Below are 56,409 nucleotides of genomic sequence, written 5' to 3'. Positions count from 1 at the left end.
TCCGGGTTGGTGCCGTTGCCGTCGCCGCCGAGCTGCGGCGGCATCGCCACCTTCAGCTCGATCTGGCCGTCCTGGCTGGTCACATACCCGTCGCGGCCTCCGTGCGCGGTCGCCTCGGCGACGTACATGATCTTCGTCGGACGGGTGTCGACGGTGTCGACGGCGTCACCTTCGCTCACAGCGGGACCCTCCCCCTGAAATTTTCCCCGATTACATCGTGCACAAGGTACCGGCCGGTAGGTCTGTGGGTGCGGCAGGGGGTGGTAACCGCGGGTAACGCCAGCTCGTGCGGGCCGTCGCGGGCCTAGCGCGCGCGGCCCGCCGCGCCGTGGGCGCGTTCCGCGAGGCCCCAGAGCTCCTCGCGCAGACGGGCGACCTCGGCCTGCTCCAGGCCGGTCGCGGTCATCAGGGCGCCGGGGACCCGGGCCGCCCGGCCCCGCAGCTCCTCGCCGCGGCCCGTGCAGGCGACGAGGACCGTGCGTTCGTCGCGCCCGGAGCGCTCCCGGCGCACCAGGCCGGCCGCCTCCAGGCGCTTGAGCAGCGGCGACATCGTGCCGTAGTCGAGCCGCAGGGCCGACGCCAGCTCCTTGACGGTGGTCTCGCCGCGCTCCCAGAGGGCCAGCAGGACCAGGTACTGCGGGTAGGTGAGCCCCAGCTCGTCCAGGACGGGCCGGTAGGCGGAGGTCACCGCGCGCTGGGCCGCGTACAGCGCGAAGCACAACTGCTCGTCGAGCAGCGGCGTACGCTCGGCCGTCCGGTTCTCGTCGGTCACGTGCCCATTCGTCACGCACCCATTGTGACCGAGCGCGGGTCGAACCCGAAGGGCAGCTCCAGTCGATGCGCGTTCATCAGGGACTCGTCGGCGAGGAGTTCGCCCGTGCGGCCGTCCGCGGCGATCACGCCCTCGCTCAGGATCAGCGCCCGCGGGCACAGTTCCAGGGCGTACGGCAGGTCGTGCGTGACCATCAGGACGGTCACGTCCAGGGAGCGCAGGATGTCGGCGAGCTCACGGCGCGAGGCGGGGTCGAGGTTGGAGGACGGCTCGTCCAGGACGAGGATCTCCGGCTCCATCGCGAGGACGGTGGCGACGGCGACCCGGCGGCGCTGGCCGAACGACAGATGGTGCGGCGGGCGGTCCTTGAACTCCGTCATGCCGACCCGTGCGAGCGCACGGTCCACGCGCTCCTCCAGTTCCGCGCCCTTCAGTCCGGCCGCGGCCGGACCGAACGCCACGTCCTCGCGGACCGTCGGCATGAACAGCTGGTCGTCCGGGTCCTGGAAGACCAGGCCGACCTTGCGGCGGATCTCCGCCATGTGCCGTGTGCCGACGGGCAGTCCGGCGACCGTCACCGTGCCCGCCCCGCCGGTCAGGATGCCGTTGAGGTGCAGGACGAGGGTGGTCTTGCCGGCGCCGTTCGGCCCGAGCAGCGCGACCCGCTCCCCGCGCGCGACGCTGAAGTCCACGCCGAACAGGGCCTGATGGCCGTCGGGGTAGGCGAAGGCGAGGCCGGAGACCTCCAGGGAAGCAGTCACAGCGTCCATCCCACCACGCAGACGACCAGGGCGGCGACCGGCAGGGCGAAGGCGTACGACCACTGCGCCCGGGACGCCGTCACCTCGTCGATCACGGGCATCGAACCGGCGTAGCCGCGGCTGACCATCGCCAGGTGCACCCTCTCGCCGCGTTCGTAGGAGCGGATGAACAGCGCGCCCGCCGACTTGGCGAGCACGCCCCAGTGCCGCACGCCGCGCGCCTCGAAGCCGCGTGACTCGCGCGCGATCCGCATCCGCCGCATCTCGTCGGTGATGACATCGCCGTAACGGATCATGAAGGAAGCGATCTGCACGAGCAGCGGGGGCAGCTTCAGGCGCTGCAGGCCCAGGAGCAGCTCCCGCAGCTCCGTGGTGGCCGCCAGGAGGACGGAGGCGGCGACTCCCAGGGTGCCCTTGGCGAGGACGTTCCAGGCGCCCCAGAGGCCGTTCACGCTGAGCGACAGCCCGAGGACGTCCACCCGCTCGCCCTCCGCCACGAACGGCATCAGCACCGCGAACGCGACGAACGGCACCTCGATCAGCAGACGTTTGAGCAGGAAGCCGGCGGGCACGCGCGCGTGCCGGGCGACCAGCGCGAGCAGCACGGCGTACAGGCCGAACGCCCACATCGCCTCCCGGGGGGTCGACACGACGACGACCACGAACGCGAAGACGGCGGCGAGCTTGGTGTGCGGCGGCAGGGTGTGCACGGGCGAGTGGCCGTGCCGGTAGAGCCGGTGCGCGTGTCCCGCTCCCATGCCGTCAGACGTTCTCTACGGCGGTGGGGGCGGCGTCCGCGCCACGGCGCCGGCGCACCGCCCAGAACACCGCGCTGCCCGCGACGACGGTCACGCCGACGCCGATCACGCCCGCGAGACCGCCGGACAGCCGGGCGTTCGTGACGTCCTTGACGCCGTAGCCGGCGAGCGGGGAGTCCGCGTTCGCGTGGTCCTCGGCCGTGCGGTCGATGCCGTGGTCGGCGGCGACCTTCTCCAGGCCGTCGGGGTTCGCGGAGGCGTAGAAACTGACGAAGCCCGCGAGGACCAGGGAGGTGACCAGGCCGGTCACCCACAGCGTGCGCCGTGAGGTGCGCGCCGCGACGGGCGCCGGGTGCGCGGGCACGTCGACCAGCTCGCCGTCGACGCGCAGCTTGAGCCTCTGGTGCAGCCCGCGCGCGCCGTACACGAGGTCCGGCCGTACGGCGATCACGGCGCCGACCGTCAGCGCGGTGATGGTGGCCTCGCCGAGCCCGATCAGCACATGGACGCCGACCATCGCGGTGGCGACCTTGCCGATCGCCACGTCGGTGGTGCCGCCGATCGCGTACAGCAGCGTGAAGACCACGGCGGCGGCGGGCACGGACAGCAGGGCGGCGGCGAAGGAGGCGACCGTGACGGAGCGGCGGGTGCGCGGCAGCACCTTCACCAGGCCGCGGAAGACGGCGTACGCCACGACCGTCGTCACGACCGCCATGTCGGTGATGTTCACGCCGAGCGCGGTCAGCCCGCCGTCGGCGAAGAGGATGCCCTGCATCAGCAGCACCACGGACACGCACAGGACCCCGGTGAAGGGGCCCACGAGTATCGCGGCCAGCGCGCCGCCCAGCAGGTGGCCGCTGGTGCCCGCCGCGACGGGGAAGTTCAGCATCTGCACGGCGAAGATGAACGCCGCGACCAGCCCGGCCAGCGGGGCCGTCCGCTCGTCGAGCTCACGGCGCGCGCCGCGCAGGCTCGCGGCGATGGCGCCGGCGGCGACGACTCCGGTCACCGCGGAGGTCGGGGCGTTGATGAATCCGTCGGGTACGTGCACCTGTCGATGATAGAGGCTTAATGCGAACGGTTCGCAAGAGCGAGGCGCTTGTCCGTCGTGACGCTTTCTCCGTCGTATCGCACAGGTGAGATAAATCTTCCCTAAGGGGCGCATTAGGGAAAATATGCGACATTGGAGGGGGAGCTGGCCACCGGATTCCCCCCTGGGTCACGCAGCGTGAGAGGGTCGGCCGATGTCCGTAGTCGAGCAGTACGCGCGAGCCCACATCGTCACGGACGCCGACCTCGTCGAGGAGGAACGCGACGCCGTCCCTGTCGTCCTGCGCTACGACCCCGAGGACGATCCGCGGTCCGTGCGGGTGGGGCTGCCCGACCGGCACGAGTGGACGTTCTCACGGACCCTGCTGGAGCAGGGGCTGCGGGCGCCGGCCGGGACGGGCGAGGTCCGGGTGTGGCCGCTGGGGCGGGTGCAGGCGGTGGTCGAGTTCCACTCCTCGCAGGGCGTCTCGGTGGTGCAGTTCGACTCCCAGGCACTGCTGAGGTTCCTGCGGCGGACCTACACGGCGACGGCGGGGGAGCCGGTGGCGCGGTGACGGGCGCGCTCAGCCGCCCGTCCTCAGCAGCGCCGCCACGATCGGGCCCGCCGTGTCCCCTCCGTGGCCGCCGGCCTGCACCACGCCCGCTGCCGCCAGGTCGCCCCTGTAGGCCGTGAACCAGCCGTTCGGCTTCGACTGGCCGTCGACCTCCGCCGAGCCGGTCTTCGCGCCGTAGTCCGGGCCGAGGCCCCTCATCGCCTCGGCGGCGGTGCCGTAGGCCGCGGTGTAGCTCATCAGCTCGCGCAGCTGGGACAGCGTGGACGCGGACATCGTGCGGGAGGCCGTGGCGAGCGTGCGGTGGTCGACCGACGGGGAGACCAGGTACGGCTGGTGGAAGGTGCCCGACTTCACCGTCGCCGACACCGACGCCATGTTCAGCGGGTTCATCCGCACCCCGCCCTGGCCGATCAGGGAGGCCGCCATCTGCGCCGCCGACTGCACCGGTACCGAGCCGTCGAACGACGGGACGCCGATGGCCCAGTTGTTCATCGACAGGCCGAACACCTGCTGCGCCTGCCGCGTCAGGCTGTCGTTGTCGAGCTCACCCGCCTGGCTGATGAAGGCCGTGTTGCAGGAGCGCGCGAAGCTCGCCTTGAAGGTGCCGCCCTTGATCTGGAAGTCGTCGTCGTTGTGGAACTTCCAGCCGCCGTAGGTGAACGTCTTCGGACACGGGTGCACCTTGTCCGCCGACGCCAGCTTCTTCTCGATGAGCAGCGACGACGTGACGACCTTCATGGTGGAGCCGGGCGCGAGGGAGCCGTTGAACGCGGTGTTGAAGCCGTGGCCGGTGTTCGCCACCGCGAGGATCTCGCCGGTGGACGGGCGCAGGACGACGACCGACGCGCGCGCGGTCTTCGCGACCTGCTGCTCGGCGGCGGCCTGGAGGGTCGGACTGAGGGTCGTCCGCACGGTGCCCGGCGTGCCCTTGCTGAACTCAAGGAGCGTCTTGTCGGAGGCCTTCTTCGCCTTCGACGCCTTGCCGCGCACCACCCGCAGCTCCACGCCCGCCGTGCCGCCCGCCTTCTTGCCGTACTTCTCGCGCAGCCCGTCCAGCACCGTGCCCAGGGACGGGTAGCGGGCCGTCGTGATCTCGCCGCCGTCCCGGTCGAGCGCCCTGACCGGGGGGGTGCCCGCCTCGCCGGTCACCAGGGTGTCCCCGTCGAGGAGGTCGGGGTGGACGACGGAGGCGTGCCAGGCGACGGTCGCCCGGCCGTCCTTCGCCCGGCGGACGACGGTCAGCGCGCTGTCGTACGAGAGCGGCTTGGTGATCTTCTCGTAGGTCACCGTGCCCTTCACCTTGAAGGCGACCTTGTCGCCCGTGCGGCGGCCGGCGGTGAGGGTGACGTCCGAGACGCGAGCGTCCTTGGTGTAGTCGGTGAGCAGGGCGGCGGCGGCCGCGGAGTCGTCGGTGGCGGCCGCCGCCTTCGCGACCGCACCCTGCTGCCAGGCCGTGAGGAACGTGCGCGCCGCGGTGGTCACCTCGGTCTGCGACAGCGGCCCGGTCTTGACGACCGGCTTCAGCCGGGCCCCCGCGGCGGAATCGGCCGCGGCCCCGCCGCCGTAGAGGGCGTAGACGCCGATCCCGGCCCCGCCGAGGACGACGGCGACCATGCCGCCGACGACGGCGGGCCGCCGCTTGCCGCGCCGCTCGTCGACGCGTCTTCTCTTGCCCACAGCCTGTGATCCTCCGGATCCCCAGGGGGCTCCCCTTGCCCCAGTGCCCTCGTTGCCCTCACTCACCCCAACGACGGCAACCACCCTAGAGTCCCGTGCTGCGGGGGTGACGTCACGTGTGACGTCAACCACCCACCTGTTACCGACCTGAACCAGTGGGTTCGGCCCGCCGTCACCCGGCGCGCAGCACCTGCGCGACGAGCGGGCCGGACGCGTCCACGCCGTGGCCGCCGTCCTGGACGAGGGCCGCGGCGGCGACGTCGCCGCGGTAACCGGTGAACCAGCTGTCGGACCTGGCCTGGCCGTCGACCTCCGCGGAGCCGGTCTTCGCGCCGTAGTCGGGGCCGAGCCCGGACATCACCCCGGCGGCGGTGCCGCTGGTCGCGGTGCGGTTCATCATGGCGCGCAGTTGCGCCACGGTGCTCGCCGACAGCCCACGCGCGCGTGCGAGTGCACGGTCGTCGAGGCTCTGCGGCACGATCACCGGCTGCCGGAAGGAGCCCGTCATCGCGGTCGCCGTCACCGAGGCCAGGTTCAGCGGGTTGATCTGGACCTGGCCCTGCCCGATCAGGTTGGCCGCGGTGTCCGGGCCGCCGGAGGCCGGGACCGAGCCGTCGAAGGACGGGATGCCGGTCTTCCAGTCGAGGCCGATCCCGAAGCGGTTCTTCGCCTCGTCGGTGAGGGAGTCGACCTTGACCTCGTCGGCGAACTTCACGAAGGCCGTGTTGCAGGAGCGGGCGAAGCTCGCGGAGAGGGTGGCGTTCTCGTCGGCGGGCATGTTCTTGATGTTGTGGAAGGTCTGGCTCTGCCACACGGCTTCGGCGGGACAGGGCGCGGGCCCGTTCGCCGTGGTGATCCCGTTGTCGATGAGGGTGGCGGCGCTGACGATCTTCCATGTGGAGCCCGGGGCGACCTGGCCGAGGAATGCGGCGTTCCAGCCGTCGGTGCGGTTGTTCGCGACCGCCAGCACCTCGCCGGTGCTCGGCTTGACGGCGACCACCGAGGACTGCGGGTACTTCCTGACGGCCTTCTCGGCCGCCGCCTGCACGCGCGCGCTGAGCGTGGTGGGCAGCTTGCCCGGCGTGCCCTTCGCCAGGGCCAGCAGCGGGGTGTCGGCGGTGTCCGGGGCGGCGTGCCGGATCGCCAGCTCGACGCCCGGGGTGCCGCCCGCCTTGGCGCCGTACTTGGCGCGCAGTTCGTCGAGGATCGGGCCGAGCGAAGGGTACGTCTCCTTGGTGAGCACCGTGCCGCCGCGGTCGACGGCCTCGATCGGCGGGGCGGAGGCGTCGCCGGTGACCAGCGTGTCGTCCATGTCCTTCAGCTGCGGGTGGACGACCGAGGGCTGCCAGTCCACCAGCGCCTTGCCGGTGGTGACCCCGCGCACGACGGTCAGCTCGCTCTTGTAGGCGAGCGGTTTGCTCCTGCCCTCGTAGGACACGGTCGCCCGCACGCTGAACGGCACGGTGTCCCCGCTGGCGGCGCCCGGAGTGATCTTCACACCGCCGATGTGGGCGGTCCCGCCGTACGCGGTCAGCAGCGGCTCGGCCTTCTCCGCGTTGTTGGTGAGCGCGGCCGCGGCCGTCGCCTCGCCCTTCTCCCAGGCGGCGAAGAACTTCGTGCTGGTGTCCTTCACCTCGCCGCTGCTGGGCGGCCCGGTCCTCACGGGCGCGGGCCCGCCGCCCCCCGCGCCCCCGCTCAGCGCGTTCACGATGTTGAAGGCCCCGTACCCGGCCCCGCCCACCATCACGACGAACACCGAGCCCACTATGGCCGCCTTCGCCCCCTTGCGCATGTGCGAACCCTCCCCGTCGACACCCTCCCGGGCGTTTTCTGAACGCGTTCAGAAACCTCTGTCTTGGCTCACGGTAAGCCGAAAGGGAGGCGCGTGGGGCGGTAGTTTCCGCAATCGTTAGCGGGGGTGCTCAATCATGTATGTGAACGTCGGCTACACCCACGTATCGATCCACATCCGCGACCGCCACTGGTCGATCGGGATCGACGTGCCCGTGAACAGGGGCCAGAAGTAGATGAAGTTCCAGGCGATCAGGAGGACCAGGACGCCCGCGCCGGTCGCACCCGCCACCCGGCGGGTGTCCGTGGAGTTCGGCGGGCCGATGATCGCGCCGAGCATCATCGCCACCGCGAGGCACAGGAAGGGGAGGAAGACGACGGCGTAGAAGAGGAAGATCGTGCGCTCCTGGTACATGAACCAGGGCAGGTAGCCGGCCGCGATGCCGCAGGCGATCGCGCCCGCGCGCCAGTCGCGGCGGAAGAGCCAGCGCCACAGGACGTAGAGCACCGCGAAGCAGGCGGCCCACCACAGCAGCGGGGTGCCGATCGCGAGGACCTCACGGGCGCACTTCTCGCCCGCGTCGGCGGGGCAGCCGTCCGTGCCGGGGGACGGGGACTCGTAGAAGTAGGAGACCGGGCGGCCCAGCACCAGCCAGCTCCACGGGTTCGACTGGTAGTTGTGCGGCGAGGTGAGGTGGGTGTGGAACTCGTACACCTCGTGCTCGTAGTGCCACAGGCTGCGCCACCAGTCCGGGAACAGCCACGTCCAGCCGCCGCCCTTGCCGTCGGTGGCCGCCCAGTTGCGGTAGTAGCCGCCCGAGCCGTCGGTCGGTGAGAGGATCCAGCCCGTCCAGGACACCAGGTAGGTGACCAGGGCGACCGGGACCGTCGCGAGGAAGGTCAGGCCCGTGTCGTGCCGCAGGACCGCCCGGTAGGGGTGGCGGGCGCCGGCCACCCGGCGCGAGCCCACGTCCCAGAGCAGGGTCATCAGCAGGAACGCGGCCATGATGTACAGCGCGTTCCACTTGGTGCCGATCGCCAGGCCGAACATCAGACCCGCCGCCCAGCGCCAGGGGCGCGGCCCGAGGCGCGCGGTCTCCGCGATGTGCGCGTCCGGGCGGACCCGGCCGTCCGCGTCCGGCGGCAGGGCCGCGGCGAGCCGCGCCCGGGCCCGGTCGCGGTCGATCACCAGACAGCCGAACGCCGCCAGCACGAAGAACATCAGCACCCCGTCGAGCAGCGAGGTGCGGCTCATCACGAAGGCCAGCCCGTCCACCGCCATCAGCGCGCCCGCGAGACACCCGAGGAAGGTGGAGCGGAAGATGCGACGGCCGATCCGGCACAGCAGCAGCACGGACAGCGTGCCCAGCAGCGCCGTCATGAAGCGCCAGCCGAACGGATCGAAGCCGAAGACCAGCTCGCCCAGCCCGATGACGTACTTGCCGACCGGCGGATGCACGACGTACGCCGCGTCGGTGGGGACCGCGACATGACCGCCCGAGGAGAGGATGAGGTCGTTGGCGTTCTTGTCCCAGTTGACCTCGAACCCGCGGTGGACGAGCGCCCACGCGTCCTTGGCGTAGTACGTCTCGTCGAATATCACCTTCTTCGGGTTGCCCAGGTTCCAGAACCGCATGACGCCCGCCACCAGCGTGACCAGCAGCGGACCGCCCCAGCCCGACCAGCGCGCGACCCGGTCCGCCCACACCGGCGGCAGCCCCAGCGTCTGCCACAGCCGGGGGCCGGGCCGCGTGTACGGCGGCACCAGCCGCGCCCGGACGTCGGCGGCGGGCTCGGCCGCGTACCCGAAACGGCGCAGCCGCTCCCGCCACGACGACGGCCGCCGGTCGTGCGGGTCGTCGTGCGCGGTCGCTGCGGGCCGGTGGTCAGTGGAGCCCGTGGAGTCCGTGGAGGACGCGGTACTGGTCACCGCGCCATCGTAGGGAACAGGGCTGTGTGAGTCCCGTGCATGGGTCCAGTCGGCCGGTCATGCCGGGCGTCACCCGGGGCACACGGCGCCTGCGAGGATGGGGAGCGTGACAGACACGCCCGCTCTCGCGCCCGGAACCCTCGTCCTCGCCGGCACCCCCATCGGTGACGTCTCCGACGCCCCGCCGCGGCTCGCCGAGGAACTGGCCGGCGCCGATGTCGTCGCCGCCGAGGACACCCGCAGGCTGCGCCGGCTGACCCAGGCCCTGGGGGTGACGCCCAAGGGGCGGATCGTGTCGTACTTCGAGGGCAACGAGTCGGCCCGTACGCCCGAGCTGGTGGAGGACCTCCTGGGCGGCGCGCGCGTGCTGCTCGTCACCGACGCGGGCATGCCGTCGGTCTCCGACCCGGGCTACCGGCTGGTCGCCGCGGCCGTCGAGCGGGACATCCGGGTCACCGCCGTGCCCGGCCCGTCCGCCGTGCTCACCGCGCTCGCCCTGTCCGGGCTGCCCGTCGACCGGTTCTGCTTCGAGGGGTTCCTGCCCCGCAAGGCGGGGGAGCGGCTGTCGCGGCTGCGGGAGGTCGCCGAGGAGCGCCGCACCCTCGTCTACTTCGAGGCCCCGCACCGCCTCGACGACACCCTCGCGGCGATGGCCGAGGTGTTCGGCGCGGACCGGCGGGCCGCGGTCTGCCGTGAGCTGACCAAGACGTACGAGGAGGTCAGGCGCGGTCCGCTGGACGAACTCGCGGAGTGGGCGGCCGAGGGGGTGCGCGGGGAGATCACCGTCGTCGTCTCCGGCGCGCCCGAGCGCGGCCCCGAGGAGCTCGACGCGGCGGAGCTGGTGCGGCGGGTGCGGGTGCGCGAGGAGGCCGGAGAGCGCCGCAAGGAGGCGATCGTGGCGGTCGCGGCCGAGGCGGGACTGCCCAAGCGCGAGGTGTTCGACGCGGTGGTGGCGGCGAAGAACGCCGGGGAGCTGTGACAGCGGGGGTCAGGCGGGCGTGAGACGGCGGGCGCCGGGGGTTGCTGAGGCTGCCCGCGCCGGGGTTGGTGAGACTGCCGGCGCCGGGGTTGGTGAGGCTGCCCGCGCCGGGGGATTGGTGAGGCAGTGGGCGCCGAGGATTCGTGAGACTGCCCCTGCCGGGGGTTCGTGAGACTGCCGGCGCCGGGTATTCGTGTGGCAGCGGCCGTCCGGGGGCCCTGGGACGGCGGGCGCCCGGGGGCCGTGGGACAGTGCGCGGCGCGGGTCCGTGAGGTGGCGGGGGCCGGGGGTCCGTGACAGTGGGTGACGGGCGTGCCGTGACGTACGGTGAGCGGTCGCCGTGGCGTCGGGGGAACGCGGTGCGGCCTGCCGCGTATCGTCTCTGTGAACGCGCTCACACCCCCTCTGAGCAGGGCGCATGTCGGATGAGCGTGCGCCCCATGTGCGGGCAAAGCGGGCCGGTGCTTGGGGCAAGGGACGCCCAAATCGCCTTCAACACTGCACAGATCGGGTGCGCTTCGGCCGGTGCGAGGCATCCACTGGATGACGGGACGTGACACGTCCCTCCAGCGGACAACAGGAGCTGGCCATGAGTGAGATCACAGGGCAGACCGGCCTTCGCCACGGGGCGACCGGCGTGGTCAACGAGTCGTATTCCTTCGCCTGCATGCGCTGCGGGCACGGCTGGGAGCAGTCGTACGCGATAGAGCACCACATCGACGCCGGCGGGCACGAGTTCGTGCAGTACGTGGCGGACGGGCGCGTCGTGCCGTCCCCGCTGAGCCGGCCCGCGTGCCAGAACTGCGACGGGCACGTGGTGCGCATCATGCGGGCCGGACAGGTGTCGTCGGTGCAGGGCGCGGCCCGCCGCTCCCGCCCGGTGCCCCCGGCGGGTCCGGTGGAGGTGCCCGAGGCGCCGGCGCAGACCAGGGAACCCCATCACTGGCACCTGTCCGACCTCCTGCACCCCTTCCGCAAGGCGAGCTGAGCGGACGGCGAGCCGGGCGCACGGCAGCGAGCGCGCCCCGGGCCCGCGGTGGCGGACCGCGGGCCGGGGCGGGGCGTGCCCCTTCCGTAGGATCGGGGCATGCCTTCCTCCAGCGACAAGAACGCGGCGCCGCCGCTGCCGGAGCCCCTGCGGGTGCCGGTCGCCGACTCCCACACCCACCTCGACATGCAGTCCGGCACGGTGGCGGAGGGCCTCGCGAAGGCCGCGTCGGTCGGGGTCACGACGGTCGTCCAGGTCGGCTGCGACATCAAGGGCTCCCGCTGGGCGGCCGAGACGGCGGCGGCGTACGAGAACGTCCACGCGGCCGTCGCCCTGCACCCCAACGAGGCGCCCCGCATCGTGCACGGCGACCCTGGGGGCACCTCCCAGCCCCCTGGGGCTGGGGGAGGCTGGTCCCGGCAGGGCGCGCGCGAGCCGGGGGGCGCGGCGGCGCTCGACGAGGCGCTCGCCGAGATCGACCGCCTGGCCGCACTGGGGCACGTCAAGGCCGTCGGCGAGACCGGGCTGGACTACTTCCGCACCGGTCCCGGGGGCAAGGAGGCGCAGGAGCGTTCCTTCCGCGCCCACATCGAGATCGCCAAGCGGCACGGCAAGGCCCTCGTCATCCACGACCGCGACGCCCACGCCGACGTCCTGCGGGTCCTGAAGGAGGAGGGCGCCCCCGAGCGGACCGTCTTCCACTGCTACTCCGGCGACGCCGAGATGGCGGAGATCTGCGCCCGCGCCGGGTACTACCTGTCCTTCGCCGGCAACGTCACCTTCAAGAACGCCCAGCATCTGCGCGACGCCCTAGCCGTCGCCCCCTTGGAACGGGTCCTGGTCGAGACCGACGCTCCCTTCCTCACCCCGGCCCCCTACCGCGGCCGGCCCAACGCGCCCTACCTGATCCCCGTCACGGTCCGCGCCATGGCCGCCGTACGGGATCTCGACGAGGACACCCTGGCGACGGCACTCGCGGCCAACACCGCACGCGCGTTCGACTACTGACGGGGTCGCGCACCACCCGAACACAACGCTGGGTAGCTGCGCCGCTTTGGAGAGTGACCGTCTCTCCGCTAGGTTCTGGGGGCCCGATCTGGACCCCCAGGACCCCTGGAGCATGTCGGCGTGAGCACCTCGCAGCAGTACTACGAGCCGTACGGCGGCGGCGACACGTACGTCGACCTGCACAACGCGCAGACCGTCGCCCACGGCGTGCACACCGGCCCCGAGACCGGTCACGCCCCGCACCGGCCGCCGTACGACGACACCTACCGGCCCGCCTACGAGGCACCCCGGCCCCCCGGCACGCTGCGGTTGCCGGGGCCGTTCCTGCCGCAGCAGGGCCCGCCGGTGCCCGCGGACGCGGCACGGCGGGCCGCGCGCCGGCGCCGGGCACGGCCCGCCGAACGCCCCGACTCCGCCCTGCGCCGCCTGCTCCCGCAGGCCCTCGTCGTCGCCTTCCTGGCCGGCGGCACCACCGCGTTCGTCGCCGAGGACAAGGCCGTCGAGCTGACCGTCGACGGGCAGGCGCGCACCCTGCACACCTTCGCCGACGACGTCACCGAACTGCTGGCCGACGAGGGCGTGCCGGTCGGCGCGCACGACGTCGTGGCACCCGCCCCGGGCACCGCCCTCAGCAGCGGCGACGAGATCGAGGTGCAGTACGGGCGGCCCGTACGGCTCACCCTGGACGGACACCGGCACGACGTGTGGACGACCGCGCGCACGGTGGAGGCGGCGCTCGAACAGTTCGGGGTGCGCGCGGACGGCGCGTACCTCTCCCTGGCGCGCACCCGGCGCATCGGGCGGGAGGGGCTCGCGCTGGACGTGCGCACCGAACGCTCCGTGACGGTCCTGGCCGACGGCCGGGCCCGCACCATCCGCACCAACGCGGCCACCGTGCGCGAGGCCGTCGAGCAGGCCGGGATCACCCTGCGCGGCGAGGACACCACCTCCGTGCCGGCCGGCAGCTTCCCGCGCGACGGGCAGACGGTGACCGTGCTGCGGATCACGGGAAGCAGGGAGGTACAAGAGGAGCCGATCCCGTTCGCGGTACGGCACACCGAGGACCCGGCCCTCTTCCGGGGCACCGAGGTCGTGGAACGGGCCGGACAGCCCGGCCTGCGGCGCATCACCTACGCCCTGCGCACCGTCAACGGGGTCCGGCAGAAGCCGCGCCGGACCGGCACCGAGGTGGTGCGCCCGCCCCGGGACCAGCTCGTCAGGGTCGGCACGAAGCCGCTGCCGACATCGGCGCGGGGGGCCGACGGCCTGAACTGGCCGGGACTCGCGGCCTGCGAGTCCGGCGGCCGGCCCGACGCGGTGGACCCCTCGGGGACGTACGGCGGGCTGTACCAGTTCGACAACCGCACCTGGCACGCCCTCGGCGGCAGCGGCCGCCCCCAGGACGCGTCGGCGGCCGAACAGACCCTGCGCGCCAAGAAGCTCTACGTACGCCGGGGCGCCGCCCCCTGGCCGCACTGCGGGGCTCGGCTGCACGGGTGAGGACCGCCCGCCCGGCCCCCGTACCCTTGTCCCGTGAGCAGCCCCACCCCCGACGCCCTCCTCGGCCCCGCCGACATCCGTGAACTCGCGGCGGTCCTCGGCGTGCGCCCCACCAAGCAGCGCGGCCAGAACTTCGTGATCGACGCGAACACGGTCCGCCGTATCGTCCGTACCGCGCAGGTCCGCCCCGACGACGTGGTCGTCGAGGTCGGCCCGGGGCTCGGCTCCCTCACGCTCGCCCTGCTGGAGGTCGCCGACCGGGTCACCGCCGTCGAGATCGACGACGTCCTGGCCGCCGCCCTGCCCGCGACGATCACGGCGCGCATGCCACAGCGTGCAGAGCGGTTCGCGCTGGTGCACTCCGACGCGATGCACGTCACCGAGCTGCCCGGCCCGGCCCCCACCGCGCTGGTCGCGAACCTCCCCTACAACGTGGCCGTGCCCGTCCTGCTGCACATGCTCGCCACCTTCCCGAGCATCGACCGCACCCTCGTCATGGTCCAGTCCGAGGTCGCCGACCGCCTCGCCGCCACGCCCGGCTCGAAGGTGTACGGCGTCCCGTCCGTCAAGGCGAACTGGTACGCCGAGGTCAAGCGAGCCGGTGCCATCGGCCGCAATGTGTTCTGGCCGGCCCCGAACGTCGACAGCGGGCTCGTCTCGCTCGTCCGCCGCACCGAGCCGCTGAAGACCGAGGCGTCCAGGGCGGAGGTGTTCGCCGTCGTCGACGCGGCCTTCGCCCAGCGGCGCAAGACCCTGCGCGCGGCGCTCGCCGGCTGGGCGGGTTCGGCGGCGGCGGCCGAGGCGGCGCTGGTCGCGGCCGGGGTGTCCCCGCAGGCGCGCGGCGAGTCGCTGACCGTCGAGGAGTTCGCCCGGATCGCCGAGAACAAGGTCTCCGAGAGCCAGGTCGCCGAGAGCAAGGACTCCGAGAGCAAGGACTCCGAGCGCACGGCCTCCGAGAGGGAGAACGCAGAGTGAGCGTCACCGTCCGCGTGCCGGCCAAGGTCAACGTCCAGCTCGCGGTCGGCGCGGCGCGCCCGGACGGCTTCCACGACCTGGCGAACGTGTTCCTGGCCGTCGGCCTGTACGACGAGATCACGGTGACCCCGGCCGACGAACTCCGCGTCACCTGCGAGGGCCCGGACGCCGCCCAGGTCCCCCTGGACCGCACGAACCTCGCCGCCCGCGCCGCGCTCGCCCTCGCCGAGCGGCACGACCGTGACGCCCGCGTCCACCTCCACATCGCCAAGGACATCCCGGTGGCCGGCGGCATGGCGGGCGGCAGCGCGGACGGCGCGGGCGCGCTGCTCGCCTGCGACACGCTGTGGGGCATCGGCGCGCCCCGCGGTGAACTCCTCGACATCTGCGCCGAGCTGGGCAGCGACGTCCCGTTCAGCCTGGTCGGCGGCGCGGCCCTCGGCACCGGGCGCGGCGAGAAGCTGACGCCGCTGGAGGTGGGCGGCACCTTCCACTGGGTGTTCGCGATGGCCGAGCGGGGGCTGTCGACGCCGGCCGTCTTCCGTGAGTTCGACCGCCTCGCCGAGGGGCGGGACATCCCCGAGCCGGTCGCCTCCGAGGCGCTGCTCGACGCCCTGGCCGCCGGTGACCCCGACGCGCTCGCCGCGACGGTCTCCAACGACCTCCAGCCCGCCGCGCTCTCCCTCTTCCCCGAGCTGGCCGACACGCTGGCGGCGGGACGCGGGGCGGGCGCGCTGGCGGCGCTGGTGTCGGGCTCGGGGCCGACGACGGCCTTCCTCGTGCGGGACCCGGGATCGGCCGGGACGGTGGCCGAGGCCCTGCGCGCGTCCGGCACCTGCCGCACGGTGCGGGTGGCGACGGCGCCGGCGGCGGGGGCGACGGTGCGCTGAGGTCCGCTCCGCCTCAGAGTTCGTCGATGGCGGTCAGGTCGATGTCGACGGGGTACGGCTTCTCGACCTTGACGCGGTTGTGGTGCATGCCCGCGTGGACGTAGGTCCCGGTCACCGGGTCGAGTTCGTAGACGTGGACGACGGGCTTGCCGGTACGGCCGTACTCCTCGACGCGCCAGAAGTTCTCGATGCCGGCGCGGGCGTATTTGTGGGGCTTGGTCGTGCGGTCGCGGGATTCCGACTCCGGGGAGACGACCTCGATGGCCAGGACCACGTCCTTGGCCTCGAAGCTCGTCTGGTCCGGTCCGGAGACGGCCTCCGAGAGGATCACGCTGACATCGGGCTCGGGACCGTTGCGCTTGTCCAGAACGACGGTCATTTCCCGACCGACTCTGAACTCGCTCGGCAGGTCCTGGCGCAGGCCGGTGACCAACAGGTCGATCACGTTGGCATGGAAACGACGCTGCGGGCTCACGAAGACCAGGCTCCCGTCGATCAATTGGGTGTGCGGCGGGAGATCGGGCAGGGTGAACAGGTCGTCCACGTACCAGCCGTCCGCCGGAGGCACCGGCCACCGTGAGGTCGGCTCGGCGACGGGCTCTGTGGCCTCGGAGATCGGCTCGGCGGTCAAGGTTCCTCCCATGGAGCAAGATCCTGGGGTCTGCTCTTCCACGGTAGCGGCCGTATCCCGATCACGTCATCACAAAGAGTGACGAAACCCTCGCGCCCCGTCCCTCACCCCGCAGGCCCTACGCTAGAAGGCTGACCGACCCCCATGCGCAGGAGAGAAATGGCCGTCAACCTGGTCAATGTCGAGAACGTCAGCAAGGTGTACGGCACCCGTACCCTCCTCGACGGCATCTCGCTCGGCGTGTCCGAAGGGGACCGGATCGGGGTCGTCGGCCGCAACGGCGACGGCAAGACCACCCTGATCCGGATGCTCGCCAAACTGGAGGAGGCCGACTCCGGGCGGGTCACCCACCTGGGCGGGCTGCGCATGGGCGTCCTCACCCAGCACGACTCGCTCGACCCGGCCGCGACCGTGCGGCACGAGGTCATCCGGGACATGGCCGACCACGAGTGGGCGGGCAACGCCAAGGTCAGGGACGTGCTGACCGGCCTGTTCGGCGGCCTCGACCTGCCCGGGTTCCCACAGGGGCTCGACACCGTCATCGGGCCGCTCTCCGGTGGTGAGCGCCGCCGGATCGCGCTCGCCAAGCTGCTCATCGAGGAACAGGACATGATCGTCCTCGACGAGCCGACCAACCACCTCGACGTCGAGGGCATCTCCTGGCTCGCCCGCCACCTGCGGGCCCGCCGCTCGGCGCTCGTCTGCGTCACCCACGACCGCTGGTTCCTCGACCAGGTCTGCACGCGCATGTGGGACGTCCAGCGCGGTGACGTCCACGAGTACGAGGGCGGCTACTCCGACTACGTCTTCGCGCGCGCGGAGCGGGAGCGGATCGCCGCGACCGAGGAGGTCAAGCGGCAGAACCTGGTCCGCAAGGAGCTGGCCTGGCTGCGGCGCGGCGCCCCCGCACGCACCTCGAAGCCGCGCTTCCGCGTCGAGGCCGCCAACGAGCTGATCAAGGACGTGCCGCCGCCCCGGGACAGCAGTGAGCTGATGAAGTTCGCGTCCTCGCGGCTCGGCAAGACCGTCTTCGACCTCGAAGACGTCTCCGTGCAGGCCGGCCCCAAGGTGCTGCTCAAGCACGTCACCTGGCAGCTCGGCCCCGGCGACCGCATCGGCCTGGTCGGCGTCAACGGCGCCGGCAAGACCTCCCTGCTGCGCGCCATGGCCGAGGCGTGGCGCACCGAGGGCGAGACCCAGCCCGCGGGCGGCCGGGTCGCCGTCGGCAAGACCGTGAAGCTCGCCTACCTCTCCCAGGAGGTCGGCGAACTCGACCCGAACCTGCGGGTCCTGGAGGCCGTCCAGCGGGTGCGTGAGCGCGTCGACCTCGGCAAGGGACGCGAGATGACGGCCGGTCAGCTGTGCGAGACGTTCGGCTTCAACAAGGAGAAGCAGTGGACGCCCGTCGGTGACCTCTCCGGCGGTGAGCGCCGCCGGCTCCAGCTGCTGCGGCTGCTGATGGACGAGCCGAACGTCCTCTTCCTCGACGAGCCCACCAACGACCTCGACATCGAGACCCTCACCCAGCTCGAGGATCTCCTCGACGGCTGGCCCGGTTCGATGATCGTCATCTCCCACGACCGGTTCTTCGTCGAGCGCACCACCGACCGGGTGTTCGCCCTCCTCGGCGACGCCACGCTGCGGATGCTGCCGCGCGGGATCGACGAGTACCTGGAGCGCCGCGCACGCATGGAGGAGGCCGCGGCCGCCTCCGCCCCGGCCGCCGCGCCGAAGCCGGCCACGACCGAGAAGAGCGCCGCCGACCAGCGCGCCGCCAAGAAGGAACTCCAGCGGATCGAACGCCAGTTGGACAAGATCTCCGAGCGCGAGACGCAGCTGCACACCCGGATCGCCGACCACGCCACCGACTTCGCGAAGGTCGCCGAACTCGACGCGGAACTGCGCGGGCTGGCCGGGGAGCGGGAGGACCTCGAGCTGCGCTGGCTGGAACTCGCCGAGGACGCGTAGGACTTCACGCGCGCGTGGACCCCGTGAAGGGGGCGTGAAGGCGCATAACAACCGCATCACGGCCCGGTCCTCCCTTGGGTACAGGGGCGGATCCGGGCCGTTTCGGTGTACCGGCCAGGTGATACAAAGGGCTGGCCAAAAATCAGTGACAAGGGGGAAGACGCTGATGGCCCAGCCGCCTGATCAGCCGCCGCAGCAGGGCGGTTTCGGAGCACCGCAGATGCCGCCCCGCCCGCAGGAGGCGCCCGGGTACGGCTATCCGCAGCAGGCGGGACCCTACGGCCCGCCGGCCGCACCGGGACCGTACGGACCGCCCCAGCCGCAGGGGCCGTACGGGCAGCAGCCGGGACCCTACGGACCGCCCGCCGGCCCGTACGCCCCGCAGCCCCAGCCGGGGTACGGCCAGCCGCCCGGCCCGCCCCTGTTCCCCGGCGCCCCCGGCACCCCGCCGCCCGGCCCCGGCTCGCGGGGCCCCTACAAGGGGCGCACCGCGATGGTCGTGGCCGCCGCGGTCGCCGCGCTCCTGGTGATCGGCGGGGTCGTCTTCGCGGTCACCCGCGGCGGCGACGACGGCGGCAAGCCGGTCGCCGACGCGAGCGAGGACCACAAGGGCGCGAGCGACAGCCCGGTCAACCCCGGCGACGGCAGCGGAGACGGCGGTGCCGACCCGCAGGACCTCAACGCGGGCCGCAAGGCGGGTGAGGCCAAGGTGCTCTGGTACAAGGAGGCACCGGACGCCCCCGCCGACGGCGCCGACGCGCCCGGCATGTGGATCACCTCGAAGGTGGCGGCCAAGGCCGCCTACAAGGAGGTCGTCGCGTACGGCGTCGTCGACGGCAAGCCGGCCTGGGACCCCGTCACCTTCCCTCAGAAGATCTGCTCGGTCACCCGCGACAGGACCGCCGACGACAAGATCGTCGTCGCGTACATGAGCGGGGTCAGCGACCGCGCCCAGTGCAACCAGCTCCAGCAGATCGACCTCGCCACCGGCGCCAAGGGCTGGACCGCCAAGGTCGCGGACGGGCAGCTCTTCGACAGCGTCGGCAGCGACATCGGGCTGTCCCTCGCCGGGAACACGCTGGTCGTGGGCCGCTCGCAGTCCGGGGTGGCGTACGACGCCCGCACCGGCAAGAAGCTGTACGACATCGAGAAGTACGGCGACTCCTGCTTCCCCAAGGCGTTCGCGGGCGGGACCCGGCTGGTCATGGTGGCGTCCTGCGCCGCGCTGAAGGCCGACGAACACGTCGAGCTGAAGGAGCTGGACGCGGCCACCGGCAAGGCGAAGTGGACCCGCAAGCTCGACAAGGGCTGGGAGGTCGAGCGGGTGTACTCCCTCGACCCGCTCGTCGTCTACAGCACCAACGACGACAAGAACAGCTGGAACATCTCGACGTTCAAGGCCGACGGCGGCTTCCGTTCGCAGGTCGGTGTCGACGAGGACTTCGACCCGCAGTGCGGCTGGGCGCTCTTCGACAGCGACCTCACCGGCTGCCTGGGCACGGCGGTCGACGCGAACACGCTCTACCTGCCCACCGACGCGAGTGGCTCCGCCAACGAGATCGTCGCGATCGACCTCTCCACCGGCAAGGAGAAGTGGCGCGTGAAGTCGCCCACCGGCGAGCCGATGACACCGATGACGACCGGGAGCGGCAAGCTCGTGGCGTACGTCGAGCCGTCCTCCGACGCGGGCGGGCGCGTGGTGTCCGTCCCGACGGCCGGATCCGCGCACATCCCCGCGACGCTGCTCCGGCTGCCCGCGGGCACGGTCGACCTAGAGAACGGCTTCTCGGGCGGCGACCGCGCCTGGGCCGACGGCCGTCTCTACCTCTCCTCCACCCAGCTGACCGGCGAGGACGACGGGAAGGAGAAGCTGATGCTCGCCTACGGCAGGTGAGCGGACCCCTCCACGCCCTTTCCGTCCCGTCGTCCCCCCGCCGCGCTTCGCCGAGCGTTCCGCCTCCGCCGAGGAAATCCACACCATGACGCAGCCGCCGCCTCCGCCCTCTCCCCCGAACCAGCCCCCGCAGCAGGGTGCCTTCGGCCCGCCCGAACCGCCGCAGGACGCGGCACCGCGGGACGCCGTACCGCAGGCGCCCGCGCCGCAGGACGCCGTACCGCAGGACCCCGCGCCCGCGGGTGCCCCGCCGTTTCGGCCGCCGGAGCCGCCGCCCGCCCCGCCCGAGGGCCCGCAACTCAGCCAGTCGCCCGGGGGCCCCATGCCGCACCAGGCAGCGGTGGCGGACCAGCTCCGGAAGAACGCCCAGGCGTCCGAAGCGTCCCAAGCGGCCCAGGTGGCCCAGACGGCTCAAGCGGCTCAGGCGTCCCAAGGTCCGCAGCCCCAGCCGGCGCCCCAGCCGGGCTACGGGCAGCCGACGCCCCCGCAGCCCCAGCCCGGTTACGGCTACCCGGCCGTCGCGCCGCAGCCCCAGCCCGGTTACGGCTACCCGGCCGTCGCGCCGCAGCCCCAGCCCGGTTACGGCTACCCCGGGGCCGCCCCCCAGCAGCCGTCCCCGTACGGCGCGCCGGGCCCCTACGGGCAGCAGCCCGGCTACGGCTACCCCGGGCAGCCGATGACCGTGCCGATGCAGCCGATCGCGCCCGCCGCCCCGGCGGGCGGGCGGAGGATGAACGCCTCGATGGTGATCATCGTCGCCGCGGTCGCGGCGATCGCGCTGATCATCGGCGGCGGGGTCTGGTACGCGCAGTCCTCCGGCGGCGGGCAGGACGCCCCCACGGCCTCCGGCGGCACCGGCGGCGGCACCGGCGGTGACGACAAGGGCGGGGTCGCCGAGGGCAGCGAGAAGGTGCCCTCCGACCCGGGCGCCAAGGCCCTCTTCCAGCTGCCGATGCCCACGGTCGCCAAGGACGACAGCGTGGCCGTGGACGGCTCCTGGCTGACCGACAAGGCGTATGTGAAGAGCGGGGTCGCCGAGATCGTCGGCTACGACCGAGACAAGGGCACGAAGCTGTGGACGGTGAAGCTGCCCGGCCCGGTGTGCGCGGCGAGCCGCCGGACCAACGACGACGGCCGCACCGCGATCGTGTTCCAGCCGAAGATGCCCCCGAAGGACTCCACCGCCGGCTGCACCCAGGTCGCGGCGATCGACCTCAAGGCGGGCAGACAGCTGTGGACGAAGACGGTCAACTCCGGTGACGCCCTGATCGACTTCGACAACGTGACGGTCAGCGCTAACACCGTCGCCGTGGGCAGCACCGACGGCGGCGCCGCCTTCGACATCGCGAGCGGCAAGGTGCTGTGGGCGCCCAAGACCTCGGACACCTGCTACGACGCCGGCTACGGCGGCGGCGCCAAGCTGGTGGCGGTGCGCAAGTGCGGGGCGTACGACGCGCCGCAGCTGCACATCCAGACCATCGACCCGGCCTCCGGGAAGGTGCTCTCCGAGTACAAGATGGCCACCGACATCGAGTACGTCGGCGTGGTCTCCACGGACCCGCTGGTCGTGGCCGCCGACGTCGGCGACAGCGCCGGTGACGGCAGCGGCATCTCGGACTTCTTCTCCATCGACAACAAGACCGGAGCCCTGCGCACCCGGATCTCCGCGCCGGGCGACGAGTACGCGGCCGAGTGCGACAGCATCGACACACCCGAGGCCTGCACGGGCCTGACCGTCGGCAACGACCGGCTGTACGTCGCGACCGAGCAGCGCGACGACAACGGCGCCCGCGGCAACTCGATCGTCGCCTTCGACCTCGCCACCGGCAAGCAGACCGGCCAGCGCGCCGACTCCGGCACCGACTACACGCTCTTCCCGCTGCGGATGGACGGCGGCAACGTGATCGCCTACAAGGAGCCGCCGTACGACAAGGGCGGACAGGTCGTCAGCATCGACGGCGGCTCGTTCAAGGAGACCACGCTGCTGGAGAACACGGACTCCGAGGACGCCCGGGAGATGGAGAGCGACATGTCCCCCGAGTACTCGGAGATCCTCTACTCCGACGGCCGGCTGTATCTTGCGGACACCTACGCCGACGCCGGCACGGGCGGCGACAAGGGGTACCTGGCGATCGCGTTCGGCACCTCCGGCTGAGCCGTACCGGCCCGTCCGGACGCACGGCCCCGCCCCTGCTCAGGGGCGGGGCCGTGCACTTACCGCTCATCACCCTCGAATGCGAGGAATTTCGACGATCCGGGGCACTTCTCGCCGGTAGGGGGAGCGCAACGTCGAACAAGCGTGTAGCTTCCGGGGGCATGAAGGACGGGGTGCCGGGGGGCACCTTTTGTCTGTTGCGACAGTTCTGCTGTGTTCCGTCTTGTTGTGTTCCGTGGGGGGACTGGGGGGTTGCCGATGGGAGTGCGGCTGATGGTGGTCGACGACCACCGACTGCTCGCCGAGGCGCTGGCCTCGGCGCTGAAGCTGCGGGGGCACCGGGTGCTCGCCGCGGCGGCGCCCGCCGCGGGGGCGGCGGAGCTGGTGATCACCCGGGCGCCGGAGGTGTGCCTGCTCGGGACGGCGGCACCGGCCGAGCCGGGCATCTTCGACCCGGTGGTCCGGATCAAGCGGGAGCGCCCGCAGGTCGCGGTCGTGGTCCTCGGGCCGGTGCCCAGCCCCCGGGGCATCGCGGCCGCGTTCGCCGCGGGCGCCTCCGGCTACGTACGCCACGACGAGCGCATCGAGGGCGTCGAGCGGGCCATCATGAAGGCGAGGGCGGGTGAGGCGGCGGTCGCCCCACAGCTCCTCCAGGGCGCCTTCGGTGAACTCCTCAACCCCGCCGCCCAGCCCGACGACGAGGGGCAGCGGCTTCTGCAACTGCTCACCCCGCGCGAGGTCGAGGTCCTGGTCCGGGTCGCCGACGGCGAGGACACCCGCCTCATCGCGGCCGGCATGGGCATCGCCCCCTCCACGGCCCGCACCCATGTCCAGCGCGTCCTCATGAAACTCGGCGTCGGCTCCCGGCTGGAGGCGGCGGCCCTGGCCGCCCGCACCGGCCTGCTGGACCGCGCGGGCCCACTGCGCCTCGACCGCGCCGACGCCGATCACTCTCACGGGTGACCGCTGCGGACTGCTGACGGGTCGCTGCGGACGGCGCTGCGGGTCGCATGCGGACCGCTCGGCCGCTGCGGACTGCTGACCGGCCGCTGCGGACTGCTGACCGGTCGCTGTGCGGACTGCTGACCGGCCGCTGCGGACTGCTGACCGGTCGCTGTGGGGACTGCCCACCGGTCGTTCCGCACCGCTGGCCGGTCCCGGGGCACAGTCCGGTGCCGGCGCCGGCGCCGGCACCGGCACCGGAAGCCGGTCGGGCCGAACAGGAGCGGCTGTGCGCCCTGTTCGGCATGGTGTCCGTCGGCGACCCGGGCCGGATGGGCGCCGGCTCGGCGGCCCTGGGCGCGTTCAAGACGGCCCTGCGTCTGCGTGGTGTCATCGACTGCCCGGCGACGGCCGAGCCCCAGGTCCCGCTCTCCCCCGAGGAGACCGCGCGCGTGTCCGACTTCCTGGCGCGGGCCGGGCTGCTCCAGCACGTCAGTCGGACGGCGTCCCCTCCGGGGCCGGCAGCGGCGGGGCCGGGGCCGACGCCGGGCGCAGCCACAGCCACACCAGGAAGAAGACGCCGAGGAGCAGCATCCCCACGCCGGTCCAGAGGTTGATGTTGACGCCCTGGGCCTTGTCGATCTCGGCGTCGCTGTCGGTCAGGCCGGTGAGCGTGAGGATGACGCCGTACAGGACGAACAGGCCGCCGATGATGCGGCGCAGGTCGAAGATGCGGGCCGCGGTCGCCGACTTCTGCTCCAGCTCGGTGACCTCGCGCTGGACGTCGGCCTCGGAGTACCCGGCGCGCCGCAGCCGCTCGGCGGCCTCGTGGCGTTCCTCGGGGTCGAAGTGCTCGGACATGGTCTCTCCAGTCTCCCGCGCGCGGAGGTCCCCCGCGCGGGGCGCGAGCGGGCTCAGATCGAGAACGGGATGTAGCAGGCCGCCGCCAGGATCACGGCCCCCCAGCCCAGCAGGGCCGGCCTGCGGTACCAGGCGTCGTCGCCGGCCGCGGGGGGTTCGGCCATGCCGGGGGAGCGGGTGCCGTAGACCAGGCCCTGCAGCTCCTCGTCGGGCTTGGGCGCGGTGAACAGCGAGACCGCCACCATGACGACCGCTCCGGCCACGAACCCGGCGATGGCGGAGACGAAGTTCGCGCCCTGGTCGGTGGGGATGCCGATGACGTCCTGCTTGTAGAGGACGAAGTAGTTGACCATCGCCGCGGTGGTGCCGGCGAGCAGCCCCCAGAAGCCCGACTTCTTCGACGCGCGCTTCCAGAACATCCCCACGATGAAGACCACGAACATGGGGACGTTGAAGAAGGAGAACAGCGTCTGCAGGTAGCTCATGATGTTGGAGAAGGAGGAGGCCAGGAAGGCCGTCCCGACCGAGGCGGCGACCCCGATCGCGGTGATCAGCCGGCCGAAGCGGACGTAGTACGCGTCCTCGCGGCCGCGCACCACGTACTTCGCCCAGATGTCGGTGGTGAACACCGTGTTGAAGGAGGACACGTTGGCCGCCATGCCGGCCATGAACGCCGCGAGCAGACCGGTCACCGCGATGCCGAGCACGCCGTTGGGCAGCAGCTCCACCATCAGGAACGGGATCGCGTCGTTGTACTGGTAGCCGGAGTCGCCGGTGCCGAACCCCGGGATGAGGGCCGCCGCGACCAGGCCCGGGATCATCACCAGGAACACGATGAAGATCTTCGGGTACGCGGCGATGAGCGGCGTCCGCTGGGCGGCGGAGAGGTTCTTCGCCGACAGGGCGCGCTGGACCTCGGCGAAGTTCGTCGTCCAGTAGCCGAAGGAGAGGACGAAGCCGAGGCCGAGCACGATCGTGAGCCAGTTCGCGCCCAGCGGGTTGTCGCTGCCGATGCCGGTGCCGCCCCAGGCGGTCGTGAAGTTCTCCCCGTGGGTCGCGGTCAGCTTGTCGGTGAGGCCGTCCCAGCCGTTCACCCGCTTCAGGCCGAGCACCGACAGCGGGATCAGCGCGGCCAGGATCACGAAGAACTGGAGCACCTCGTTGTAGATCGCCGAGGACAGGCCGCCCAGGGTGATGTACGCGAGGACGAAGAAGCCCGCGACCACGATGGCCACCCACTGCGGCCAGCCCAGCAGGGCCTCCACGACGATCGCCAGCGCGTAGAGGTTGACGCCCGCGATGAGGATCGCCGCGAAGGCGAAGAGGACCGAGCTGAGCAGATGGGCCCCCCGGTCGAAGCGCAGCAGCAGGAACTCGGGCACCGAGCGGACCTTGCTGCCGTAGTAGAACGGCATCATCACCAGGCCGAGGAACACCATCGCGGGGATGGCGCCGATCCAGTACCAGTGCACGGTGTAGGCGCCGTACTGGGCGCTGTTCGCGGCCATGCCGAGGATCTCGGTGGCGGCGAGGTTGGCCGAGATGAAGGCGAGGCCGGTGATCCAGGCGGGCAGCGAGCGCCCGGAGAGGAAGAAGTCGAGGCTGGTCTTCACCGACTTGCGGGCGGCGAAGCCGATGCCCAGGACGACGACGAAGTAGATGCCGAGGATCGTGTAGTCGAGCGCGTTCGTGGGGAGCCGCAGCTCGGCTGCCAGCTGCACGGGGTGTGGGGGGGTCTGCATCCGGAGCTCACCTTGTTCTGGTGGTCTTTGTTTGGTTGTGGGGGGTTACTTCCCGCGCGTGTTTATGTTTCTATGTGTGCGGTTCTGTTTGAAGTCTTACTCGGTACCTGCTTGGCACTTACTAGGCACTTACTTGGCAATGGAGAGTCGCGGTGAAGAAGACCTCGACCCGGCTGGCCGACGGTCGTGAGCTGATCTACTACGACCTGCGGGACGACTCGGTACGCGACGCGGTGGACCGGCGTCCGCTGGACCCCACGGTCACCACTTCGGAGGTACGCCGGGACCCGCTGCTGGGCGACTCGGTCGCGATCGCCTCGCACCGGCAGGGGCGCACCTACCACCCGCCTGCCGACGAATGCCCGCTGTGCCCCTCCCAGGGCGAGCGGCTCAGCGAGATCCCGGACTCGTCGTACGACGCCGTCGTCTTCGAGAACCGCTTCCCCTCCCTGGCCGGCGACTCCGGGCGGTGCGAGGTGGTCTGCTTCACCTCCGACCACCACGCGTCCTTCGCCGACCTCACCGAGGAGCAGGCGCGCCTCGTCCTCGACGCGTGGACGGACCGGACGTCCGAGCTGTCGCATCTGCCCTCCGTCGACCAGGTCTTCTGCTTCGAGAACCGCGGTGCCGAGATCGGTGTGACACTGGGTCACCCGCACGGGCAGATCTACGCCTACCCGTTCACCACCCCCCGCACCGCCCTGATGCTGCGTTCGGTCGCCGCGCACAAGGACGCCACCGGCGGGGAGAACCTCTTCGACGCCGTCCTGGAGCGTGAACTCGCGGGCGAGCGGGTCGTCCTGGAGGGTGAACACTGGGTCGCCTTCGTGCCGTACGCGGCGCACTGGCCGTACGAGGTGCACCTGTACCCCAAGCGCCGCGTCCCCGACCTGCTCGCGCTCGACGAGGAGGCCCGCGCGGAGTTCCCCAAGGTCTACCTGGAACTTCTGCGGCGCTTCGACCGTATCTTCGGTGACGGTGAACCGCCCACGCCCTACATCGCCGCCTGGCACCAGGCGCCGTTCGGCGCGCTGGAGGAGTTCGACGGCGTCAACCGCGACGACTTCGCACTCCACCTCGAGCTTTTCACCATCCGCCGGACGTCCGGCAAGCTGAAGTTCCTCGCGGGCTCCGAATCCGGCATGAACGTCTTCATCAACGACGTGCCACCGGAGCGCGCGGCCGAGCGACTGCGAGAGGTAGCGAGTTCATGAAGTACCTGGTGACCGGAGGGGCCGGCTACGTCGGCGGCGTCGTCGCCCAGCACCTGCTGGAGGCGGGGCACGAGGTCGTGGTCCTCGACAACCTCTCCACCGGCTTCCGCGAGGGCGTCCCCGCCGGCGCCGCCTTCGTCGAGGGCGACATCCGCGACGCCGCCAAGTGGCTCGACGCCTCCTTCGACGCCGTCCTGCACTTCGCCGCGTCCTCGCAGGTCGGCGAGTCCGTCGTGAAGCCCGAGAAGTACTGGGACAACAACGTCGGCGGCACCATGGCCCTGCTCGCCGCCATGCGCGACGCGGGCGTGCGCAAGCTCGTCTTCTCCTCCACCGCCGCCACCTACGGCGAGCCCGAGCAGGTCCCGATCGTCGAGACCGCGCCGACGAAGCCCACCAACCCCTACGGGGCCACCAAGCTCGCCGTCGACCACATGATCACCGGCGAGGCGGCGGCGCACGGCCTGGGCGCGGTCTCCCTGCGCTACTTCAACGTCGCGGGCGCCTACGGGGCGCACGGCGAGCGCCACGACCCCGAGTCGCACCTCATCCCGCTCGTCCTCCAGGTCGCCCAGGGCCGCCGCGAGGCCATCTCCGTCTACGGCGACGACTACCCGACCCCCGACGGCACCTGCGTGCGCGACTACATCCACGTCGCCGACCTCGCCGAGGCCCACCTCCTCGCCGTCGCCGCCGCCACCCCGGGCGAGCACCTCATCTGCAACCTGGGCAACGGCAACGGCTTCTCGGTCCGCGAGGTCATCGAAACCGTCCGCGAGGTCACCGGCCACCCGATCCCGGAGATCGTGGCCCCCCGCCGGGGCGGCGACCCGGCCGTCCTGGTCGCCTCCGCGGCCACCGCCCGTGAACGGCTGGGCTGGAACCCCTCCCGCGCGGACCTCGCCGGAATCGTCGCGGACGCCTGGGAGTTCGCTCAGCACATCGCAAGGGAGCAGTAGTGGCGGCAGCAGTGGCGGCACAGGAAGTGCGCGAGGCGTTCGCCGGGCTGTACGGCGCCGAGCCCGACGGGGTGTGGGCCGCGCCCGGGCGCGTCAACCTCATCGGTGAGCACACCGACTACAACGACGGCTTCGTGATGCCCTTCGCGCTGCCGCACCAGGCGCTCGCCGCGGTCTCCCGGCGCGAGGACGGAGTCCTGCGCCTGCACTCCTCCGACATCGAGGGCGGTGTCGCCGAGCTCCGCCTCGACGACCTCGTCCCGGAGTCCGACGCGAGCTGGACGGCGTACCCCGCGGGGGTCGTCTGGGCGCTGCGCGAGGCCGGCCACCCGGTCACCGGCGCCGACATCCACCTCACCTCGACGGTCCCGACCGGCGCGGGCCTGTCCTCGTCGGCGGCGATCGAGGTCGTCGTGGCCCTCGCCCTGAACGACCTCTACGCACTGGGCCTGCAACGCTGGCAGCTCGCCCGCCTGTGCCAGCGCGCGGAGAACGTCTACGTGGGCGCCCCCACCGGGATCATGGACCAGACGGCCTCGGCCTGCTGCGAGGAGGGCCACGCCCTCTTCCTCGACACCCGCGACCTGTCCCAGAAGCAGATCCCGCTCGACCTCGCGGCCGAGGGGATGCGGCTGCTCGTCGTGGACACCCAGGTCAAGCACTCCCACAGCACCGGCGAGTACGGCAAGCGCCGCGAGGGCTGCGAGAAGGGCGCCGCCCTGCTCGGCGTCGACGCCCTGCGGGACGTCCCGTTCGCCGACCTGGATGCGGCCCTCGCCCGCCTCGGCGACGAGGAGGAGGTCCGCCGCCTGGTCCGCCACGTCGTCACCGAGGACGCGCGCGTCGAACGCACGGTCGCCCTGCTGGAGGCCGGCGACACCCGCGCCGTCGGCCCGGTCCTCACCGAGGGCCACGCCTCCCTGCGCGACGACTTCCGGGTCTCCTGCCCCGAGCTGGACCTGGTCGTCGACACCGCCGTCGCCCACGGCGCCCTCGGCGCCCGGATGACCGGCGGCGGCTTCGGCGGCTCCGCGATCGTCCTCGCCGACACCGCCGAGGTCGACACCCTCACCAAGGCGATCGAGGAGGCCTTCGCCGCGGCCGGCCACACGGCTCCCCGCGTCTTCGAGGCGGTCCCCTCGGCGGGAGCCCGCCGCCTGATCTGACCGGCCGTCAGGACGAACGGGGTGGGGCGGGACCGGGGCGGGACCCCTCCGCCTCACCCCAGCCGTTTCGTCAGCGTGTACTCCGTGACGCCCGGCGGATAGTCCTCGATCACGCACACCACGTCGTAGCCCAGGCGCCGGTAGAAGTCCGGCGCCTGGAAGTCCCAGGTCTCCAGACGGACGTGACGGCAGCCCCGCTCCTCGACCGCGACCCGTTCCGCCTCGCCGAGGAGCCGGCTGCCGAGGCCTGAGCCCCGGTGGCGCTCGTCCACCCAGAGCAGGGCCACGTGCAGCCAGGCCGTCCACGTGTGACCGACCAGCCCGCCCGCCAGTTCCCCGTCCGCGTCCGCGGCCCACACGTGCAGCGGGGTCTCCCGCTCGGCGGGGGTGCCGCGCAGCGCCCGCAGGACGGGAGAGGCCGCCGTGTTGGTGTCGCGGAGCCGCGAGCGAAGAAGATCGCGCCTGGTGCTGTCGACTTCTGTCTCAAGACGAAACATGCGGCACACCATAAACGCCCTGGCCAACCAGTTCTGTGTTTTTCCTTCCGCCGCCCGCCCACAGCCCTACCCTGATGAACAGCACCGGTGGGGGCCGGTGCCGATCAGGGGGCGAGACAGTCGGGTACGGCGCCCGGAGTCGGGGTAGCAGTCTCTGCACGGCGGCGGCCGTGCGGTGACCCCCATCCCCTCCGGGCGTCGTACCCGCGCCGGTCGTCGTTCTCCGTCTCTGAGGACCTTGGGGTATCCCCTGCTCCGGACAGGAGCCTGGGGAAGGGGGTTTCGTGGTTCGCATCCGAGTCCTGGTCGTCGACGACCACCGCATCTTCGCCGAGTCGCTCGCCGCGGCGCTCGCCGCGGAGCCCGACGTCGACGTCTCCGCGGCCGGCAGCGGCCCCGCGGCGCTGCGCAGCCTGGAGCGCGCGGCCGCCGAGGGACGCCGCTACGACGTGCTGCTCGTCGACGCCGATCTCGGCGCCGGAGCGGGAGCGGGAGGTGGTCCGGGCGGTGCGCTGCCCGGTATACGGCCCGCCGCGCCCGTGCACGAGGTGGGAGAGGACGGGCTCGTCGACGGGATCTCCCTGGTCTCGGGGGTGCGCTCCGGCCAGCCCCATGTCCGGGTCGTCGTCCTCGCCGAGAAGGACGACCCGCGCCGCGCCGCCCTCGCCCTCCAGGCCGGGGCCTCGGGATGGGTCGCCAAGGACTGCTCGCTGTCACGGCTGCTCACCGTCATCCGCGGGGTGCTGCGCGAGGAGACCCATCTGCCGCCCGCCCTGCTCACCGGCGTCCTGCGCGAACTCACCGCCGCCCGCAAGCACCGCACCGAGAGCGAGCGGCTCGTGGAGTCCCTCACCCCGAGGGAACGCGAAGTGCTCCGGTGCATGGTGGCGGGCCTGGGGCGCAAAGCCGTCGCCGAGCGCCTCTTCCTGTCCCCGCACACCGTCCGCACCCATATGCAGAACGTCCTCGGGAAACTGGGCGTCCACTCCACCCTGGCCGCCGTCGCCCTGGCCCGCAGGGCGGGCGTGGGACCGGTGGACCTGGGGCCTGCCGGGCAGATCAGGGCGGAGGAAACCCACAGCGCCTGACCGGCCGCGTGAGCGGGCCGGGCCCCGCGTCTTCGCCCTGATCCGCCCTGTTCCGCCTGGATCCGCCCGGCGGGCCCTCAGCCGGGGATGTTGTCGAACGGTGCGGTCAGCTGGCGTAGCAGGGAGGCCAGTTCGCCGCGCTGCGCGTGCGAGAGCTCGGCCAGGATCGCCCGTTCCTGGTCGAGCAGTCCGGCCAGCGCCTGGTCGGCGCGGTCCTTGCCGTCGTCGGTGAGGCGGACGAGCACACCGCGCCGGTCGCTCGGGTCCGGCAGCCGCTCCACCAGGCCCTTCTTCGCGAGCCGGTCGATCCGGTTCGTCATCGTGCCCGAGGTCACCAGCGTCTGCGTCAGCAGCTGCCCGGGGGAGAGCTGGTACGGCGCCCCCGCACGCCGCAGCGCGGTCAGCACGTCGAACTCCCAGGGCTCCAGCTGATGCTCGGAGAACGCCAGCCGGCGCGCCCGGTCCAGATGCCGGGCCAGTCTGCTCACCCGGCTGAGTACTTCCAGCGGCTCCACGTCGAGGTCGGGGCGCTCCCGGCGCCACGCTGCGACCAGCCGATCGACCTCGTCCTCCATGGCGGTCAGTGTAGTGGTTGTGTCGACATGAAGTCTCTTGACGTCAAGTCTCTTGTCGCCAAGTCTCTTGACGTCAAGAGAAATGCGGGGGGAAGGTTACGGGTATGACGACCAACCCCTCCTGGAACCCCGCCCAGTACCTCCGCCACGCCGGCCACCGCGCCCGCCCCTTCCACGACCTCCTCGCCCGCGTCCCCGACCTCCCCGGCGACCCGCCCCGCATCGCCGACCTGGGCTGCGGCCCCGGAAACGTCACCGCCGTCCTCGCCGACCGCTGGCCCACCGCCCGCATCACCGGCTACGACAACTCCCCGCAGATGCTTGCCGACGCCGCAGCCCACGCCGGCCCGCGCCTCGACTTCGCCCACGCCGACCTGACCACCTGGACCCCCGGCGAGACCTACGACCTGCTGATCTCCAACGCCGCCCTGCACTGGGTCCCCGGCCACCTCGACGCCCTCCCCGCCTGGCTCGACGGCCTCGCCCCCGGCGGCACCCTCGCCTTCCAGGTCCCCCACAACACCGACGCCCCCCTGCACGCCCTCATGCGCGCCCTCGGCGACACCCCCCGCTGGAAGGACCGCCTCGCCCACGTCCTGCGCCCCGCGGACTCCGTCCACGCCCCCGGCGTCTACCTCGACCGCCTCGCCCGCCTCGGCTGTGCCACCGACGTCTGGACGACGACGTACCACCACGTCCTCACGGGCGAGGACCCCGTCCTCGACTGGGTCAAGGGCACCGGACTGCGCCCCGCCCTCGACGCCCTCGCCGACGACCCCGAGGCCCGGGACGCCTTCGTCACCGAGTACCGCGACCTGCTCCGCGAGGCCTACCCGCGCACCCCGTACGGCACCGTCCTGCCCTTCCGCCGCCTGTTCGCCGTCGCCACCAAGGGGGCGTGAGACGACCGGCCAGAGTTCCTCGCACCCGTGTTTGAGGAGCGGCGCACCGGCCACTCGGGACGGTGCCGACGCAACCGCGGCCCGACGAACCGAGGGGTGAACCACCATGGCAGGCGACCAGAAGGCCAAGGGGAAGAAGGAACAGCTCAAGGGCAAGGCCAAGGAGGCAGTCGGCCGGGCGACGCGCGACGTGCCGCTGGAGGCCGAGGGCCGCGCCGAACAGGCCAAGGGCGACGCCCGCCAGGCCAAGGAGAAGACGAAGGACATCTTCAAGCACTGACACGTACGGGCACACAAGCAGGCACCGAGCACGGGCGGACGAGCCCGGAGACGCCGGGCGAGCACGGGCGGGCGAGCGAACGGGCTAGGCCTTGCGGCGACCTATGAGGTGCGGCTTCGCCTCCAGCCCGTCCAGCCCGTGCCAGGCCAGATTGACCAGATGGGCCGCGACCTCGGCCTTCTTCGGCCGGCGCACGTCCAGCCACCACTGGCCGGTCAGCGCCACCATCCCCACCAGCGCCTGCGCGTACAGCGGCGCCAGCTTGGGATCGAAACCGCGGCTCTTGAACTCACGCCCCAGGATGTCCTCCACCTGGGTGGCGATGTCCGAGATCAGCGAGGCGAAGGACCCCGTCGACTGCGGGATCGGGGAGTCCCGGACCAGGATCCGGAACCCGTCCGTGTACTCCTCGATGTAGTCGAGGAGCGCGAACGCCGCCTGCTCGCACAGCTCACGGGGATGACCGGCGGTGAGCGAACTCGTCACCATGTCCAGCAGCCGCCGCATCTCCCGGTCCACGACGACCGCGTACAGCCCCTCCTTGCCGCCGAAGTGCTCGTACACCACCGGCTTGGAGACCCCGGCCTTCGCCGCGATCTCCTCCACCGACGTGGCCTCGAAGCCCTTCGCCGCGAACAGGGTGCGACCGATCTCCAGCAACTGCTGGCGCCGCTCGGCCCCCGTCATCCGGGTGCGCCGGGCGCGCCGCGGCTTCGCTTCGCCGCCTGGACTGGGGGTACTGCTGGAGTCGGTCGCCACGGCGTCAATCATGCCGCCTTCGCGGCCGCCTTCCGGCGCCGGGAGCCGTCCGCGTCCGTGTTGCGACGCGAATCGATACGCGAGCGTGACGGCCAGCGCACGTCGTACGCCCACCCGAACGCCTCGAACCACCGGATCAGCCGCGCCGAGGAGTCGAGCTGCCCCCGCATCACACCGTGCCGCGCCGACGTCGGATCCGCGTGGTGCAGGTTGTGCCAGGACTCACCGCAGGACAGCACGGCCAGCCACCACACGTTGCCCGAGCGGTCCCGCGACTTGAAGGGCTGCTTGCCCACCGCGTGGCAGATCGAGTTGATCGACCAGGTGACGTGGTGCAGCAGCGCCACCCGCACCAGCGACCCCCAGAAGAACGCCGTGAACGCGCCCCACCAGGACATCGTCACCAGCCCGCCCACCAGCGGCGGGATCGCCAGGGACACCACCGTCCAGAGGATGAACTGCCGCGAGACGGCCCGGATCGCCCCGTCCTTGATCAGATCCGGCGCGTACTTGTCCTGCGGGGTCTGCTCCTCGTCGAACATCCAGCCGATGTGCGCCCACCACAGGCCCTTCATCAACGCCGGGACCGTCTCCCCGAACCGCCACGGCGAATGCGGGTCGCCCTCCGCGTCCGAGAACTTGTGGTGCTTGCGGTGATCCGCCACCCAGCGCACCAGCGGCCCCTCCACGGCCATCGACCCCATGACCGCCAGCGCGATCCTCAGCGGCCGTTTCGCCTTGAAGGAACCATGCGTGAAGTACCGGTGGAAACCGATCGTGATGCCGTGGCACCCCAGGTAGTACATGAAGACCAGCAGGCCCAGGTCCAGCCAGCTGACCCCCCACCCCCAGGCCAGCGGCACCGCCGCGAGCAGCGCCAGGAACGGAACGATGATGAAGAGGAGAAGGGTGATCTGCTCCAGCGAACGCTTCTGCTCGCCACCGAGCGTCGCGGAGGGAAGTGGAGCGCCGTCGTTCGCCTTCGGGGCGTCGTCGATCACATCGGAGCTCGTGGTCATGGGGCGTCCCCTGGGGGGTTCGAGGATGGTGTGGCAGGTCGCCGGGTCACGGCCACCTCACGCAGGATGCCGTGTACAGCTTCCTACGGTTCCGTAACCTACGGCATCGTAAGTATGGCAGTGCGCTGCCCGGCGGCAAGAAGCCCGACCGTCTGCGCGTCCCGTCCGCCACCTATCCTTGGTGACGGTCGGACAGCGCGGTCCGCTCTGTTTTCTTCCCGGATGTCCGGCCCGTATGCGGCACCCGCCGCCAGGACGGTCCCGGGCCCGCCCAGACGAGCCTCAGACGAGCTTCACCACTGCAAGGAGCCGCACCTGTGAGCAGTGCCGACGACCAGACCGAGTCCACGGCGACCACCAGTACCGAACTGAGGGCCGACATCCGCCGACTGGGTGACCTCCTCGGAGAGACCCTCGTCCGGCAGGAGGGCCCCGAGCTGCTCGACCTGGTCGAGAAGGTCCGCCGTCTGACCCGCGAGGACGGAGAGGCCGCCGCCGAGCTGCTGCGCGGTACCGAACTGGAGACCGCGGCCAAGCTCGTCCGCGCCTTCTCCACCTACTTCCACCTCGCCAACGTCACCGAGCAGGTCCACCGCGGCCGCGAGCTGCGCGCCCGGCGCGCCGCCGAGGGCGGTCTCCTCGCCCGCACCGCCGACCGCCTCAAGGACGCCGACCCCGACCACGTCCGGGAGAGCGTCCGCAACCTGAACGTGCGCCCGGTGTTCACCGCCCACCCGACCGAAGCCGCGCGCCGGTCGGTACTGAACAAGCTCCGGCGCATCGCCGCGCTCCTGGACACCCCCGTCATCGAGGCCGACCGCCGGCGCCACGACACGCGCCTGGCCGAGAACATCGACCTCGTCTGGCAGACCGACGAACTGCGCGTCGTGCGCCCCGAGCCCGCCGACGAGGCCCGCAACGCGATCTACTACCTCGACGAGCTGCACGCGAACGCCGTCGGCGACGTCCTGGAGGACCTCACCTCCGAGCTGGAGCGGGTCGGCGTCCACCTCCCCGAGGACACCCGCCCGCTCACCTTCGGCACCTGGATCGGCGGCGACCGCGACGGCAACCCCAACGTCACCCCCCAGGTCACCTGGGACGTCCTGATCCTCCAGCACGAACACGGCATCAACGACGCCCTGGAGATGATCGACGAACTGCGCGGCTTCCTGTCGAACTCCATCCGCTACACCGGCGCGACGGAAGAACTGCTCGACTCCCTGAAGGCCGACCTCGAACGCCTGCCCGAGATCAGCCCCCGCTACAAGCGCCTCAACGCCGAGGAGCCCTACCGCCTCAAGGCCACCTGCATCCGGCAGAAGCTGGAGAACACCAAGCAGCGCCTCGCCAAGGGCACCCCGCACGAGCCCGGCCGCGACTACCTCGGCACCGGCGAACTCCTCGCGGACCTCACCCTCGTCCAGAGCTCCCTGCGCGAGCACCGCGGCGGCCTCTTCGCCGACGGCCGCATGAACCGCACCATCCGCACCCTGGCCGCCTTCGGCCTCCAGCTCGCCACCATGGACGTCCGCGAACACGCCGACGCCCACCACCACGCCCTCGGCCAGCTCTTCGACCGCCTCGGCGAGGAGTCCTGGCGGTACGTGGACATGCCCCGCGAATACCGTACGAAGCTGCTGGCCAAGGAGCTGCGCTCCCGCAGGCCGCTCGCCCCCACCCCGGCCCCCGTCGACGCGGCCGGCGAGAAGACCCTCGGCGTCTTCCTCACCGTCAAGCGGGCCCTCGAGGTCTTCGGACCCGAGGTCATCGAGTCGTACATCATCTCCATGTGCCAGGGCGCCGACGACGTCTTCGCCGCCGCTGTCCTCGCCCGCGAGGCCGGCCTCGTCGACCTGCACGCAGGCTGGGCCAAGATCGGCATCGTGCCCCTCCTGGAGACCACCGACGAACTCAAGGCCGCCGACACCATCCTGGAGGACATGCTCTCCGACCCCTCCTACCGGCGCCTCGTCGCGCTGCGCGGAGACGTCCAGGAGGTCATGCTCGGCTACTCCGACTCCTCCAAGTTCGGCGGCATCACCACCTCCCAGTGGGAGATCCACCGCGCCCAGCGCCGACTGCGCGACGTCGCCCACCGCTACGGCGTGCGCCTGCGCCTCTTCCACGGCCGCGGCGGCACCGTCGGCCGCGGCGGCGGCCCCTCGCACGACGCGATCCTCGCCCAGCCCTGGGGCACCCTCGAAGGCGAGATCAAGGTCACCGAACAGGGCGAGGTCATCTCCGACAAGTACCTCATCCCCTCCCTGGCCAGGGAGAACCTGGAACTGACGGTCGCCGCCACGCTCCAGGCCTCCGCCCTGCACACCGCGCCCCGCCAGTCCGTCGAGGCACTCGCCCGCTGGGACGCCGCGATGGACGTCGTCTCCGACGCGGCGCACGCGGCGTACCGCGAGCTGGTCGAGGACCCCGACCTGCCGACGTACTTCCTCGCCTCCACGCCGGTCGACCAGCTCGCCGACCTGCACCTGGGCTCCCGGCCCTCCCGCCGCCCCGGATCGGGCGTCTCGCTCGACGGGCTGCGCGCCATCCCGTGGGTCTTCGGCTGGACCCAGTCCCGCCAGATCGTCCCCGGCTGGTACGGCGTCGGCTCCGGCCTGAAGGCCCTGCGCGAGGCGGGCCTCGACACCGTGCTCGACGAGATGCGCGAACAGTGGCACTTCTTCCGCAACTTCATCTCCAACGTCGAGATGACCCTCGCCAAGACCGATCTGCGGATCGCCCAGCACTACGTCGACACCCTCGTCCCCGACGACCTCAAGCACGTCTTCGACCGCATCAGGGCCGAGCACGAGCTCACCGTCGCCGAGGTCCTCAGGATCACCGGCGAGCGCGAACTGCTGGACGCCACCCCCGTCCTCAAGCAGACCTTCAGCATCCGCGACGCCTACCTCGACCCGATCTCCTACCTCCAGGTGGCCCTGCTCAAGCGGCAGCGCGACGCCGCGGCCGCGGGCGCCGAACCCGACCCGCTGCTCTCCCGCGCCCTGCTCCTCACGGTCAACGGCGTGGCGGCGGGCCTGCGCAACACCGGCTGAGCCAGGACGACAGACACGCAAGGGTGCCCCCGAGCCTCGGAGAAGTACGCGGCTCGGGGGCACCCGGCTTTTTCCGTACGTCAGGCTCGGCGCCGCCGGGCCACGAGGTAACCGCCGGCACCCACCAGCGCCGCCGCGAGGGCCGCCAGGACACCGACGGGCGCCCCGTTGCCGGTCTCGGCGAGAGAGCCGGTGCCGCCCTGCGGGGTGGACGCCGCGGACGGAGTCGCACCCGACGAGGACGAGGGCTCGACGGACCCGGAGGGCGAAGCCGAGGCCGAGGGGGAGGTGGAGGTGGAGGCCGAGGGGGAGCCGGACGGCGAACCGGACGGCGAACCGGACGGCGACGCCGATGACGTCCCGGACGGCGAGGTCGACGGGGACGGACCGCCGCCGCCCTCCTGCGCGCAGTCCACCTTGAACACCTTGTGCTTCGCGGCCCCCTTCTCACCCTCGAAGTTCCAGAACAGCTTGTACTGGCCGTCGGGCAGCGACAGATCCTGGGTCCGGCCGTGACCGTCCGAGTCGAGCGTGATCGAGCCCGACTTTACGGTCTCGCCCTTCTCGGCGTCGTTGTCCGCCCAGGCCTCGATGTGCCAGGCGACCTGCTGGAGCCCGTCGAAGTCGAAGGCGTCCAGATAGAACGCGCAGACCTTGGGCTCGTCACGCCGGTCGGACTCGGCGGTCGTCGACCGGTGGGTCTTCACATCGCCGTTGTCGCCTTTGGCCGCGTGGGCGGCGGGAGCCAGCAGCAGGGCCGCAGAGGAGGCGACGGCGACGACTCCGGCCCGGGTGAGGGTACGCATGAGGCAGTCCATCTTCGAGTGACGAAAGGGAAGATGTGGAGGGGGCGACTCAGCTTCCAACCGCCCTTGACCGCCGGTCAATCACCAACAGGCAACATAAGGGCGCCACCCACCAAAGAACCGCGCCGAAACCGATCAGATCGCCACGAAAGCGGCGGTCAGCAACGCCACCCCCGACCCCGCCAGCGCCCACCCCCACCGCACCCGCCCCAACCCGCCCGCCACCACCACCGACGCCAGCAACAGCGCACCCCCCATCGGCACCCACGCGTACAGCACCCCCGCAGGACCCGACCGCACCACCTCGTCACCGTCCGGCTTGACCAGCACCGGGTAGGTCCGCCCCGTGCGCACCGCCACCGACTTCTCGATCACCACCCGCGACCGCGCCGTCGACCCCTGAGACAACGGCGTGTACGGCCCCGAACAGGTCCGCGCACCACACCAGGTCACCGCGACCGTGCCGTGCTCCCGCCCCTTCGTCAGCATCACCTGCTGCGCCGTACCCCACGAACCCCACACCCCGGCGAACAGGATCAGCGCCGCGACCGCCCCCATCGCCGCGAGCCGCCCGAGACGCAGGACGGCCACGGACGCCCGACGCGCCGGAGGAGGAGCACCCCTCCTGCGGCCTGGACGGCCTGGACGGTCTTGACGGCCTGGACGGCCCTTCCGGCGATGGGACGGGACAGCAGCGACAGGCATGGCCGGGATCATTGGCCAAGCCTCAGCGGTCAGTCAACCTCCGAGGGCGAACCTCACGAGTTGTACGTACCCTGCGCCCGCTCCAGCCCCTCGATCACCAGACACTCCACCGCGTCCGCCGCCCGGTCCACGAACCAGTCCAGCTCCTTGCGCTCCGACGACGAGAAATCCTTCAGCACGAAATCCGCCACCTGCATCCGCCCCGGCGGACGCCCGATCCCGCACCGCACCCGGTGGTACTCCGCACCCATCGCCTTCGTCATCGACTTCAGACCGTTGTGCCCGTTGTCCCCACCGCCCAGCTTCACCCGCAGCGTGCCGTAGTCGATGTCCAGCTCGTCGTGCACCGCCACGATGTTCGCCACCGGCACCTTGTAGAAGTCACGCAGCGCGTTCACCGGACCACCGGACAGATTCATGAACGACATCGGCTTCGCCAGGATCACCCGCCGGTTCTCCGGCCCCGGCGGCCCGATCCGCCCCTCCACCACCTGGGCCTGCGCCTTGCCCGCCCGCTTGAACCTCCCCCCGATCCGCTCGGCCAGCAGATCGGCCACCATGAAACCGACGTTGTGGCGATTGCCGGCGTACTCAGGACCGGGATTGCCGAGGCCCACGATCAGCCACGGGGCGTTGGCGGGGGTCGTCACGTCCATGTCTCCTTACGCAGCAGCCGCTGCTCCCCCCGGACAGGGGAAACAGCGGCTGGAGCTGATGTACCGCTACGAAAGCTACGCGGCTCAGGCCTCGGCGGCCTCTTCGCCCTCGGCGCCCTCGCCCGCCGGGGCCTCCTCGGCCTGCGCGGCCAGCACCTGCAGCACGACGGCGTCGCCGTCCACGGCCAGGGTGACCCCCTTCGGCAGCTTGACGTCCTTCGCGAGGACGGAGGCACCGGCCTCCAGGCCCTCGACGGAGACCGAGACGCCCTCGGGGATGTGGGTGGCCTCGGCCTCGACCGGAAGGGCGTTCAGGACGTGCTCCAGCAGGTTGCCGCCGGCGGCCAGCTCACCCTCGGCGTGGACCGGGATCTCGACCGTGACCTTCTCGCCACGCTTGACCAGCAGCAGGTCGACGTGCTCCAGGAAGCCCTTGATCGCGTCACGCTGCACGGCCTTCGGGATGGCCAGCTCGTTGGTCTTGCCGTCGATGTCCAGGGAGATCAGGACGTTCGGCGTACGCAGCGCGAGCAGCAGGTCGTGGCCCGGGAGGGTCAGGTGCAGCGGGTCCGAACCGTGGCCGTACAGGACACCGGGAACCTTGGCGTCACGACGGATACGACGGGCGGCACCCTTGCCGAACTCGGTGCGGGTCTGGGCGGAGATCTTGACCTCGGACATGATCACTCCTCGTAGGAACTCGGATCGGACGTGGTCACCCGGCCACGAACGGCCTGCTACGAAGAGCGCGTCGATAACGGAGCGTCGCATCCAAGGATGCGGCCTCCCTCGCCGAGCAACTGGGGAAGTCTACTCGGCGAAGGAGGCCACAGAAAAATCGATCATCCTGAGAGGCGAACAGCCCTACTGCTCGTCGAACAGGCTCGTCACGGACCCGTCCTCGAACACCTCACGCACCGCGCTCGCGATCGTGTGCGCGATCGACAGAACCGTGATCTTGTCCAGCTCCAGCTCACCCGGCGTCGGCAGCGTGTTGGTGAACACGAACTCGCTGACCTTCGAGTTCTTCAGACGGTCGGCCGCCGGACCCGACAGCACACCGTGCGTCGCCGTCACGATGACGTCCTCCGCACCGTGCGCGAACAGCGCGTCCGCCGCGGCACAGATCGTGCCACCCGTGTCGATCATGTCGTCGACCAGCACACAGACCCGGCCCTTGACCTCGCCCACGACCTCGTGGACCGTCACCTGGTTCGCCACGTCCTTGTCACGCCGCTTGTGCACGATCGCCAGCGGCGCACCCAGCCGGTCGCACCAACGGTCCGCCACCCGCACCCGGCCCGCGTCCGGCGACACCACGGTCAGCTTCGCGCTGTCCACCTTGCTGCCCACGTAGTCCGCCAGCAGCGGCAGCGCGAACAGGTGGTCCACCGGACCGTCGAAGAAGCCCTGGATCTGGTCCGTGTGCAGATCCACCGTCAGGATCCGGTCCGCACCCGCCGTCTTCATCAGGTCCGCAATCAGCCGCGCCGAGATCGGCTCACGGCCCCGGTGCTTCTTGTCCTGCCGCGCATAGCCGTAGAACGGCACGATCACCGTGATCGAACGCGCCGAAGCACGCTTCAGCGCGTCGATCATGATCAACTGCTCCATGATCCACTTGTTGATCGGAGCCGTATGGCTCTGGATCAGGAAGCAGTCCGCACCACGCGCCGACTCCTGGTAGCGGACGTAGATCTCACCATTGGCGAAGTCGAAGGCCTTCGTCGGGACGACCCCGACACCCAGCTCGTGGGCGACCTCCTCGGCAAGCTCGGGGTGGGCGCGGCCGGAGAAGAACATCAACTTCTTCTCGCCGGTCGTCTTGATCCCGGTCACAGCACTGTCTCCTCAGAGGTCTCTCAGGGGTGCGGGTTCGCACATATCACGGTACGCCGTGTTTGACGCACCTGTTTCCGGTCAGCCTTCGCCCTCGCCCTGCCGCACAGCCGCCTCGGCAGCCTGCGCGGCGGCACTCCCCGGACGCTTGCGAGCCACCCAACCCTCGATATTCCGCTGCTGACCACGGGCCACGGCCAGCGAACCGGGCGGCACGTCCTTCGTGATCACGGACCCGGCGGCGGTGTACGCACCGTCCCCGACCGTGACAGGAGCCACAAACATGTTGTCCGACCCCGTACGGCAGTGCGAGCCGATGGTGGTGTGATGCTTGTCCTGTCCGTCGTAGTTCACGAACACGCTCGCGGCACCGATGTTGCTGAACTCACCGATCGTCGCGTCCCCCACATAGGACAGGTGCGGGATCTTCGTCCCCTCCCCGATCGACGCGTTCTTCGTCTCGACGTACGTCCCGATCTTGCCCTTCGCCCCCAGCCGCGAACCCGGCCGCAGATACGCGTACGGCCCCACGCTCGCCTGCGCGCCGATGTGCGACGCATAGGCGACCGTGTTGTCCACCCGGGCCCCCGCACCCACGACCGTGTCCGTCAGCCGGCTGTTCGGACCGACCTCCGCACCCTCACCGAGATGCGTCGCACCGTGCAACTGCGTGCCCGGGTGGACGACCGCGTCCTGCTCGAAGGTGACCGTGACGTCGACCCAGGTGGTGGCGGGATCGATGACGGTCACACCGGACAGCATGGCGGCGGTCAGGAGCCGGTCGTTGAGAATCCGGCGCGCCTCGCTCAGCTGCACCCGGTTGTTGATCCCGGCGATCTCCCGGTGATCGGCGGCGACGGACGCGCCCACCCGATGCCCGGCCTCGCGCAGAATCCCGAGGACGTCCGTGAGGTACTCCTCACCCTGGCTGTTGTCCGTCCGCACCTTCTTCAGCGCGTCCGCGAGCAGCGCCCCGTCGAACGCGAACACCCCGGAGTTGATCTCCTGGATCGCCCGCTGGGCCGCGGAGGCGTCCTTGTGCTCCACGATGGCCGTGACGGCACCCGACGCCTCGTCCCGCACGATCCGCCCGTACCCGGTGGCGTCCGGCACCTCGGCGGTCAGCACGGTGACCGCGTTGCCGTCGCCGTGGTGGGTCGCGGCCAGCGCGGACAGGGTCGCGCCGGTCAGGAGGGGGGTGTCGCCGCAGACGACGACCACGGTCCCGTCCACCCGGCTGCCCAGCTCCTCCAGCGCGATCCGCACGGCATGACCGGTGCCGTTCTGCTGCTCCTGCACGGCGGTGCGTACGGCGGCGTCGACCTCGGCGAGGTGCGCGGTGACCTTCTCGCGCGCGTGCCCGACGACGACGACCAGGTTCTCGGGGTCCAACTCGCGGGCGGCGGCCAGCACATGCCCGACGAGACTGCGGCCGCAGAGCTCGTGCAGGACCTTGGGTGTGGCCGACTTCATACGGGTGCCCTCACCCGCTGCGAGAACGACGACGGCTGCCGGGCGAATGGCGCTCACGAATGTGCCCTTCGGCTGTGGAGTGAGGTGGGGACACCCGAAGGATACCGGGGCGTTTCCTGGCGGACATGAGAGCGGGCCCTGACGGTGCTGTCAGGGCCCGCGAACCGGCTCCCGGGGCAGGAGTCGAACCTGCGTCTTACCTGGATTCAAAGTCCAGTCGCCCCTACCGACAGAGCAACCCGGGATTGCCGGGGTCAGCCTACGGGGTTCGCTGATCGGCTGCCACCACCATGCCCTTCCACCAACCCTCGATCTGGCGGTACAACTCGGCTGCCTGCGATACTCGGATCACCAGGCAGCCTCGGTAGTTCTCTCCCACGTTCTTGCGGACGGTCTTGGGGTTGTGCTTCTTGATTGTCGTCCTCTGGAAAGCCGAGACGTCTACGCCGACGAGGTCCGCCCAGTAGCAGTTGGCGCCCTCTACGTCCGCGGTGATGTGGATCATCACGCGGTAGGACAGGCGCTCCGGCTCCACACCGAGCAGGTTGAGCCATGCCAGGTAGAGCTTGATCACGCCTGGATCGCTGTTGACGAAAATGACGGTCTCGCGGCGGGCGTACGTCTTGTCCTTGGTGCCTTCCGCCCAGTACAGGGCGACGCCGGCCACGAAGAGTTCACGGTCTGACATCTCGCCGATCTGCGCCATTGCGGTTGCCTTGGTCTGCTGTCGCTTCTCGTCGCGCACCGCGAGTTCGTGCTCCCACCTCATGCGGTTCGCCAGCCGCGCCTGCTCCGCCGGAGCGCGCCGTTCCGGCCTCGGTAGATCCCGTACCCACAGCGACACTGAGCTCCGGGAGCAACCCAGTTCGACCTCGATCTGGTCGTATGTCCAGCCTTGCAGCCGGAGCTCCCGTGCCTTCGCCCTCAGGTCGTCCTTTGCTCGCGGGCGCTTCGTCCACTCCGGTGGGGGCTCGCCCTTCACCAGCCTGTTGAGGATGTCGTTGTTGTAGATCTTCAGCTCGTCACGGATCTGCCGAAGGCTGTAGCCCGCCCGCCGCAAGGTGATCGCCCGCTCCCGGAGGGTCTCGAAGTCCGCGTACTTGCCGGGTGAATGTGCCATACGCATACCGTCCAGCCGGAATGGAGGGTTCCGGGGTCGAACGGGCGCAGTTCACCTGTTCGAGGGAAAGTGCCTGGTTTCGGTCGTAGAAAGTCGACAGAAACAGACGGGGCCCCGCCCGTAGGCTGGAGGCATGACCTCGACGGGGGAAGAGACCGCGGCGGAACGGAGGGGGCCACTGTGGTGGCCCAGGTGGCGAAGCGCCGCGTTCGACTGGAGCCTGGCCGCGGTGTCCGCCGTGGAGTGCGCGGCGGAGGGGGTGGCGTTCGCCCGGGACGCCGGGATCCCGGTGGCGGTGGGGGTCGTCTTCGGGTGGCTCGCGGGGTCGGTGCTGGTGGTGCGGCGGCAGTGGCCGATCGCCGTGGTGCTGGTGGCGATCGCGATCACGCCGGCCCAGATGGGCTTCCTGATGGGCCTGGTCGGGCTGTACACGCTCGCCGCGTCCGAGCTGCCCCGCCGGATCACCGCCTCGCTCGCCGGGATGCAGCTGGTGGGGACGTTGATCGTGACGTTCGTCCGGGTGCGGCAGAGCATGGACGCGGGGCGGCTGACCATCGGGGACTGGTTCATCCCGTTCGCGGCGCTGGTGATGTCGCTGGGCCTGACCGCGCCGCCGGTCCTGCTGGGGCTGTACGTCGGTCAGCGGCGCCGGCTGATGGAGAGCCTGCGGGAGCGGGCGGACAGCCTGGAGCGGGAGTTGCAGCTGCTCGCGGAGCGGGCGGAGGAGCGGGCGGAGTGGGCGCGGGGGGAGGAGCGGACGCGGATCGCGCGGGAGATGCATGACGTGGTCGCGCACCGGGTGAGCCTGATGGTGGTGCATGCGGCGGCGTTGCAGGCCGTGGCGCGCAAGGATCCGGAGAAGGCCGTGCGGAACGCCGCGTTGGTGGGGGACATGGGGCGGCAGGCGTTGACGGAGTTGCGGGAGATGCTGGGGGTGCTGCGCAGCGGGGGTGAGCGGGAGCGGGCGGCGGCGTCGGTGCCGTTGGCGGCGGTGGGGGTGGCGGCAGCGGCGGCGGCTTCGCGGGCGGTGGTGGAGCAGCACGGTGAGGGGCCGTGTCTGGAGGAGTTGGAGGAGTTGATCGGGCAGTCGGAGGCTGCGGGGATGGTGGTGGAGCTGTCGGTGGAGGGGGAGGTGCGCTCGTATGCGGGGGAGATCGAGCAGACGGCGTACCGGGTGGTGCAGGAGGCGTTGACGAACGTGCACAAGCATGCGGCGGGGGCGAAGACGCACGTGCGGTTGGCGCATCGGGTGGCGGAGATCGCGATGCAGGTGGAGAACGGGCCGCCGCCGGAGGCGGGTGCGGCGGGTTCGGCGGGGTTGCCGTCCGGGGGGAACGGTCTGGTGGGGATGAAGGAGCGGGTGGTGGCGCTGGGTGGGGTGTTCGTGTCGGGGCCGACGGAGGCGGGGGGTTTCCGGGTGTCGGCGGTGATTCCGTCTGCGTGAGGGGGGTGGTCAGCCGGCGGTGAGGCGTACGGGTTCGATGCCGGAGACGAGGGTGGCGAGGGCGTGGTCGATGTCGGGGCCGAGGTACCAGTCGCCGGTGTGGTCGAGGGCGTAGACGCGGCCTTCGGCGTCGATGGCGAGGAGGGAGTGGGTGTCGGTCTCGGTGCCGAGGGGGCTGACGTCGGTGTCGAGGGCGCGGCCGAGGTCGGCGAGGGTGCGGGCCATGTGGAGGCCGTGGAGGGGGTCGAGGTGCAGGGGTGTGGGGGCGACCTGCCGGCCGGGTCCGGCGGGGGTGAGGGTGAGGCCGCCGAATTCGGCCCAGGCTTCGACGGCGGCGGGGAAGACGGCGTGGCGGTGGCCGGCGGGGCTGGTGTGGTCGCGGAGGGTGTCGGCCCAGATCTCGGCCTGTTTGATGTCCCAGCGTCCGGGTTGCCAGCCGGCGGCGCGCAGGGTGGCGTCCACGGGGACGGGGAAGCGGGTGGTTGAGGTGCGCGGGTCCGGGTGCATCGGCCTTCGTTCGTCGTTCGCGGTGCGTCTTGCGCGGTGTTTCGTTCGCGGTGTTTCGTTCGCGGTGCGTCTGCGCGGTGCTTGGTTCGCGGTGCTTGGTTCGCGGTGCTGGTGGGGGCGTCAGTCGCCGGCTTCCGGGTCGACGATGCGGACGCCGAAGTGGGCGCTGAGGGCGGTGCAGGCGCGGCAGGGTGCGGCGAAGCTGCCGTGCAGCGGGTCGCCGTCCTCGCGGATGCGGCGGGCGGTGAGTTTGGCTTGTTTCAGTGCCTTGCGGGCTTCGCCGTTGGTCATGGGTTTGCGGGCGGCGCGTCTGCTGCGGGCGGCGTCGGCGGCCGCGATGTGGCGGGAGATGAGGAGTGCTTCGGCGCAGCGTCCGGTGAAGCGGTCGCGCTGGGCGCTGCCGAGGGTGTCGAGGAAGTCCTGGACGAGGTGGTGCAGGGCCGGTGGCTGGTCGCCGCGGGCCGCGGTGCCGGTGAGGGTGGCGCCGCGCACGGAGAGGGCTGCGGCGATGGTGGGGAGTATGCCGTCGCGGCGGTGACGGAGTGTGGGGGTGTGGGGGGTCTCGGTGCTGGACCAGCCGATGCGGGGGTCGCCTGATGCGGGCGTTTGCGGCCCGTTGTGCTGCCCCGTTTGCGTTACGTTCATGATCGTCATCCCCTCCCGAGCATGCCCTCGGACGTCACAGGGTGCCAAATGGCGTGGCTGGTGGGGAAGCTGGGCGGTGCGACACGCCCGTGTTCGGGCGGTCCGTGAGGGTGGGGTGACGGCTGGTCACGGGTGCGGGGGGCGTCGGACGGAGCGCCGGTGACCCGTGTCGTCGTACCGCATAGGCTGTCGGCACCGTGACGCGCGCGGTGGGCGCGTGTGGGAAACCGTTGGAGACAGTCGATACGGGGCGTGGTGGGCCGGGTCCGGAAGCGGGACCGGTCGCTGCGGGCCGTACCAGAGTGCCGCAGGGGGCAACCGCCATGACGACGAGTCGGCTCGGGCAGCAAGCCGCGCCGCCCAACGCGGCCTATGCCGGGCAGGTCGTGCACTTCCCGGATCCGGTGCGTGCGGCGCGGCACCCGAGGGGGGTGCGGATCGACGAGCGCGGTTATCCGGATTTCTCGCCGTACGCGCGTGCGGCGGCGGAGATCGCGGATCCCCCGGAGGGTTTCGGGGTGGACGAGTTGCGGCTGACGGACTACGTGTCGGCGAACGCGGTGCTGGCGGCGTCGGGTCACGCGTTGTGGGACACGGTGCCGAACGTGGCGACGCCGCACGGCTGGACGTGGCACCACGTGGTGGGTTCGCGGCGGCTGGAGCTGGTTCCGGTCGAGGTGAAGGCGTTGCTGAGGCATCACGGTGGCCTGGCGACGGCGGCGGTGGACCAGGGGAAGCGGGGGACGCGGCCGTTGCAGGAGACGCGTCCGGCGCATGTGGGGCTGCCGAAGTCGGGTGTGGCGGTGACGGAGGCGCAGGTGCAGGGGGTCGAGGAGGACCTGGGGTACCGGCTGCCGGGGGCGTACCGGTCGTTCCTGAAGGCGGCGGGCGGGTGTGCGCCGGTGGGCGCGGCGCTCGACGCCGAGCTGGGGCTGCTGGTGGACCAGCCGTTCTTCACGGTGCGGGACGAGGCGGCGGTCAATGACCTGGTGTACGTCAACAAGTGTCTGCGGGACCATCTGACGAAGGACTACCTGGGCGTCGGGTTCGTGCAGGGCGGCCTGCTCGCGGTGAAGGTGAAGGGCGAGCGGGTCGGTTCGGTGTGGTTCTGCGCGTACGACGACGTCCGGGACGTGGATCCCGCGTTGCCGCCCGCGGAGCGTACGCAGCGGCTGCTGCTGCCGTGCGGTGACGACTTCGACGTGTTCCTGTCGCGGCTGGCCGGTAATCCGCCGGAGCTGGAGACGGTGGCGAATCTGATGGTGGACGGCGGGTTCGCGCGTGCGGTGCCCGTGGCGTCCGGTGCGGGGGAGTGAGCTGAGCGATGGTGACGTTCGCGCAGGCGCAGGAGCGCGCCGAGGAGTGGATCAACGGGGACGTTCCGGCGTACCAGCACCGTGAGGTGCGGGTGCGGGAGTTCGGGCTCGGGTTCGTGGTGTGGGCGGAGGACCGCGCGGAGGGTCCGCGGTCGGACGGGGGCGCGCAGCGGCTGGTGATCGCCCGGGACAGCGGGGAGGCCACGTTGTGGCCGGCGCTGCCGGTGGGTGAGGTGATCCGCCGTTACGAGGAGGAGTACGGGCGTCCGGACGAGCCCCGGGACGCGGTGCCGGCGCCTGCGGCGCGGGTGGATCTGAACCAGACGTCGTTCTTGTTGTCGCCGCCGGAGTGGTTGCAGGAGGCGGCGGACAAGCTGGGCATCGGGGAGACGCGGGAGTCCGACGGCGGGGCCGCGGGAGCCGGGGTCGGTACGGGAGTTGGTGCCGGTGCCGGTGCCGGTGCCGGTGCCGGTGCCGGTGCTGGTCTGTCGGCCGGTGCGGTGGGTGTCGGCGGTGCGGCGGGTGGGGGCGTGGCCCCCGATCCGTCGCTGCCGCGTACGCAGGCGGGTGTGTCGGGGAGCGGGCTGCCGCAGACGCAGGCGGGTGTGTCCGGGAGCGGGCTGCCGCAGACGCAGCCCGGAGTTCCGGCGGGGCCCGCGGCCGGTGCGCCGGGGGGTCCTGTCCCGCCGCCGCCCGCCGGGGCCACGCCCTGGACGGGGACGGACACCAACGGCGACGCCGGCGACGACCGTTCCGTACCGCTGCCCGCGACGGTCTTCGCGCCGCCGCTGAGCGGCTCCGACGAGCCCGCGCCGCCGCCCGCCGGGCTGCCGGACGCCAAGACGGCCCTGATGAAGGGCGGCAGCCAGCTGCCGCCGACGGCGGTCGCCCCGGCGATGGACGCCCCGGGCGCGGCGGCTGCCGCGGGCGCACCGGGTGCCGCGGGCGCACCGGGTGCCGCGGGCACGCGGGGCGGTACGCCGGCCCCGCCTCCGCCGCCCGGGCCGGACGGGTCGTCGTACGCGTATCCGCAGGGGCCGGGCGCGCCCGTGCCGCCGACTCCCCCTCAGGGAACCGCTGGGGCGTCGTACGGGTATCCACAGGGGCCTGGCGGTGCCGGTGCCACGGGTGGGGGCGCGCCGGGGCGGTCGCTCGCGCCGAACGCCGGTGAGATCGCCGACGCCGCGACCAGCAAGGCGGCTCCTCCTCCGCGCCGTCCGCGCGGTGGGGCCACGCCGCCGCCTCCGCCGGGCGCGCCGGGGGCTCCGGGTGGTCGGCCGGGCGCTGCGCCGACTCCGCCGCCGCCCGGTCCGGGTGCGCCCGGGGCCGGGACGGCGGGGGGCTATGTGCCCACGCAGCTGGTGTCGGCCCTCGGGCCGGAGGGGCCTGCCGGTCCCGGTGCGCCGAACGCGCCCGCCGGGCCGAACGCCCCGGGCGGCCCGAGCACGCCGGGCGGCCCGAGCACGCCGGGGGGTGCTCCTCCCGGCGGTGTGCACCATGCCGCGACCATGCTGGCCGACCCGGGGCGGATGGGCCCGGGTGGGCCCGGTGGTCCGGTCGGGCCCGGTGGCCCTGGTGGCCCCGGTGGGGTCGGGGGCGCGCCGCAGCCTCCGGGCGCCCCTGGGATGCCGCCGCCTCCGGCGGGCGCGCCCGGCGTACCCCAGGCACCCGGTGCCCCCGGAGTCCCCGGTGCTCCGCATCAGGCGCAGACCATGATGGCCGGGCCTCCGGTCGGCGCCCCGGGTGCGCCCCCGCCGCCCGCCCCTGGGATGCCCGCGGGTGCCCCTCGGAGCGTGCCCGTGGGTGGGCCCGGAGCGGGGCAGCCGCCGGGGTACGGGTATCCCCAGCAGCCGCCCGGGCAGCCGACGGTCGGCCCGGGGTACCAGGCCGTGCTGCGCTACCGCGCGCAGGACGGTTCGGAGCAGCAGGTGATCCGGCGTTCGGCGCCGGGCACCCCGCACCCGGAGTGGCAGATCTTCCACGAGCTGCGGGCCATGAACGTGCCTCCGGGCCAGGTGCTGGAGCTGCACACCGAGCTGGAGTCGTGCGAGCTGCCGGGCGCGTACTGCGCGCGGATGATCCGGGAGCAGTGGCCGCAGGCGCGGCTGGCGAGCATCGCGCCGTACGGCACGGACCACGCGAGCCGGCAGCAGGGCATGCAGCAGTTGCTGGCACACCAGGGGGAGTTGCACCAGGTGGCCGACGGTCCCGCGCGGCCCGCGCCGGTGCGGGCGCCGTTGCCGCCGGTGCAGCCGGTCCCGCCGATTCCGCCGGAGGCGATCGCGCAGGAGCTGGGCGCGGCGTTCGGGCCGGGGCTCTTCCGGTTCGAGCAGGCGGCGGTGTCCCGGCAGGGCGTGCCGCCGGTCGTGGCGCACACGCTGGTGGTGGCGGGTCTGCCGATGGACATGGGGCCGTTCTTCTGGGCGCAGGCCCAGCCGGGGCGGCCGGTGCCGACGCTGGCGGAGCTGGCGGCGGAGCGGGGGGTGCGGTCGGCGCCGGACGCGGGGTCGTACCTCGTCATGGGCAGTGACTTCGGCAAGGCCGTCTGTGTGCAGTACGGGACGGCGAACATCGTCGCGGTGCCGGTGGAGGCGGGGCCGGGCGGCGGTTCGGTGCCGCCGCAGTTCGTGAACACCGGGCTGCCCGAGTTCCAGCGGTGTCTCGCTCTGCTGGGCCGGATGTGGCGGCTGCGGTTCGGGCTGAACCAGGAGCAGGCCGGGCGCTGGACGGTGGACTTCCAGGCCCAGTTGGCCTCGCTGGACCCGGCGGCGCTGGGTTCGCCGGAGAGCTGGTGGTCGGTGCTGCTGGAGCAGATGTGGGACGGGCTGCTGTGAGGCGGGCGTCCCGCTGACACGAGGTGTGTCGAGGGCCGGGCCGGTCATATGACCGGCCCGGCCCTTTTCTGTGCGGGAAGGCCCACACCCCGTGCCCGGAGTGTCGCGTTATGAACACTTAAGTCCGATACATCAAGATATGCGGGAAATCATTATTTCGCGTCCGTCTGGTGGAAGGGGCTACAGCATGAGCAGCGCACGGGTGTCATCGCCGGGGTTCGTGACCGTTCTCGGGCGCGGCTACCGGCCCAAAGAAGTCGACATGTTCACCGCCGCGCTCTCCGCCGAACGCGACGCGGCCTGGGAGCGGGTCACCCGGCTCACGATGCTGGCCAAGGACATGGTGGTCGAGGCCAAGCGGCTGCGCGAGGCCTGCACGGAGATCAGACCGCAGACGTACGAGTCCCTCGGGGAACAGGCCCGGCGCCTGTGGGAGCTCGCCCAGGAAGAGGCGGCGGGGATGGTCGAGCGGGCCCGGCGCGAGGCGGCGGAGGAGGTCGCGCAGGCCGAGGAGCACGCCGAGAGGCTGAGCCGTACGGCGCAGGAGCAGGCGGAGGCGATCCGCACCGAGGCCAAGGAGCACGCCCACCAGCGGCTGCTCGCCGCGCGCGCCGAGGCGCAGGGTATCCGGGTCACCGCGCGGCGCAAGGTGAAGGAGTTCCGCGGCGCGGAGCTCGACGCGCTGCGCGACGTACGGCAGCGCACGGCGGGTCTGCTGGTGGAGCCGAAGCACGAGCACGCCGAGAAGTGGGCCGAGGCGGACCGTGAGCTGGCCGAGCGCATCGCGGCCCTGGAGGCGAACAACGAGCGGGCGGTGGCCCGTGCCGAGGAGGCTCTGGCCGCGGCGCAGCGGGAGTTCACCGAAGCTCAGGAGTCGATCGGCCGGCGGCAGGAGGAGGCACGCGCGCGTGCCACGCAGATCCTCGCCGAGGCCCGGCTGAAGGAGGACCGCATCGCGCAGGAGACCGAACGGGTGGTGCGCAAGCACCAGGAGCTCTCGGAGGAGGTGCGGGCGCACATGGAGCAGGTCCAGGAGAGCCTCAGGGCGCTCACGGGCCGCCCGGCGGAGTGATCGGACCGCGCCGCAGGGACAGCCAGGCGGACAGGCAGGCAGAGAGACAGGCAGACAGAGAGACAGACACGGCACGGCACGGCACGGCACGCACGCACGCATGCGCGCGCGTGCCGTGCCGTGTTCGCTGTCCGACCGTCACCTGTCCTTGCGTACCGCCGCTCCCGCCAGGATCCAGCCCTCCACCGCCTCGTAGCGGCGGCGCTGCTCCTCGGCGCCCTGCCGGCCGGAGGCCAGGGTGCCCAGCCAGCCGAAGACGAAGCCGAGGGGGACGGTGACGATGCCGGTGGTGGTGAAGGGGAACCAGTTGAAGTCGGCCTCGGGGAACGCGGCGGCGGGCGAGCCGGAGACCAGGTTCGTGCCCGGCATGAGGACCAGGACGGCGAGGGTGCCGCCGATGAGGGTGCACAGCAGGCCGGTGCGGGTGTAGCGGCGCCAGAAGAGGCTGTAGACGAGGGCGGGGGCGAGCGCGGAGGCGCCCAGGCAGAAGGAGAGCGTGACCAGGGGTTGCAGGCTGCGGTGCTGCACCTGGGTGGCGAGCAGGACGGTCGGTGCGCCGACGGCCAGCGCGGACAGCCGGGCGATCAGCATCTCGCGCCGGGGGGTGGTGCCTCGCGCGCGTGCCGCGAAGACGTCGTGGGCGAGGGAGTTGGCGCAGGCGAGGATCATGCCCGCGACGGAGGCCAGGACGGTGAGGAAGATCGCCGTGGTGACCGCCGTGAACAGCAGGGTCTCCGCGGTGGACAGCTCCGCGCCGAACGCGGCCCGTGAGCCCAGCAGATAGGCGGTGTTGCCCCGCGGGTCCGCCGCGGCGATCGCCGCACGTCCGACCAGGGCCGTGGCGCCGCATCCGACGACCGTCATGACCAGGACGAACACCGCGACCCCGGACACCGCCCAGGACAGGGAGCGGCGCACCTGGCGGGCGCTGGAGGCGGTGTACATGCGCATGGTGATGTGCGGCAGGCAGGCACCGCCGAGGACGACCGACAGCTGGGCCGTGATCATGTCGACACGGGGGTACGGGCTGTCGGCGAACTCCAAGCCCGAGCGCAGGAACGCGTCGCCGACCCCGCTGCCCTGCGCGGCCGCGTCGAACAGGGTGCCGGGGTTCCAGTCGAAGCGCGCGAGGACGACGAGGGCGACGGCGATTCCGGAGCCGAGCAGGGTCACGATCTTCAGGATCTGGATGAGCGCGGTGCCCTTCATGCCGCCGATCGCCGCATAGCTGATCATCAGTGCGCCCATGACGACGACACAGCCGGTCTTCACGGAGTCTGCGGAGAAGCCCAGGATGAACGCGAGGAGCTGTCCGGTGCCGGCGAGCTGCACCAGCATCATCGGCAGCAGCGCGGCGAGGGTGACGGCGCAGGCGGTGATCCGTACGGCGCGCCCGGGCATCCTCCTGGCCAGCGCGTCGCCCATGGTGAACCGGCCGGCGTTGCGCAGGGGTTCGGCCAGCAGGAACATCAGCAGCATCAGCGACAGGGCCGTGCTGAGGGCGAGGACGACACCGTCGTAGCCGCAGAGGGCGATGACTCCGCCGGTGCCGAGGACGGTGGCGGCGGAGATGTAGTCGCCGGCGATGGCGAGGCCGTTGCGCAGCGGGGACAGCGAGCGGTAGCCGGTGTAGAACTCGTCCAGGTCGTCGCGGTCGGGGCCGGTCATCACGCACAGCAGCAGGGTGACGGTGGCGACCGCGGTGAAGGCGGCCAGGGACGTGGTCTGCGCGTCGCCGCTGAACTCCGTGACGGAGGCCGCGAGGGGGGTCGGTGCCGTGCTCACCGGGTGGCCCCCCGCCGTGCGTCGATCTCGTACTGCTTGCGGATGCGGTCGGCGAGCGGGTCGACCCGGCGCCGGGCGGTGCGCTCGTAGACGCCGATCGCCAGCCAGGTGACGGGGAGCTGGATCAGTCCGAGGAGGAGGCCGGCGGGCAGTCCGGTGGTGACGGTGGCCGTCATCAGGGACGGCGCGAAGCCGGACAGGATCAGGAACACGACGAAGTAGCCGAGCGCGGTGAGCGTGGCCACGCGGCGCTGGCGGCGGTAGGCCCCGCGCAGCGTCCGCAGGTCGCTGTGGTGCCCGAGCGGGGTGGGGTGGTCGGGGCGGTGGCGCGGGGGTGCGGCGGGTGGCGGGGGTGGCGGCTGCCAGGGGTATGTCGGGCGGGGGCGGGACGGGTCGTAGGACATCCCGTGCTCCTTGCGCGGCTCGGGTCCGTGGCGGCGGACCGCAGGGAGGTGGGGTGGGGGTGGCGAGCCACGCACGTTACTCGGGAGTACGGTCGGTGCGAAGTCTTTTCACCAAACTGGTCGGTCGGTATGCGCTTACTGTGCGATCCGGCCGCTGACCTGGGGTGTTACCCGCATTAACCGCGCTGTTCCGCCCGGCCCTCCGGCTGCTCGTCCGCCGTCGGAGGCTCGGCCCGCTCCTGCTCCCCCAGCACCGGGAACCGGCGCGGCGCCACACACAGCAGCACCAGGAAGGCCAGCGCGGCCGCGCACGACGCGCCCAGATACACGGCGTGCACGGCGCTCGCGACAGCGCGCCGGACGGATTCGGGCGCCGTACCGGCGTCGAGCGCGCGGGTGACCGAGTCCAGGTCGCCCGCCCCGCCCAGCCGGGACGCCAGCACCCCGTTGGCCACCGCGCCGAACACCGAGGCGCCGATCGTCTGCCCGGTCTGCCGGCAGAACAGCACCGACGCGGTCGTCGTCCCGCGCTCCGACCAGCCCACCGTCGACTGCACCCCCACGATCAGCGGCAGCTGGAAGAGGCCGAGCGCCGCGCCGAGGACCAGCATCAGCAGGGCCGGCTGCCAGGCCGCGCCGGGATACGGCAGGAAGGGGAAAGCCAGCAGGACCAGCGCGGCGGCGCCGATGCCGAGCAGCGCGGTGTCACGGAAGCCGATCCGCCGGTACAGGTGCTGGCTCAGCGCGGCCGACACCGGCCAGCTCAGCGTCCACACCGAGAGCACGAAGCCGGCCGCCACGGGACCGAGCCCCAGCACCGACTGCGCGTACGTCGGCAGGAACACCGTGGGCGCCACCATCAGCAGGCCCAGCGCGCCCAGCGCCAGATTGACCGCGGCGATCGTACGGCGCCGCCACACCCACCCCGGGATGATCGGCTCCGCCGCCCGGCGCTCGACCACCACCACGAGTCCCGCCAGCGCCAGCCCCGCCCCGAACAGCCCCAGCGAGGGCCCGGACCACCACGGCCAGGCCACCCCGCCCTGCACCAGTGCGGTCAGCAACACCCCACCACAGGCGAACACGCCCAACGCCCCGCCCCAGTCCACACGCGCGCGTGGCGACGATTCCGGTGCGGGGTTCCGGCTCTCACGCGCGCGTGGCGACGATTCCCGCCCGGGCTCGCGGGCCGCCCGCGACTCCCGCTGCGGCTCGTGCAGGTGACGGACGATCAGCCACAACGCCACCGCCCCGATGGGCAGGTTGACCAGGAAGATCCAGCGCCAGTCCGCGTACGCCGCGAGCACCCCGCCCAGGCCGGGGCCGGCCACCGCCGACACCGCCCACACCGTGGACAGCTTCGCCTGGATCTTCGGCCTCTCCTCCAGCGGATACAGATCGGCGGCGAGCGTCTGCACCGTGCCCTGGAGCGCGCCGCCGCCCAGCCCCTGCACCACGCGGAACGCGATCAGCGCCGCCATGTTCCAGGCGAGCGCGCACAGCAGCGACCCCAGCAGGAACAGCGCGGCGCCCACCACCAGCACCGGCTTGCGGCCGAAGGTGTCGGAGAGCTTGCCGTAGACGGGCAGGGTGACCGTCACCGCGAGCAGATAGCCCGAGAACAGCCAGGAGAACACCGAGAACCCGCCCAGGTCGCCCACGATCTGCGGGACGGCCGTGGAGACCACGGTGGAGTCCAGGGCGGCCAGCGCCATGGAGAGCATCAGCGCGGCCACCACCGCGCCCCGCCGCTCTCCGCCCGTGCGTCGCGCTGCGCCCTCGCGGGTCGCGGGTCTCGTGTCCTCCACCGCCGCCCTCCCCTGCCGCCGTCTCCCGTGCCCCCTGCATCCATCTGCCGGAGGACAGCTTCCCACCTGCCCCGCGCGCCGGGGCAGCCTTGACCTTCCCGCGACGGAAGGGTGCGGGGTGGCATCGCCGGGACGGACAGGCGCGGGTCGAAGGGTGGAGCCGACCCCGAGAACCGCTCCACCTGGCGGTGGAGAGCCCCTAGGGGTACCTCCGTACTACGTCTCGGGGAGGGTTCGTACCGACGGAGGACGAGACCGGCCCGGGTGCCTTCTTAACCTGGCTTTACGCCGTCGGGGGTGGCCAGCCCCAGCGGCAAAGGGTGGGGTTAACCCCCCGGGAAGACGGGTCCCGGCACCAGCGCGCCGGCCCCCTCCCGCCGCCAGACTCTTCGACGTAGCACTTCCCGCACTTCTCGACGTAGCACTTCCCGCACTTCCGCCACGTCCCGCAGTCCGCGCGCGTCCCGCAGTTCGCGCACTTCTCGCATTCACTTCAGACATAGGAGATCTACCGTGACTTCGGCTGTGACCATTCCCAGGCACAGGGGCACTGGAGGGCGTACGGCCGTCGCCGCGCGGGCGCGGCAGGTCGTCAAGGCGTACGGGTCCGGAGAGACCCGGGTCGTCGCCCTCGACCACGTCGACGTGGAC

The 56,409-nt window shown here is 71.9% G+C and carries 50 protein-coding genes, 1 tRNA gene and 1 pseudogene (2 of these 52 only partly in view); 24 read left to right on the top strand and 28 right to left on the bottom strand.

Annotation, left to right across the window (positions count from 1 at the left end):
- The 5 genes from AQJ58_RS17530 to AQJ58_RS17510 all read right to left on the bottom strand — a co-directional run.
- Positions 1-128, bottom strand: partial view of an organic hydroperoxide resistance protein gene (locus AQJ58_RS17530; protein WP_199844620.1) — the 5' portion only. Its footprint begins 277 nt before the window's first position; only the first 128 of its 405 coding nucleotides appear in the window; it begins with the start codon at positions 126-128; the stop codon falls past the left edge of the window.
- A gap of 176 nt (positions 129-304) precedes the next feature.
- Positions 305-787: a MarR family winged helix-turn-helix transcriptional regulator gene (locus tag AQJ58_RS17525; RefSeq protein WP_420712159.1), complete on the bottom strand. Its 483-nt coding sequence runs from the start codon at positions 785-787 to the stop codon at positions 305-307.
- Positions 784-1,542: an energy-coupling factor ABC transporter ATP-binding protein gene (locus tag AQJ58_RS17520; protein ID WP_067251179.1), complete on the bottom strand. Its 759-nt coding sequence runs from the start codon at positions 1,540-1,542 to the stop codon at positions 784-786. The genes AQJ58_RS17525 and AQJ58_RS17520 overlap by 4 nt, the downstream gene beginning before the upstream one ends.
- On the bottom strand, positions 1,530-2,291 hold the full coding sequence (gene cbiQ / locus AQJ58_RS17515) for a cobalt ECF transporter T component CbiQ (RefSeq protein ID WP_067251176.1): 762 nt from the start codon (positions 2,289-2,291) through the stop codon (positions 1,530-1,532). The genes AQJ58_RS17520 and cbiQ overlap by 13 nt, the downstream gene beginning before the upstream one ends.
- A 4-nt stretch (positions 2,292-2,295) precedes the next feature.
- On the bottom strand, positions 2,296-3,342 hold the full coding sequence (locus AQJ58_RS17510) for an energy-coupling factor ABC transporter permease (protein ID WP_067251174.1): 1,047 nt from the start codon (positions 3,340-3,342) through the stop codon (positions 2,296-2,298).
- A gap of 193 nt (positions 3,343-3,535) precedes the next feature.
- On the opposite strand from AQJ58_RS17510, the gene AQJ58_RS17505 reads away from it, so the two are divergent.
- Positions 3,536-3,895, top strand: a complete 360-nt coding sequence (locus AQJ58_RS17505) for an SsgA family sporulation/cell division regulator (RefSeq protein WP_067251172.1) — start codon at positions 3,536-3,538, stop codon at positions 3,893-3,895.
- A gap of 9 nt (positions 3,896-3,904) precedes the next feature.
- Here the strand turns inward: AQJ58_RS17505 and AQJ58_RS17500 are convergent, their stop codons facing one another.
- From AQJ58_RS17500 to AQJ58_RS17490, 3 genes are all read right to left on the bottom strand, one after another.
- Entirely contained in the window at positions 3,905-5,572 is a 1,668-nt protein-coding gene (locus AQJ58_RS17500) for a penicillin-binding transpeptidase domain-containing protein (RefSeq protein WP_067251170.1), read from the bottom strand.
- A gap of 172 nt (positions 5,573-5,744) precedes the next feature.
- A complete protein-coding gene (locus tag AQJ58_RS17495) occupies positions 5,745-7,364 on the bottom strand; it encodes a penicillin-binding transpeptidase domain-containing protein (protein WP_067251169.1) in 1,620 nt (539 codons plus the stop codon).
- Between the two features lie 153 nt (positions 7,365-7,517).
- Positions 7,518-9,293 carry a dolichyl-phosphate-mannose--protein mannosyltransferase gene (locus tag AQJ58_RS17490; RefSeq protein ID WP_067251167.1) on the bottom strand — a complete coding sequence of 592 codons (1,776 nt, stop codon included), beginning with the start codon at positions 9,291-9,293 and terminating at the stop codon, positions 7,518-7,520.
- 106 nt (positions 9,294-9,399) lie between these two features.
- Between AQJ58_RS17490 and rsmI the strand changes: the two genes are divergently transcribed.
- The 6 genes from rsmI to AQJ58_RS17460 all read left to right on the top strand — a co-directional run bounded on the left by rsmI (position 9,400) and on the right by AQJ58_RS17460 (position 15,633).
- Positions 9,400-10,272 (top strand): 16S rRNA (cytidine(1402)-2'-O)-methyltransferase, encoded by an 873-nt coding sequence (gene rsmI / locus AQJ58_RS17485; RefSeq protein WP_234360075.1) that lies wholly within the window; start codon positions 9,400-9,402, stop codon positions 10,270-10,272.
- Positions 10,273-10,861: 589 nt separating this feature from the next.
- Entirely contained in the window at positions 10,862-11,260 is a 399-nt protein-coding gene (locus tag AQJ58_RS17480) for a hypothetical protein (protein ID WP_067251163.1), read from the top strand.
- A gap of 99 nt (positions 11,261-11,359) precedes the next feature.
- Positions 11,360-12,268: a TatD family hydrolase gene (locus AQJ58_RS17475; protein ID WP_067251161.1), complete on the top strand. Its 909-nt coding sequence runs from the start codon at positions 11,360-11,362 to the stop codon at positions 12,266-12,268.
- 120 nt (positions 12,269-12,388) lie between these two features.
- Positions 12,389-13,768 carry a resuscitation-promoting factor gene (locus tag AQJ58_RS17470; protein WP_067251159.1) on the top strand — a complete coding sequence of 460 codons (1,380 nt, stop codon included), beginning with the start codon at positions 12,389-12,391 and terminating at the stop codon, positions 13,766-13,768.
- Between the two features lie 33 nt (positions 13,769-13,801).
- Entirely contained in the window at positions 13,802-14,743 is a 942-nt protein-coding gene (rsmA, locus tag AQJ58_RS17465; RefSeq protein WP_067251158.1) for a 16S rRNA (adenine(1518)-N(6)/adenine(1519)-N(6))-dimethyltransferase RsmA, read from the top strand.
- A complete protein-coding gene (locus AQJ58_RS17460; protein WP_067251156.1) occupies positions 14,740-15,633 on the top strand; it encodes a 4-(cytidine 5'-diphospho)-2-C-methyl-D-erythritol kinase in 894 nt (297 codons plus the stop codon). Before rsmA ends, AQJ58_RS17460 begins: the two co-directional genes overlap by 4 nt.
- A 13-nt stretch (positions 15,634-15,646) precedes the next feature.
- Here the strand turns inward: AQJ58_RS17460 and AQJ58_RS17455 are convergent, their stop codons facing one another.
- Entirely contained in the window at positions 15,647-16,276 is a 630-nt protein-coding gene (locus tag AQJ58_RS17455) for a Uma2 family endonuclease (RefSeq protein WP_067251154.1), read from the bottom strand.
- Between the two features lie 147 nt (positions 16,277-16,423).
- On the opposite strand from AQJ58_RS17455, the gene AQJ58_RS17450 reads away from it, so the two are divergent.
- From AQJ58_RS17450 to AQJ58_RS44440, 5 genes and pseudogenes are all read left to right on the top strand, one after another.
- Positions 16,424-18,232 carry an ABC-F family ATP-binding cassette domain-containing protein gene (locus AQJ58_RS17450; RefSeq protein ID WP_067251152.1) on the top strand — a complete coding sequence of 603 codons (1,809 nt, stop codon included), beginning with the start codon at positions 16,424-16,426 and terminating at the stop codon, positions 18,230-18,232.
- 166 nt (positions 18,233-18,398) lie between these two features.
- Positions 18,399-20,126 (top strand): outer membrane protein assembly factor BamB family protein, encoded by a 1,728-nt coding sequence (locus AQJ58_RS17445; protein ID WP_067251150.1) that lies wholly within the window; start codon positions 18,399-18,401, stop codon positions 20,124-20,126.
- 85 nt (positions 20,127-20,211) lie between these two features.
- Entirely contained in the window at positions 20,212-22,281 is a 2,070-nt protein-coding gene (locus AQJ58_RS17440) for an outer membrane protein assembly factor BamB family protein (RefSeq protein ID WP_067251149.1), read from the top strand.
- Between the two features lie 258 nt (positions 22,282-22,539).
- Positions 22,540-23,244: a helix-turn-helix transcriptional regulator gene (locus AQJ58_RS17435; RefSeq protein WP_079078994.1), complete on the top strand. Its 705-nt coding sequence runs from the start codon at positions 22,540-22,542 to the stop codon at positions 23,242-23,244.
- Between the two features lie 239 nt (positions 23,245-23,483).
- Positions 23,484-23,708, top strand: a pseudogene (locus AQJ58_RS44440) (dihydrodipicolinate synthase family protein); the annotation flags it as partial.
- A gap of 7 nt (positions 23,709-23,715) precedes the next feature.
- Here AQJ58_RS44440 and AQJ58_RS17430 read toward each other — a convergent pair.
- Together AQJ58_RS17430 and AQJ58_RS17425 are read right to left on the bottom strand one after the other, a co-directional pair.
- Positions 23,716-24,084, bottom strand: a complete 369-nt coding sequence (locus tag AQJ58_RS17430; protein WP_067251145.1) for a hypothetical protein — start codon at positions 24,082-24,084, stop codon at positions 23,716-23,718.
- A 53-nt stretch (positions 24,085-24,137) separates the two neighbouring features.
- Entirely contained in the window at positions 24,138-25,826 is a 1,689-nt protein-coding gene (locus AQJ58_RS17425; RefSeq protein ID WP_067251143.1) for a sodium:solute symporter family protein, read from the bottom strand.
- Positions 25,827-25,978: 152 nt separating this feature from the next.
- On the opposite strand from AQJ58_RS17425, the gene galT reads away from it, so the two are divergent.
- From galT to galK, 3 genes are read left to right on the top strand one after another with little or no spacing between them, the layout of a single operon-like run.
- The gene (gene galT / locus AQJ58_RS17420; protein ID WP_067251141.1) at positions 25,979-27,040 is read left to right on the top strand and encodes a galactose-1-phosphate uridylyltransferase; all 1,062 of its coding nucleotides are present in this window, start codon (positions 25,979-25,981) and stop codon (positions 27,038-27,040) included.
- Positions 27,037-27,999 carry a UDP-glucose 4-epimerase GalE gene (gene galE, locus AQJ58_RS17415; protein WP_067251139.1) on the top strand — a complete coding sequence of 321 codons (963 nt, stop codon included), beginning with the start codon at positions 27,037-27,039 and terminating at the stop codon, positions 27,997-27,999. The genes galT and galE overlap by 4 nt, the downstream gene beginning before the upstream one ends.
- Before the next feature lie 11 nt (positions 28,000-28,010).
- Positions 28,011-29,165, top strand: coding sequence for a galactokinase (gene galK / locus AQJ58_RS17410; RefSeq protein WP_067251137.1), 1,155 nt, complete (start codon positions 28,011-28,013; stop codon positions 29,163-29,165).
- A 53-nt stretch (positions 29,166-29,218) separates the two neighbouring features.
- On the opposite strand, the gene AQJ58_RS17405 is transcribed toward galK, so the two are convergent.
- Positions 29,219-29,674, bottom strand: a complete 456-nt coding sequence (locus AQJ58_RS17405; RefSeq protein ID WP_067251136.1) for a GNAT family N-acetyltransferase — start codon at positions 29,672-29,674, stop codon at positions 29,219-29,221.
- A 272-nt stretch (positions 29,675-29,946) separates the two neighbouring features.
- Here AQJ58_RS17405 and AQJ58_RS17400 point away from each other — a divergent pair, with 272 nt between their 5' ends.
- Complete coding sequence (locus AQJ58_RS17400; protein WP_067251134.1) at positions 29,947-30,750, top strand: response regulator transcription factor; 804 nt, start codon at positions 29,947-29,949, stop codon at positions 30,748-30,750.
- A 77-nt stretch (positions 30,751-30,827) separates the two neighbouring features.
- On the opposite strand, the gene AQJ58_RS17395 is transcribed toward AQJ58_RS17400, so the two are convergent.
- Entirely contained in the window at positions 30,828-31,325 is a 498-nt protein-coding gene (locus AQJ58_RS17395; protein WP_067251132.1) for a MarR family winged helix-turn-helix transcriptional regulator, read from the bottom strand.
- A gap of 104 nt (positions 31,326-31,429) precedes the next feature.
- Between AQJ58_RS17395 and AQJ58_RS17390 the strand changes: the two genes are divergently transcribed.
- Complete coding sequence (locus AQJ58_RS17390) at positions 31,430-32,227, top strand: trans-aconitate 2-methyltransferase (RefSeq protein ID WP_067251131.1); 798 nt, start codon at positions 31,430-31,432, stop codon at positions 32,225-32,227.
- A 106-nt stretch (positions 32,228-32,333) separates the two neighbouring features.
- On the top strand, positions 32,334-32,507 hold the full coding sequence (locus tag AQJ58_RS40815) for a CsbD family protein (RefSeq protein WP_079078993.1): 174 nt from the start codon (positions 32,334-32,336) through the stop codon (positions 32,505-32,507).
- A gap of 84 nt (positions 32,508-32,591) precedes the next feature.
- Here the strand turns inward: AQJ58_RS40815 and AQJ58_RS17385 are convergent, their stop codons facing one another.
- Both AQJ58_RS17385 and AQJ58_RS17380 read right to left on the bottom strand, forming a co-directional pair.
- Positions 32,592-33,278, bottom strand: coding sequence for a TetR/AcrR family transcriptional regulator (locus tag AQJ58_RS17385; protein WP_067251129.1), 687 nt, complete (start codon positions 33,276-33,278; stop codon positions 32,592-32,594).
- Positions 33,275-34,285: an acyl-CoA desaturase gene (locus AQJ58_RS17380; protein WP_067251127.1), complete on the bottom strand. Its 1,011-nt coding sequence runs from the start codon at positions 34,283-34,285 to the stop codon at positions 33,275-33,277. The genes AQJ58_RS17385 and AQJ58_RS17380 overlap by 4 nt, the downstream gene beginning before the upstream one ends.
- Positions 34,286-34,602: 317 nt before the next feature.
- Here AQJ58_RS17380 and ppc point away from each other — a divergent pair, with 317 nt between their 5' ends.
- Positions 34,603-37,344 (top strand): phosphoenolpyruvate carboxylase, encoded by a 2,742-nt coding sequence (ppc, locus tag AQJ58_RS17375; protein WP_067251126.1) that lies wholly within the window; start codon positions 34,603-34,605, stop codon positions 37,342-37,344.
- 80 nt (positions 37,345-37,424) lie between these two features.
- On the opposite strand, the gene AQJ58_RS17370 is transcribed toward ppc, so the two are convergent.
- The 8 genes from AQJ58_RS17370 to AQJ58_RS17335 form a co-directional block, all read right to left on the bottom strand.
- Positions 37,425-38,150, bottom strand: a complete 726-nt coding sequence (locus AQJ58_RS17370; RefSeq protein WP_067251124.1) for an LPXTG cell wall anchor domain-containing protein — start codon at positions 38,148-38,150, stop codon at positions 37,425-37,427.
- Between the two features lie 135 nt (positions 38,151-38,285).
- The gene (locus AQJ58_RS17365) at positions 38,286-38,867 is read right to left on the bottom strand and encodes a hypothetical protein (protein WP_079078992.1); all 582 of its coding nucleotides are present in this window, start codon (positions 38,865-38,867) and stop codon (positions 38,286-38,288) included.
- A 41-nt stretch (positions 38,868-38,908) separates the two neighbouring features.
- Positions 38,909-39,511, bottom strand: a complete 603-nt coding sequence (gene pth / locus AQJ58_RS17360) for an aminoacyl-tRNA hydrolase (protein ID WP_067251120.1) — start codon at positions 39,509-39,511, stop codon at positions 38,909-38,911.
- Positions 39,512-39,595: 84 nt separating this feature from the next.
- Complete coding sequence (locus AQJ58_RS17355) at positions 39,596-40,192, bottom strand: 50S ribosomal protein L25/general stress protein Ctc (RefSeq protein WP_067251118.1); 597 nt, start codon at positions 40,190-40,192, stop codon at positions 39,596-39,598.
- Between the two features lie 183 nt (positions 40,193-40,375).
- Positions 40,376-41,350 carry a ribose-phosphate diphosphokinase gene (locus AQJ58_RS17350; RefSeq protein ID WP_067251117.1) on the bottom strand — a complete coding sequence of 325 codons (975 nt, stop codon included), beginning with the start codon at positions 41,348-41,350 and terminating at the stop codon, positions 40,376-40,378.
- A gap of 81 nt (positions 41,351-41,431) precedes the next feature.
- Positions 41,432-42,880, bottom strand: coding sequence for a bifunctional UDP-N-acetylglucosamine diphosphorylase/glucosamine-1-phosphate N-acetyltransferase GlmU (gene glmU, locus AQJ58_RS17345; RefSeq protein ID WP_079078991.1), 1,449 nt, complete (start codon positions 42,878-42,880; stop codon positions 41,432-41,434).
- A gap of 111 nt (positions 42,881-42,991) precedes the next feature.
- Positions 42,992-43,068 (bottom strand) — tRNA-Gln (locus tag AQJ58_RS17340).
- Between the two features lie 14 nt (positions 43,069-43,082).
- Entirely contained in the window at positions 43,083-43,943 is an 861-nt protein-coding gene (locus tag AQJ58_RS17335; RefSeq protein ID WP_067251113.1) for a hypothetical protein, read from the bottom strand.
- Between the two features lie 133 nt (positions 43,944-44,076).
- Here AQJ58_RS17335 and AQJ58_RS17330 point away from each other — a divergent pair, with 133 nt between their 5' ends.
- Positions 44,077-45,387 (top strand): sensor histidine kinase, encoded by a 1,311-nt coding sequence (locus AQJ58_RS17330; RefSeq protein WP_067251111.1) that lies wholly within the window; start codon positions 44,077-44,079, stop codon positions 45,385-45,387.
- 9 nt (positions 45,388-45,396) lie between these two features.
- Here the strand turns inward: AQJ58_RS17330 and AQJ58_RS17325 are convergent, their stop codons facing one another.
- Together AQJ58_RS17325 and AQJ58_RS17320 are read right to left on the bottom strand one after the other, a co-directional pair.
- Positions 45,397-45,894, bottom strand: a complete 498-nt coding sequence (locus AQJ58_RS17325; RefSeq protein WP_067251109.1) for an SUKH-3 domain-containing protein — start codon at positions 45,892-45,894, stop codon at positions 45,397-45,399.
- Between the two features lie 120 nt (positions 45,895-46,014).
- Positions 46,015-46,548 carry a YwqJ-related putative deaminase gene (locus AQJ58_RS17320; protein WP_067251107.1) on the bottom strand — a complete coding sequence of 178 codons (534 nt, stop codon included), beginning with the start codon at positions 46,546-46,548 and terminating at the stop codon, positions 46,015-46,017.
- A 314-nt stretch (positions 46,549-46,862) separates the two neighbouring features.
- Between AQJ58_RS17320 and AQJ58_RS17315 the strand changes: the two genes are divergently transcribed.
- The 3 genes from AQJ58_RS17315 (at position 46,863) to AQJ58_RS17305 (ending at position 51,761) form a co-directional block, all read left to right on the top strand.
- The gene (locus AQJ58_RS17315) at positions 46,863-47,855 is read left to right on the top strand and encodes an SMI1/KNR4 family protein (RefSeq protein WP_107122072.1); all 993 of its coding nucleotides are present in this window, start codon (positions 46,863-46,865) and stop codon (positions 47,853-47,855) included.
- A gap of 8 nt (positions 47,856-47,863) precedes the next feature.
- The gene (locus AQJ58_RS17310) at positions 47,864-50,689 is read left to right on the top strand and encodes an SUKH-4 family immunity protein (protein ID WP_067251105.1); all 2,826 of its coding nucleotides are present in this window, start codon (positions 47,864-47,866) and stop codon (positions 50,687-50,689) included.
- 187 nt (positions 50,690-50,876) lie between these two features.
- Positions 50,877-51,761 (top strand): coiled-coil domain-containing protein, encoded by an 885-nt coding sequence (locus AQJ58_RS17305; protein WP_067251104.1) that lies wholly within the window; start codon positions 50,877-50,879, stop codon positions 51,759-51,761.
- 138 nt (positions 51,762-51,899) lie between these two features.
- Here AQJ58_RS17305 and AQJ58_RS17300 read toward each other — a convergent pair whose 3' ends face one another.
- From AQJ58_RS17300 to AQJ58_RS17290, 3 genes are all read right to left on the bottom strand, one after another.
- Entirely contained in the window at positions 51,900-53,546 is a 1,647-nt protein-coding gene (locus AQJ58_RS17300; protein WP_067251102.1) for a sodium/solute symporter, read from the bottom strand.
- Positions 53,543-53,950: a DUF485 domain-containing protein gene (locus tag AQJ58_RS17295; RefSeq protein ID WP_067251100.1), complete on the bottom strand. Its 408-nt coding sequence runs from the start codon at positions 53,948-53,950 to the stop codon at positions 53,543-53,545. The genes AQJ58_RS17300 and AQJ58_RS17295 overlap by 4 nt, the downstream gene beginning before the upstream one ends.
- A 176-nt stretch (positions 53,951-54,126) precedes the next feature.
- A complete protein-coding gene (locus AQJ58_RS17290; protein ID WP_067251098.1) occupies positions 54,127-55,758 on the bottom strand; it encodes an MFS transporter in 1,632 nt (543 codons plus the stop codon).
- Positions 55,759-56,271: 513 nt separating this feature from the next.
- Between AQJ58_RS17290 and AQJ58_RS17285 the strand changes: the two genes are divergently transcribed.
- On the top strand, positions 56,272-56,409 hold the start of the coding sequence (locus tag AQJ58_RS17285) for an ABC transporter ATP-binding protein (protein ID WP_067251097.1). The gene runs 651 nt beyond the window's last position; the window shows 138 of its 789 coding nt (coding positions 1-138); the start codon lies at positions 56,272-56,274; the stop codon falls past the right edge of the window.

This window comes from Streptomyces sp. DSM 15324 (assembly GCF_001514285.1).
Taxonomy (GTDB): Bacteria; Actinomycetota; Actinomycetes; order Streptomycetales; family Streptomycetaceae; genus Streptomyces.
Note: the sequence above shows the minus strand (reverse complement) of the source record. Positions and strands in the feature narration are given on the sequence as shown.

Bases quoted from the DNA above. Each gene is read 5' to 3' on its own strand.
- AQJ58_RS17520 (WP_067251179.1), bottom strand. From the start codon at position 1,542: ATGGACGCTGTGACTGCTTCCCTGGAGGTCTCCGGCCTCGCCTTCGCC.
- cbiQ (WP_067251176.1), bottom strand. From the start codon at position 2,291: ATGGGAGCGGGACACGCGCACCGGCTCTACCGGCACGGCCACTCGCCC.
- AQJ58_RS17505 (WP_067251172.1), top strand. From the start codon at position 3,536: ATGTCCGTAGTCGAGCAGTACGCGCGAGCCCACATCGTCACGGACGCC.
- AQJ58_RS17495 (WP_067251169.1), bottom strand. From the start codon at position 7,364: ATGCGCAAGGGGGCGAAGGCGGCCATAGTGGGCTCGGTGTTCGTCGTG.
- AQJ58_RS17480 (WP_067251163.1), top strand. From the start codon at position 10,862: ATGAGTGAGATCACAGGGCAGACCGGCCTTCGCCACGGGGCGACCGGC.
- AQJ58_RS17475 (WP_067251161.1), top strand. From the start codon at position 11,360: ATGCCTTCCTCCAGCGACAAGAACGCGGCGCCGCCGCTGCCGGAGCCC.
- AQJ58_RS17455 (WP_067251154.1), bottom strand. From the start codon at position 16,276: ATGGGAGGAACCTTGACCGCCGAGCCGATCTCCGAGGCCACAGAGCCC.
- AQJ58_RS17450 (WP_067251152.1), top strand. From the start codon at position 16,424: ATGGCCGTCAACCTGGTCAATGTCGAGAACGTCAGCAAGGTGTACGGC.
- AQJ58_RS17445 (WP_067251150.1), top strand. From the start codon at position 18,399: ATGGCCCAGCCGCCTGATCAGCCGCCGCAGCAGGGCGGTTTCGGAGCA.
- AQJ58_RS17440 (WP_067251149.1), top strand. From the start codon at position 20,212: ATGACGCAGCCGCCGCCTCCGCCCTCTCCCCCGAACCAGCCCCCGCAG.
- AQJ58_RS17435 (WP_079078994.1), top strand. From the start codon at position 22,540: ATGGGAGTGCGGCTGATGGTGGTCGACGACCACCGACTGCTCGCCGAG.
- AQJ58_RS17430 (WP_067251145.1), bottom strand. From the start codon at position 24,084: ATGTCCGAGCACTTCGACCCCGAGGAACGCCACGAGGCCGCCGAGCGG.
- AQJ58_RS17425 (WP_067251143.1), bottom strand. From the start codon at position 25,826: ATGCAGACCCCCCCACACCCCGTGCAGCTGGCAGCCGAGCTGCGGCTC.
- galE (WP_067251139.1), top strand. From the start codon at position 27,037: ATGAAGTACCTGGTGACCGGAGGGGCCGGCTACGTCGGCGGCGTCGTC.
- AQJ58_RS17405 (WP_067251136.1), bottom strand. From the start codon at position 29,674: ATGGTGTGCCGCATGTTTCGTCTTGAGACAGAAGTCGACAGCACCAGG.
- AQJ58_RS17395 (WP_067251132.1), bottom strand. From the start codon at position 31,325: ATGGAGGACGAGGTCGATCGGCTGGTCGCAGCGTGGCGCCGGGAGCGC.
- AQJ58_RS17390 (WP_067251131.1), top strand. From the start codon at position 31,430: ATGACGACCAACCCCTCCTGGAACCCCGCCCAGTACCTCCGCCACGCC.
- AQJ58_RS40815 (WP_079078993.1), top strand. From the start codon at position 32,334: ATGGCAGGCGACCAGAAGGCCAAGGGGAAGAAGGAACAGCTCAAGGGC.
- AQJ58_RS17385 (WP_067251129.1), bottom strand. From the start codon at position 33,278: ATGATTGACGCCGTGGCGACCGACTCCAGCAGTACCCCCAGTCCAGGC.
- AQJ58_RS17380 (WP_067251127.1), bottom strand. From the start codon at position 34,285: ATGACCACGAGCTCCGATGTGATCGACGACGCCCCGAAGGCGAACGAC.
- AQJ58_RS17370 (WP_067251124.1), bottom strand. From the start codon at position 38,150: ATGCGTACCCTCACCCGGGCCGGAGTCGTCGCCGTCGCCTCCTCTGCG.
- AQJ58_RS17365 (WP_079078992.1), bottom strand. From the start codon at position 38,867: ATGATCCCGGCCATGCCTGTCGCTGCTGTCCCGTCCCATCGCCGGAAG.
- pth (WP_067251120.1), bottom strand. From the start codon at position 39,511: ATGGACGTGACGACCCCCGCCAACGCCCCGTGGCTGATCGTGGGCCTC.
- AQJ58_RS17355 (WP_067251118.1), bottom strand. From the start codon at position 40,192: ATGTCCGAGGTCAAGATCTCCGCCCAGACCCGCACCGAGTTCGGCAAG.
- AQJ58_RS17335 (WP_067251113.1), bottom strand. From the start codon at position 43,943: ATGGCACATTCACCCGGCAAGTACGCGGACTTCGAGACCCTCCGGGAG.
- AQJ58_RS17330 (WP_067251111.1), top strand. From the start codon at position 44,077: ATGACCTCGACGGGGGAAGAGACCGCGGCGGAACGGAGGGGGCCACTG.
- AQJ58_RS17325 (WP_067251109.1), bottom strand. From the start codon at position 45,894: ATGCACCCGGACCCGCGCACCTCAACCACCCGCTTCCCCGTCCCCGTG.
- AQJ58_RS17320 (WP_067251107.1), bottom strand. From the start codon at position 46,548: ATGACGATCATGAACGTAACGCAAACGGGGCAGCACAACGGGCCGCAA.
- AQJ58_RS17315 (WP_107122072.1), top strand. From the start codon at position 46,863: ATGACGACGAGTCGGCTCGGGCAGCAAGCCGCGCCGCCCAACGCGGCC.
- AQJ58_RS17310 (WP_067251105.1), top strand. From the start codon at position 47,864: ATGGTGACGTTCGCGCAGGCGCAGGAGCGCGCCGAGGAGTGGATCAAC.
- AQJ58_RS17305 (WP_067251104.1), top strand. From the start codon at position 50,877: ATGAGCAGCGCACGGGTGTCATCGCCGGGGTTCGTGACCGTTCTCGGG.
- AQJ58_RS17295 (WP_067251100.1), bottom strand. From the start codon at position 53,950: ATGTCCTACGACCCGTCCCGCCCCCGCCCGACATACCCCTGGCAGCCG.